Here is a 57,671-nt window from a genome sequence, read left to right as displayed (position 1 = left end):
ACAGGACACGGAGCCGGCTACTGAACAATCTCTCGACACGCAAGAAAACCGGGGAGCAGATAGAGTGATGATGACTGTTCAGCCCCTTGAGGACGGGTTTTATATTGCCGACAATGGGCCAGGCATCCCGCCCACAGAACGCAACATCGTTTTTAATCCTGGGTACTCCACACAGAGCGGTGGTACAGGCCTTGGCCTCGCGATCGTTGAACAAATCGTAGAGGCACACGAGTGGAACATAACGTTGACAGCAGGAGAAGGCGATGGTGCCAAATTTGAGATTAGTACCTGAGTGCTCTATTGGATCCGCAGAAGGCGTCGGGATCTGTGTATTCTGTCCTCGGTTTCTGAGCGCTACCAAGAGAACTCAGAGACGGACTCTTTCTAGGGAGCGAGAGAATCGAACTCACGGGATGGATCGATTCGAGCTATCGATGGCAAAGACTGAGAGAATCACTTTTTATAGAGAGCAAGGAGAATACCCGCGCCTTTAGTCGCGGGATGAATCCGACATTCTGACTGACAATCCACTGACGCCACTCCCGCTGGATATTCAACGCCGGTCGTTGGTATTAATGCGAATCTTCTCATAACTAGTTATCGACCGCAGAGCAATGCTGGAGACAACCCGCACCTACGTCGCACGCATCACGAACCACCAACAGGTTCGTGACGACCTCGACCAGTGCGGGTTCGCGGCATCAAAACTGTGGAACGTCGGACGCTACTACATCCAAGACCAGTGGGACAAAACGGGTGAGATACCTGACGAAAGCGAATTGAAATCGGAACTGAAAGACCACGAACGCTATAGTGATCTACATTCTCAGTCAAGTCAGCGAGTTCTCGAAGAACTTGCTGAGGCGTTCACCGGCTGGTACAATTCCGACGACGGCAACAACCCACCGGGCTACAGGAAACAGGGCACCGATCATCCACGCTCCACCGTGACGTGGAAACAGAAAGGTATCAAACACGACGACAAACACAGTCAACTACGCCTCTCGAAAGGTTGGAACCTGAAAGACGGACGGTCAGACTTCATCCTCGCAGGGTACGAAACCCGTCCCGACGTAGAGGTTGAGAACATTCAGCAGGTGCGTGCCGTCTGGAACGGTGATGAATGGGAACTACACATCGTCTGTAAGAAAGAGATACCCGTCGAAGAATCACCCGGCGACAAGACGGCAGGCATCGATCTTGGTATCAGCAACTACCTCGCCATTGACTACGAGGACGGCCCTTCTGAGTTGTATCCGGGGAACGTGCTGAAAGAAGACAAGCACTATTTCACCCGCGAGGAGTACCAGACCGAGGGCGAGAACGGACCGTCGAAACGTTCGCGGAACGCTCGTCGCAAACTCTCCCGGCGCAAAGATCACTTTCTTCACACCCTCAGCAAACACATCGTTGAGCGATGTGTCGAAGAGGGAGTGGGGAAGATCGCAGTTGGCGACCTCAGCGATATCCGCGAAGACGAAGACGGCGGCTCGCGGAACTGGGGTACGTCGGGGAACAAGAAACTCCACGGCTGGGAGTTCGACCGATTCACGAACCTACTCGAATACAAGGCCAAAGAACACGGCATCCTTGTTGATCGGGTGGACGAGAAGAACACCTCGAAGACGTGTTCGTGCTGCGGGCAGATTCGTGATTCAAATCGTGTGGAGCGTGGTTTGTACGTCTGTGCGTCGTGCGGTGTGACGATGAATGCGGACGTGAATGGTGCGGTGAATATTCGGAGAAAGATAACTCAGAGTCCCCCGACTGGGGATATGAGTAACGGCTGGTTGGCACAGCCCGGAGTCTTCCTGTTCGGCCGCGAGAGCGGACGGTTCACACCGAGAGGACAGGGAGTCTGTAAATCTTAATCTCCCAACGCTCGGGATTCCTCCGCGTTTACGCGGAGGAGGATGTCAACCGCTTGCCGTCATCGGATCCAACAGCGCATCGAGAACCTAATCACCACGACGATTACTGCTTGGACAAGTGGAATTCCGTAGTGAAATACTGGGGGTTCAGGTATGGAGGACATCGCTTTTTGAAATAAATTCCCGGGCATAGTAGTTGGTCCGTGCTACAGATAGCACGCCGTATGCTAACCAAACAAGGTTTCGACAGAATAATCTCGTCAAGCGTGTGAACTAATCGTACCATGCTTGCCGCGGTCGGCGGTGTAAATGTTACTTTGGGAATAGTGCTGCTACTCATCGCAGCTCACACCAGCCGACAGTATTCAGGGGTGGGCACGCGGAGTTTTGTTGCTTGTATAGTTGGGCTAGGTGTGTGGACAGCCGCTGGTGGCGTCAACGATATTATTAGTGTCTATGAATTGGGGTCGCCCAACGGAGGCGGTATGTCGTCCGGGGTGGTGTCAACTTCGTCGATTGCCGCGTTTGGGCTCCAGGGGTCCAGAATCGTCGACTGGGTACTTCAAACGGTGGTTCCAGTGCTGTATGCCCTGTTTATTCTCGCGTATACGACTCGAACGGACCGCCGCGAGCGGCTATTGTTGTTTGTGCTTGTTCCATTCGGACTACTGTACACTGGTGGAACCATGTCCGCTACACTGGTCTCACTGGTACTCAATAACCTCCCGGCTGGGCTTAGCGAGACACTACTTCCCCTCCTACAGTTCGCTATCTCAATTTCCCTGTTTGTAACTGGATCTATCGTGCTGCTCAGTCTTGGACAGTTGTGGCGAACGCTACACCGATATCAGCACGTCTCAACGCGATTGACACTGGCTCTGGCAGTGATAGTGCCACCAGTATGGTTCGCAGAGAGGTTCTTCATCAACTTAGCTGAGACTCCGCTAGCGATAGCAGCCATTCCGGTCCCGTTTGTGATTCTGTCGACGGGTACAGCGTGGCTAGCAGTCACCCGGTTCGGGCTGTTTGAGGAGCTACCGGCGGCCTTGGCCGTTGCTCGACAAGACATCGTCGCCGGGATGCCAGATGCGGCCATCACGGTCACGGATGGACATTCAATCCTTGACTGGAATGCTGCTGCAACAGATCTGTTTGAGCGTGAGTTTAGCACAGTAGTTGGTGAGCACCTCGCCACTGTACTACCGGATACATTCGACATCAAGGAGTTACTCGCAGAAGAACAGACAACCTGTCGGTTGCCGGACAGCGATCGCGTGTTAGAAGCCTCGTCAAGCCGGATTACCGACAGTGACGACCGCACACTAGGCCACACGATTATTTTCCGCGATATAACAGATAGCCGGCAGAATGCACGTCGCGCGGAGGTTCTCAGTCGCGTGCTTCGGCACAACATACGAAACAGGGCTGACGTGGCAACAGCGTACCTTCGACAGTTGAGCGACGATCCCGGTCCCGACACGGCGGACAAGATAGCGACGACAGTCGAGGAGGAACTGTCGGCGTTGCGTGATCTTGGAGGTACTGCCCGCGAGATAGAGTCAGTACTACAGGCCGACAAGCGTACAGGTAATCGGTCCGTCGAGGAACTCATCTGTCACGCCATTGAGGAAGTCCAGCACGCACAGGTCGTCGACGGTGGCCACGAGTGTGCTGGTGATGTCTCGTCCGTCCCCGTCGTGATAGACACACCACCGGTGGAGACACGCGCCAACGGGGAGATTCTGATACCAGTCATTCGTGAGCTGGTGTCGAACGCAGTCGAACACGGGGGGTCCGCTCCGGAGCCGTGTGTAAGCGTACGATTGAATAGGTCCAGCGACACCAAGGGAGTGGATCGTTGGTCGATTGATGTCGCTGACAGCGGCGCTGGGATCAGCGACCACGAGGTAGAGGTGTTCGAAGACGCCGAAGAACAACCACTACAACACGGCAAAGGCCTTGGGCTCTGGCTCGTCTGGTGGGGCGTTGACCGGCTCGGCGGGGAGGTCTCGTTCGATACCGACAGCGGGACGACGGTTACGATCAAACTGCCGGGATCGCTGCTCAGCTACGGCTGAGTAGGCGAGGAATCCGCCACTCTGCTCGCCGACATATCCCGACTCGAATCTAAAACCAGGTTCGGCCCCGATGATGAACTCCGCTGTCCACAACCGGAACCTGACTTAGAGTGTTGCTTGGGGGAACAAGGGACACGAGGATCAGCAGATCCGGGCAATGGCCCGCGAAAATGAGATTTCAGTAGGCCTCTCGCTCGATGCGGGTGAATGTGTCTAACAACTCTTCAGCTTCAGGGAGTAATCGAGAGATCCGATCTTGTAAGCTGGCAGTTTGGTCGTTGAGCGCCCCGAATTCTTCGTGATTCTTGAGTCGCTCTTCCGGTAACTCTGCGGCGATGACTGCTCGCTTCGACTCAAGCCCAAAGTACTCACCAATAAGTTCATATCCGAGAACCTGACACTGCTGGTCAACTGTAGATCGGATGTCTTCCCGGTTAACTGGTTTACATAGATAATCGTCGAATGGAAGATCTAGAAGTTCTAATTCTGGGCCGATAGCAGTAACCATGATGACCTTGGTGTGAATATCGTACTCGCGTAGTTCCCGAAGCATATCATCGCCTGATTGGTCCGGCATGTGCCGGTCTAGTAGAATCACGTCCGGAGGTTCAGACTCATCAACCTCAGATCACGCCTCGGGGCCGCTATAGGTGACTGTAACATCAGCTACGCTATCAAGCCGGAGGGCGTACGCGTCAGCAACTTCTTTTTCATCATCAACGAGTAGCACTCGTGGCCGGTCTACGTACATATCGGCCGTCACAGCGCGATATTACTGACTACAACGTTTAATGACCGCGGCTTTTGGAATCGGATGAATAAATGTGCTTGTAGAAGCGATGGTTCTTCGACGATTCATTTTATCCATAATGTACTTCGGTTCGTATTAGCTGTCAAATTATTTGTCTGTACTGTCCGGTCGTCACTTGGAAAACTATGCTCGGATGACTGAGTCATTCGCACCCTTAGTCCAGCAGATGTCTAGGGTTATTTTTTGAACTGAAAAGATACAAAGTAAAGAAATGGAGGCCACTTGTGTACGAGAATTTCACTCAATTGCTCACGAATGGAGGACGCCTCAGGCGATCCCTCTCGGCTAGCCACCCACCGACCTTCGCTCCGAGGAACCCGACGAGCGCACTGAAACCAAGGAGAAACATCAAAATTGTCCCGATAACGATAACGAGAGCGACGCTACGGAACCATAGCGGACCGGACAATGCCGTGGCTGCTTCAAATACACCAGCAAGAATCCACAACGTAGGTGCCCCTCCAACAATCCCGGCACGGAGACCAGCACTCGCACCATCAGCATCAGTTATGCGTGTCTTGGCGAGAAAACCTGCGAGAAGCCCGCCAACGAACACCATATTGAAGGATAACTCATTACCCATTCCGGACAGCCAGTAGAGGCTGATAGTGACTGGGAGTGAGACGAGTCCACCGATGAGGGCACATTTCCACGTTTGAGAAACGTATCGTTGGATAAGACCAACTTGGAGCATGCTCAAATGTTCTCCCCCGATATTAAGAAAGTTAGATCACTGTCTCATAATTAGAAACACCGCGGCTGGCATGTTTTTCTGTTGAATAGATGCTCTGTATCTCGCACAAGACTACTGACAGACTGTGGAGATCTGACGTCCGACACCGTTACATGAGTCACCTGAACTGACCACAGCCAGTTAGAATATATTATTCCCCGAGGATTTCAGTAGGGTAATTGAATTTTTATCTATAAAAATGAAACTTCTAAAATTAAGTGAAATATATGCGATGTTACCTGTTGCTCACAGATGATGGGGCGCTATTGCGAAACCAAACGACAACAGTAGTCCCTGTTGTGCCGGCGGACTGGAACTCAAGTTCCGCACCGAGTTGACTTACTGCCCAGTTGACGAACCAGAGTCCCACGCCGAGTCCGTGTTTAATCTGTGTTTCGGTCGGTTCAGTCAACAAGTCTCGCTCACGGTCAGGGATTCCGGGGCCGTTGTCTGCGACACGGAGCTGTGGACCATTCTCGGTCGTGTGCTGTAGTTCGATATTAACCCGAACGGGGTCATCCGAGTGAATGATTGCGTTCTCTACGAGTTCGGTCATCAGTCGGCGTACAACCGTTCGGTAGGTGGTCAGTTGGAGCCGCTCCGGTGCGGTGACCGAAATGCTGCTATCCGGGTAGTCCTCACCGACTGTTGTAGCTACCTCATGAGCGACGGCAGCGATATCGACCGTCGACGGAGCGCCAACACTGTCAGTCATCACCGCCTCAGTTTCTCGCGCTTTTCGACTGACTGAGGCGAGGTCCGCGGCGCTATTTTGAATCGCCGTGCGGTGTGTGCCGTCTTCTATGTGGTCAGCATGCGCTAAAATCACATCGAGTTTGTTCCGGGTGTTGTGTCTCAGGACTCGGTTGAGTACAGAGAGTCGTTGTTCACGCGTCCGCTGATCGGTCACGTCTCGAAAGACGACTGTCCTCGCAACCGGCTCGCTATCGCTGTCACTGGTGTCTCGTTTGACGTCGGAAACTGTAAACTGAAATTGACGTCGACCTTTTGTTGTCTGAAGCGAGACGAGTTCTGTACTCCCTGCTGAAATATCAACGTTGGTGATACCGTCGACAGCCGTGCCAAGTGGTGTCCCAATCATATTCTGCGTCGTCCAACCAAACACCTCTTCAGCTCTCACATTGGCATCAAGAATGTTCGTCTCCCAATCTACAACAATAACTGCTTCTTGAAGCGATTCGACGACACGTGACCGTGCGACATAGTCCGCCTTCGGGAAACCTGTCAATACTGGATAACGTTGAATCCCCACCACAAGGAGGCCCCCCGAGATCAATAGCCCGCCCGTGACGCCGTCAATAATTGAGCTTCCGTCGAGCCAGCCACCAATGAGATATGGAGCTGAAATTGCTCCTAGTTGGACACCGACTTGTGCTCTCGATACCCGGCCATGATTCCACCCATACCTGAGGAAAACAACTGCCGCATACATATACACAGCAAACAGCAGAAACAGCTCTGTCCCAACGAGTGACGCAATCGATCGCTGAATTTCTTCCCTCGTTGGGTCGCCTTCGAACGTGACTGCTGCCCCAACCAACGGGAGCGCGAGGAGAACAAATAGCGCTCCTCGCGGCCGAGTAAACCCTGTCTCCCGGCCAGTATATCCGAGTACGTAGACCAACCAGATTGCGGGGAGAAACACAGCTGGGATAATCTGTGCCAGCGCAGCGAGATTCGATCCAATCTCCCAGGCGTTTGGGAATTCCGAGACCAATGAGAGGAGAGCCCACAGTAGGAGACTGCCGCTCATAATCGCGAAGGAGACCGCATTCGGCGGAGACCGGTCTTTTCCAACCTGCCACGTTACCCACGCCAGTAGACCTACGACAACAGCATCGACAGCAACTGATGTTACTAATAATAGTAGCATTGGTGGAGGGGTGTTTCTCTCAAATGGTTACTTGTGACCGGATCGAATCTCAGGCCGATTGCGGTCATCGTCGTAGCCAGTCACTTCGGCTGTTTGACTGATTCATAAATAATACCACTGTGCCTGTTACGTCACCGGAAACACGACGCGCTCTGAGACGTTTATTTGTTCTTGCGGAGAATCGAGGAGAGTGCCTCAAATTTTACTGCGAGGAGAATGTCACTGTTGGATTTCTCTACTACGACCGACGACAGCGGCGATTACGAGAATCACCGTTGCGGTAGCCACCCACACTGGTGTCCCTTGCGTGACTGTTTCCGGGTGTGTGGCCATAAAATCGAGAGAGTAGACCGCGTTCATTGGCCCGAGATACCACAATGAAAGGAACAGTACCTCAAACACTCGTGATGTACCGAACCAAATCCCGCTTGCGAGTGCTAACGCCGGAACAAAACAGGCGCCAATAACGACTGCGGCAACTGTCGTGAACTTCCCTGCCAAGATCAGTGCCATGAGGACACCAGCGCCGGACACAATCGCGACAGATACGCCACCGAGGTAGGCGGCCGCGAGCTGTCGAAGTGGATATGGAGTGGTGAATACCAGTTCACTGGTCCGGAAACGTCGTTCCCGAACACCAAGTCCAGCCCACACTGAGAGGCTAAAAAGCCACGCAACTGGAAGGACTAGGCCACGAGCAGTGTCAGCCGGCGCAAACAGTCCGGCGCCGATACATCCCACAATCCCGAGATACCACCACCACTGCTGTCCGCGAAGCGCCATGCGTATCTCTGCGGTTAACATCCGGCGGTCTGGGAGCCGGCTCGAGTGTTGTGTGACAGACTGGAGAGTCATCTCAGCGATGTTTCTCGACTCGACGTCGGCTGGAGTCGGTCGCTCTGGTGGTGAATCTTTCTCACTTTGAGACTCATCACCATCGACGAGTCTCCCTATTATCCGTTGGATAATGCTGCGAGACGGTTCGAACCTATCGAATGTCATAACGGCAACGATGAGTCCGAGACAAGTCACAGCTAATGTTGGTCCACGGCTGAGAAGTTCCGGTGCTCCCCAGTCGATCCCGTTCCATGTGAACGTCATTACGCTACCAGGATCTCCCGTAAACGCAAACGACCGATTCTCAAACACTGAGGGGTTAACACCGGCTGCTTCAACCATACTATTCCGGACGATTGCCAGTCCGGTTGGACCGTACGTAACGCCCGACCCCAATGACGTAATAGTGAATACAGCTACTGCAGCGAAAAAATAGAGCACAGAGCCAACTGTCCCTTGAAGTGGCTGAACCGTCTCTGTCAGTACTGCAACTGCGGCGACAAGGGCCATTGCTGGCAGTGTGAGAAACACAAACGGCGAAGCAAGCGCCCAGAAATCGAAGCTACCGGTTCCGTGAATCGCGTAGGCAGCGACCGTTGCCAGTATGAGGAGTACAGTCACAAGCGTGAGCAAGCAGAGATATCCGAGCCACCGACCGACGAGATATCTCCCGGAACTGATAGGGGATGTGGCCACAAGTTCTCCAACTCCTGTTTCGCGTTCTCGAGTCACGGCTCCACGAACCAAAGTAAAGCCGAACACAAACAGCAAGAAGGTGCCCATCGTGGCGATCATCCCACCGAACCAGGCCGCATTTTGAACGCCGGTATATTCTCCGGCAACGACTAACTGCGTCGTATCTGCTGTGAGCGATTGCGCAAACACCGCGATGAGGACCGGAATAACGAGGTACTTTGGCGAGCGTAGCCGTTGGCGTAGATCCGCGACTGCAACGTGAACAACTCCCCGGATGCCAGTCACGCGTTCTCACCCGATACGGTGGTGTCTGGTTCTTCGAGTAGATCAAGATATGCTTCCTCGAGGGTCGGCGAGACGGGTGTCGCGTCTTTGGGCGGGTCGCCTTCGGTCACAATACGTGCGTGGACCCCATCGCTTCGCCTCGTTGTTGTGCTTGTGATGTAGTTTGATTTGAGCGATTGGAGATCATCTTGTGAGACGACCACTTCCCACACGCAGTCAGTAACCTCAGCAAGCAATTGTTCCGGGGTTGTGTGAGCGCGCACCTGTCCGTCAGCGAGCACTGCTACGTCAGTCGCTGTTGCTTCAACGTCAGAGACGATATGCGTTGAGAGGATAACTATTCGATCGTCTCCAAGCGATGAGAGTACATTTCGAAACCGAACCCGCTCCGCTGGGTCGAGGCCGACAGTCGGTTCGTCGACGACAAGGAGATCAGGGTCGGTCAAGAGAGCTTGAGCGATGCCAACGCGTTGACGCATGCCTCCCGAGAAGCTTCCAAGTCGACGGTTTCGCGCCTCATGAAGATTAGTAAGTGTGAGTAAGTCGTCGATACGTTCACGAGCTTCTCCCCGTTTGAGACCGCGGATCGCTGCGAGATACGAGAGGAATTCCTGGGCGGTGAGATCTGGGTACACGCCGAAATCCTGCGGGAGGTAGCCGACACTCTCTCGAAGGGTATTCGGTGACGATACAACGTCTGTCTCGTTAAAATAGATCGTTCCTTCAGTTGGGGCGAGATGCGTGGTAACGAGTCGCATTAGCGTTGATTTACCAGCCCCGTTCGGACCAAGGAGTCCCAACACACCCGGTCCAATGTCTAATGACACGTCACGGACGCCCCAAAAATCGCCGTATTGCTTACCGACAGCGTTGAGACGGAGTCGCGGACTGTTGTTGTGAGTTTCGCTCGCCGATTCGTCAGATGTCTTCGTTGTTGAAGGTGATTCTGCGGGGGTCATCTGCTTGGTACTGCCATCTTTATCCATTCTGTGTCATTCAAATAAACATCACCTCAGCGTTGCTCCTGTTGAAACGCTCCATCTACGCTTATTGACTCTCAAAAAAGATCCGGGCAACATGCAGTTCACTGTCCGCGGAGTGGCAGTCACGGTTACACCAATCATTCTTCTTACACTCGCTCTTGGACTTGGTATCGCGGGGTACGGTGGGTACGATTACGTCCAACAAACAGATGCTGTGAATAATGCTGTTGCCGTCGAAACAGCTGTCGTTGAGACGGAGATCAGTAGATCAGAGGGGCGCCGATTTTACTATCGAATTCGGGTTGAACATACCTACGAGTATCAGGGCGACGAGTACACGAGTAACCAGGTATTTCCCGGCTCAGCGAAGCCGATGTATACCGTCCGGGATGACGCAGCACAGATTCTTGAGCCATACGAACCAAACACAACGACAACTGCCTACGTTGCCCCCAACAGTCCCAGCAGAGGATTCCTCAAACGGCAAAGAACACTTGCTCCGTTCAAATTCATCGGGTTTGGGAGCTTCATAGCAGTCTTAACCACGCTTCATGCGATTGGTGCGCGTAATCCTGGCCAAAATACGGGGATCGGTCAAACAAGTGAACGGGAAATGTCCCACCACGACACGGTGTTCGGGGGCCAACGAAACACGCTATATCGGGTTAGTAAGCGTCTCTTGTTGGTTACTCCGGTCAGCTTTCTGATTTCACTTGCCTCCGTAGTAGCTCTCTTGTTGAACTCGTCCACAGCAGCAGTACAGGCCAGACTGACTGATCCTATTGGCTTCGCGTTACTCACCGCCGCTCTATCCGTGCTCGGATTTATCGCTGGACTCATCCTCTACGGGAGTTGGTCGTTCACCGAGTACAGACGGCTGCGGGAACAGATACCGGACCAGCGCCCGCCAAGCCCGTTCCGGCACCCCTCACGACTCATTACAATCCTGTATACCCGTGATGGACTGGATGCCTATGGACGTCGAGTGAAATTAACCGGGTTTGTATTTACTGTAACAGTGCTCTTCGTCGGTATTATCGGCTTTGTCCTTGTTACGGCAGCGTGAGAGAAGAAACCGAGACTATCTCATCTTTCTAGGATGATAAATTATACATATATTGTTTTTGTAACAGAGAAAAACACACAATATATTTTCGCAGAAATGATGGAAACCACATAGATTGGGGCGTTTCAATCCTAGAAACGCGGCTCTCCAGACTATTAGGTCGTTTGCGTATGAACACCTATGCCATCACGGTCAGGAACTGTGACGGGAACCACTCGTAGCGAATCACTCCAGTTCAATGTTAGTGCTTTTTGGGCGATTGCATTTACCGCGCTACTATTCGTACACAATGAGGTCCATGAGATTTCACATACCGGAGTTGGCCGGTTAATCTGTGGAGCCTGGGGTCCGCGGAACTTCAACAGTTGGCAGCTTGCGTGTCGAGAAACGCCAGAAATCGTCTTAGCACCGATTGCCGGTCTCGTTTTTAGTTATGGGCTGATGTGGATTGGCTATTATGTTATAAAAGCGCTCGACAGTCCGTCAAAAAAGTCGGTCGGCCTATGTCTCATTTTTGCGGCAATGCCTTTCGGGCGGATATACACAGTCGCACAGTCTGGCGGCGATGAAATGGTCATTCTTCGGGGTGTTTTTCCAGAAATGAACTCGCTTCTCCGCCTCGCGATCGGACTGAGTATTGTGTTGGTGTTTATTATCCCGCCATTACACCAGGCCTTCGTGACGTTGCCACACCAGCGGCAGTTAATGGCTTTTGTGGGCTTTCTGCTGGTTCCGTACGTATTGTTCGAGATTATCGTTCTGAGAGTTGCCAACCCACTACTGGAACAGGGCGTTTTAGCGAGTACGGGCGTTCTCGGTTCACCGGTATTTGTGAATGTCTGGACCGGGTTCTGGGTACTCATGTTGATATTGTCTTGGCAGCATCTCCCGACTATCCTCATATCTCACGACGGAGCATAGGGGAGGTACTTCTAACTTGTCTTCAGGTCGGTCATAACCGCTTTCTGACTATCACCAAGCACAACAAATCGGGTTGATCCATACTGTTGCCAACCCCGAAACTATGCCTCACACCTTATCATATTCTCTCAGTCACCTGCTTGTGATGCGCTGGTCTAGACGTCGTGCCCTCCGACTCCTCGCTGGTTCGGGAGCACTCGCTGCCACTGCTGGGTGTTCTGGATCAAGAAGCCTTGATCAATACTCGCTTATCGCAGCCAAGCTAAACGTATCATCGTTGTCAGGCCTCAGTCAACGGGAGTTCCTCTGAGATGATCCAACGGATATCCGCGCAACCACACGGGTTGATTTCACCGAGAACACCAAATCACAGTACATTGCTGAATTGTTTGATACTGGCAGCGTCACTGTCCAACAGTGGCCGCTCGTCTGGCAGGTGTCATGAGGGGCCGACACTGCCCCAAGACCGACGTTCTTGAAACACGACGGCCGGTTTATCAGGTCTCAATTGCTGATGAACGGTCTCTCACCCGTGAACGCTGGAACTTTGCGGTTACACGTGTGGAAGAACCGCCACCGAGTGACGCAGTGGTTGCGGAGACTCCCATTGGCCTGTCACCCCAAGACACTCGCATTGTTGGGGCGACACTATCGGCTGTCTATGCGGACGCGGATGATTTCCTTGGTGAACCTGAATTTACGGAGATCCAGACTGTTCAATATCATCAGGGCCTCAATCCAGAGGATAGTGACCTAATTCCGTCTCCCCCATTTGATTTTTTGAAAGACCAGAATAGCGAGGAGTATTATCGTCCAGTCACAGAACAACGCTCCGTCCGTGTGCCGGAGTGGACCTACACGGTTCAAGATCTCACAGGTGGCCCCGCATACTCCATCTCGTATGCGGAGTCTGAGATTGTGAACCGCCAGCTGGATAGTGGTCTCTCTGCCGCCTCACAGACCGTTGTTGATGATGCCATTAGTGACGAAGACCCACGCCGGTATGGTGAGAGCGCCCCACCGTCGAATGAGTTACTGGAAGTCCTCGAGCGGTTGGAGATCGCTGCTGATCTTGAACCGATCGAAGCGTACTCAGATCGGGTTGATTTCGATCACGTCGCTGCCACATACCAAGACTCCACTTACACGTTCAGTTTGGTGGTCAATCCACAATGTGAGGGGCTACGAGGGCCTGACTTCACAATCGTATTCCTGGATTCATCGCAATTGTATCTCACTGAGAAACTCCCCGTTAGCCGGTATGAACCTTGATACAAAATAGCGATGTATGTCACAACAAGTAAGACTGGTCCAGAATCCGCTCTTCCGATTAGGAATGCCCACGATAATATCGTTAATCGTGGCTGGAGTAAGTCTTCGTATTGTCGAGGACCAAACTCTACAAATCGTACTGCTCCTAGTAGCGGCGCTTGTTCTCGTTTTCACTCCACAGATACTGAGACGATCTGCCCGTGATGGCTAATCGTTGGGCCAGCGAACCTAGCCCGACGGTTACCTATCTGTTTCCTTCCCTTGGCCGAACAAAGACTGGCCGCCAGGTGGGAATTTTCTCTTAAGATCCGTCATAATCGCTGTGAGTCAAGAACAGAACAGCTCTCGTTAAGACTGACGACAAGCTCCTCATCGTCAACTCTGACAGTTACTTGTGCCGTTGGTAACTCGCCATCAGAGATGGACACTTGACTCACCGCCGCAAGGTCATACGGTCCAATCTGAGCGTCGCGCGGGCCAAGCCCGTGCTCGGCATACAGTGTTTCGACAGCATGATGGCCCAGAATTGTGTGCGCGAGGGGAATCGGGTAAGACACCCAGCAGGCGTCACATTCCGCTGTCGCGTACGGGAGTTCTTGATACAGATATGACGCGGGTACCGACTGACGAGGAAATGACAAGCTTGCCGCCCCCCAGCAGTGCGGGCACACCCCGTCGCGTAACAGGCGGACATCGCACGCGTGCTTCTGTAGCGAACTGTCGATGATTTCCTGTAAGGTTCGCGTTTCAGCAACCTGTGGCGGTGACGGATACGCGACCGCAGCACCGTGGTCTGGACAGCCGATGTACAACTGATGGTTCTGGTAGACCGCAATCAGGTGCTGATCGCAGTGTGGACAATCATACGCAGTTTCTTGCCGGGCAATCCCCTGCTCTCCGTCACTCGCTGCTTTGTTATAACTGCCGGCGCGAATAGCGCTCACAATTTCGAGAGCGGCTACTTGGGGTCGGTACCGTCCGTCAACCTTCTGGATGAATGTCTCTTGAAGCTCTGACAAGTGATAGCTAAATCGGCTCGTATCATCGACGCCCACTTGCTCTCGTAATTCGGAGAAGGTCGGCCACTCCGAGGACCACGCCTCCTCGTACTGGTCGGCCAGCGTGAGCAGAATCTGAATCCGTGTCTCGTCGGTCAGGGCCGCGTATCTTGCTTCTCGGACCGAACTATCGCTTGTCATTGGTACTCGCGGTTGCGATTCGATATGATCTGTTATCTGACCTGTTTCTAATTCAACTTAACGGTCATCCAGATAACACTTACAATCGATCACCCGCTGTCAGTGTGTGTGGTTGAACTGCCCTCCACTCTGACGACGGTTCAGAATCGACTCGGTAACAAGGCTGGTTTCGCTCGCACAGGAGCATTTCTCGCCCTCATCGTATCGGCGACGATAGTTCTCAACTTGGTCGCCTCACTCGCTGTAGTGACAATCATCGGTTCAGACGCAGGGAGTACAGTAACCTTCATCGCGGGGGCTACTGGAACTGAACTCTCCTTCTTACTGATTGGGGTTGGTTATCTCCGATACCGTACGACGTTTGATCTGCCGATTCAGCAACCGGACCGAACAACCGCTTCTTATGTGCTTGCCGGACTGGTCGCGAGTTTTGTGACAGCGTTTGTCTCACTCGGGATTACCGATGTGCTTCTTCCTAGTATTGAATTCTCTCCGGGGTACATGAAGTATACGAATCTTAACACACCAACTGGTCCGGGGCTCGTCCTCGCCGTTGTTTTGTCATTGACGGTGATTGGCCCGATTGAGGAGTTCTTTTTCCGTGGCCTCATCCAAGGTCGTATTGAAGCAGTTCTCCGTCCGACCGGTGCGATAGGTGTCGCCGGGCTCACGTTTGCGCTCTTTCATGTCTACCCAGTTCTACTCCTATCACCCCCTCCAATCGTCATTGCCCACATGACTGTCTACTATTCGCTCATGGGCATTGTCTTCGGGTGGGTGTATCATCAGACGGATACTCTCCTCGCGCCTGTGCTTGTCCACGGGGTGTTCAACGCCGTCATATTCACCATTCCGTTGTGGACGTGAGCGGTGGTCAGTACGGGATTCAGCAAGTCCTACCGCCCCCTGTTTCTCTTGACGAAACACTGCGACGGCATTGATACTGTTTCCAACACAATTCGCAGCCAGCCGCCAGCCGGAGGCGGTCCCTGATAAGTATCCGGCTCTTGAGCGCCCCCGACCGCTCCCCCCCCCAACGGGTGCTCACCCGTTCCCCACGACGCTGTATCGAACGCTCGGCTGGCAGGACAGCCATTCACCGCATCCAGCCGTGTTTTCCGGGCTTTGACCCCCATTGCCGCGAGTTCCTCGACCGCGGCAACAATCTGTTCGGGATGAATGTTATCGATCCGGTCAGTCAGGGCCTCGGCATGGCTCCGGATCATGTTGAGCCGGTTGCGCAGGTTGGCTGGGAGTTCCGCAGTCTCGTCGACCAGTAGTTCCTCAATTTCTTATCGAACTAATCTTCTATTCTAACCGAAGAACTCGAAGACGTCATTCCACATCCAACCGAAGGTATGTCCTCATCCTCGTACATCTGAAGCGGTACTGTCTGGACGTCTGGATAATTAGACTGAGACCACTCGTTGATTCTGTATTATTAGCCAATGTCTACATCTTGAAGCACACACAAATATTATTGAAAACAAAGTGATGTACGTAGCACAAGTAGTCTACCCGCTCACATTGGCTAGTACAAACATTATGACGGGCATGGTACTATATTACCTCTCTGAGCCGGGTCTTGCGGCACTACTCGTCGTGGTCGGGATACTTGTCATACTCACCTTGGCAGGAGGCACTCTCAAACATCTCCTCCCTGTACACAGCGATCAGCATTGATTCTTTTTTTATGATAGACACCGTGAATTTGATACCGCGACGGCAGAGTCAAATAATGGTCACAGCTACTTTCGGGCTCTTAGATGTGCTTACAACTGCCTCTCGGCAGACGCTCCGTGCTCAAGAGACGGATAGCAAGTCAGTCAGCAACGTCATTCAAATATGAATGGAAAATCAACGTCTCATGGCACCAGAGACAGTCGTATTCCAGATTCGGAATTGGTAGCACTAATCACAGCGAATCTCGTCCCGATCGTGGGGATCGTCGTTTTCGATCTGTCTGTGTTGGGACTGCTGACGTTGTACTGGCTGGAGTTCGGCGTTGTTTGTTTTTGGGCAGTCGTTCGGGCAGTATTCGCCGGGCGGCCAATGGAGCGGGACAAAGACCCGCTGCTGTTAGGAGCGCTCGATGAAAAGAGGGCTTCAATTCCGGTCCCAGTAGTTGATGCTGACATCCGGGTGATGACGATTCCGACACTTCTGTTCGTGACCCCGATTCTCGCCGGATTGTGGATATTTGTCGGTGCTCTCGTTGTTGGGCCTGTGGCGAGCGTGAATCCGACTGCCGAACCGTCAGCATGGATCATTGCTGGTGCGTTTGGAATCTTCCTCGCAGCAGGGTGGCGGACAATCAATACCTACTTTTGGGATGACGGGTATCAAGATCACAACGTCGCCACGGCCCTCCAAAGCGCTCTGACGGAGGGCGCAACAGTGATCGTTGCGAGTGTCGTCGCGCTGCTCGCCGCAGCCATCTTTGTTACCAACAGCGGAGGTGGAGCGGGTGCCCGAACAATCGAACGCGTCGCGACTGGGCCACTCGTGATTGTCGTTGTCTCAATCAGGCTCTTTACCGACATAGCCGGGTACTACTATAACGGTCGTCTTGGGGCTGGACTGTGGTCACTCGTTGGTCGCGGAGACGGATACGCTCCCCCGAATTCTACGACGATCGACACAACGCTGTCAGAAACTCCAACAGCACTTCGTCCGTCACTTCTTGGACGACTGGTGCCCACCGCATCACACTTCAGAGGACATCCCGGGCCGTGGCTCCTCTCGCCGCTCGCCTTTCTCGCCGCGTCAGTTGCCGTATCCGATGGCTCCATTCGAATCGCAGTTGGATTCGTCGTTCTCGGGATCGGTATCCCCCTCACATTCGTCACGCTGGACTACTGGATTCGGTACGCTGGTATTGAATACCAAGTCGATTCGAACGCTATTGTTGCCACCGACACGCTGTTTCGAACACCTCTCTGGCGATACGAATCGCTTCATAATGGTGAGGTTCGAGTCGAACGTGACGCTGTTGACAGTTGGTTGAACACCTCGACGCTAATTGTTGACCGCGGCGACCGGCCAACCAAGCTACCACGGCTTGCTGATCCGACTGCGATCACACGCGTCCTTGCTGAGGCAAGCGAGGTTGACAACACCACCCGTGATTGGAACGCTACGAGTGACGACCAAGACTCAATGGTTGACGTTGGTACCGCATTGTTGCGGTTAGATACCGCATCGTCCACTCGGATGTCACTTCTATCGATGGGCCTGTTCGGGGCTGTCTCGCTAATTGCGATAATAGTATCTGCTCAATTTGAAGGTAGCGTCGCAGCCGGCGTGTTCGTCTTCTTGTTCACTACGATCCCGTTCGCTTTGCTCATTGCTTATGCTATCAAAAAATGACGAGTCTCTGGATTTTTATGCTATCTCGCACCGGTTTCAGATGTAGAAACGTGACGGTAACACTTCGACACGATAGCTGCTATCCTCATCTAAGGAGGAAAAATGCGATCAAAAGAAGCAGCGCTGTTGGTCTGGCTGGTAGTGACGTTCGCTATTGGGACAGTGGTATTTTCACCATTGACATCCTCCCGCGCCTAAAGACGCGGGAATCCACGAAGTGGATATTCAGGTTGCGCGTTTCCTCAGTTCTCAAGTACGCTTTCGCGTGGAACGTCAGCGGTTGCCACCGAGTTGTGACCAGCGGTGTGCTTTCCAGCGCGTGTAGCCCTGTCAATGGGGCCTTCCTCCCCGCATACAGCGAGCGTCAACGACGGCTGGCTATTCAACCAGCGAGGTAGCACGGTTCGCCTCACCCGAAGTGTTAGGCCGTACATGGTTCACCCTCCCGTTGCGCGATATTCTCCGAAGCGTTCAGGTCGGCGTGGCGTCCACGTCCGCACTCCGAACACAAGAAGTGGTCGCCATCGCGGGTTCCCATCGAACCACACGCAGAACATTCCTGACTGGTGTGGTACGCATCGACCTTCTCGACGCGGATACCAGCACGCTCGGCTTTGTACGTGATGAACTGTTGGAGTTGGTGGAAATGCCACGAGTGGACGCCCGACCATGAGCTGTTCTCGCGGATGCCTTCGAGGTCTTCCATCCGAATGACGGGGTTCTCGAACTGTTCCGCGAACGTGATGAGACGGTGGGAGAGTTTGTGATTCAAGTCTTTGATTCGACGCTGTTCTTTGTCACCCACACGGTTGCGTGCGCGAAGCGCACCTGCCTCCGAAAGCGAATCGCGTAGGGAACGATATTTGCGTCGAACGTACTTCGCCTCACCACCAGACACCAGCATAGACCCACCCTCACCATGAGCTGTCACTGCGAGGATATGCTGTTCGCCAATATCGACACCGATGGGCGTCTTATCAGACGTGTCGGCGTCGTACTCAATGTTGAACGTACAGAACCAGTCGTCTCCACGGCGGTAGACCTGAAGCCGAGTCTTGTCAGCATCGTCTTCAAGCAATCGGTCCACGGGGTCGGCAATGTCGTCGTACACTTCGATAGGCGTGTACCACCACTGAGAAACACACGGGAAGCCGACAACTACCGTACCGTTCTCGGTTGTGTCGATCGCCCAGTTCTGGTTGTTGACAGCGAACGGTTGGCTCTCTCGGTAGCGAACCGCTCCATCCTTGCTGTGGTCGGATTTCGCCTCTCGGATGGCTTGGTTCTGGATAGCCGAATAGAGCGGGTTGTCGATGCTGGCAGTGGTCACAGACTTCGTGAAGTCACCGTTTTCCCACCCGTCGACACAGAATTGCTTGGTGTCACGGTAGAGACGGGAGGCGTGTTGCCACTCTTTGCGCCGTGAGAGGGATGGGTTATGAAACTTCGCGGTGACTGTCACCGTGACCATTACAAATGTAATAATATGCTATTTATTAAGTATCTGTTGGAATATCAGGCCGTGCTATCGACAGTGGAGTGTGTGGCTGACTGTCGGATTCATCCTGACTCTAAAGGGTCAGGCATTCTCCTCGGTACTCTGTAAATGGGCTTGCGTTTTCGGTCCCAACAACCTGGGCGTTGTGGGCACTCTTAACAGATCGCGGGAAGAAGTGAGCAACGGCAGGTTGAGAATACGAGAATTATCTTGCTTAGATTTGTATTGTGTAATAAATATGGTTGCTCGGAGTGCTATTGGATAATGGAGTATCCAATCATCGGTACCAAGACATGACTGAGCCGGCCAGCAGGGTTATCCCAACAAGTACCAATACTCCACTAGTGCGCGTTGACTTATTAAACGGCATCACCCCAGCTCCTATCGACACAATTCCGACTACAAATGTCAGAAATTTCCAGACGCTATTTGGAATCAACTCGACGGCAACGTCGAGAAGTAGTTCAAATAGGTCATCAATCATGCGATGGTGTATAGCGTCTCTTCATTGGGTTGAATAAAACGCGAGGGACTGTTTCTGAATGAGCAAAGTGTGCTCGACAGATAGGCAAGGTGAGCGCCTTGAGGATTGACCCCAAGGTGAAGCCGACACTCATACGTCCTCTATTCATTCGATATAGCGTTCAACTCGTTTACCGATTCGCTGTAAACTGTAATCAAGGACGGCCTGTGTCACGCAATTCAAATCGCGCCGACGGCGACATCGTCCAGGACTTCCTCTCGGTTGCGGACCTGCTGGAAGAGCCGCAGCTGGCTCAGTTGTACACGTACCTTGCTCGGGAGGGCGAGGCGACAGTCCAGAACCTGTTGGACGACCTTGAGTTCGCCCAGGGGACGGCCTACAGCTACGTTAACCAACTCGTTGACGCCGGTGTTCTCGATGTCATCGACGGCGGGCAGCCACGTCGGTACGCTGCCCGGGAGATCGACCTGACCATGACGACGGCCGCCGGTGACCGCGAGTACACGATCACGCCGGCGCTTATCGACGCCGTCGGCCGCCGCGAGAAGAATACGGACATCGATACCCACATCGACCGCCACAGCGTCGCCGGCCTCGCGACAGCGCTTACCCATGCGGTTGATCGGGAGCGTGGTAAGGTGACCTACCACCTGATGGCCGGCGACCTCGATACCTCGCTGTTGGCTGTGGAGATGATTCTGTGGGCACTCCGGCCTATCGTCCACGGGCACTACGACATTGAGGAGGCTGGGGCGGGGTTCGACAAGGTGGACACCAACCATTGCGATGTGGCTGATTGCGCGTGATTATGGACATTTCAAGACTAAAACCCCGCTCTTCAGATCGGGGAAGATGTCAATGGGCGCCACAACCCTTCTTACTCGACACTCCTATGAGTATATATGAAGCTGTATTGGCACCGCCGGACGCTTCAGCCACGTCCGAATCCAGCGCTTTCGGCCGCTTTCTCTGCTGCTAAGCAGGACGATAGTCGTGTAGTGCCGGTCTTCGTGCTTGATGATGCGATTTTGTCACGCGCCAATGGGCTGGGGGTCGCGTTTATGCTCGGGTCACTCCGCAACCTTCGAGACTGGTACCGAGACCATGACGGTGACATTGTGATACAGCACGGCGCTCCGACCGACGTCTTAGTTCGTCTTGGGCGGACTATCGGAGCCGATCAGGTCGTATGGAATGACGATCAGTCACAACTTGCTCGTGAGCGTGACCGTGCGGTTCAGCGTGCTCTCACTCGCGCCGGACTCGCCTACACGTCCGTGTCACGCAAACAGCAATCAGCCACACCGCTGCCATCGAACCCAGCGGGGAATCTGGCCAACCCAGACGCATTGGGGATTGAGACCAAACCAGTGCCACGACTCTCAGATCTTGGGCAAGACGAGTACGACACAGCACCCCTCACAGTTGGTACTGACTCTGCTCGAAAGCACTTACGAGCCCTATCGAACGGAACAACGTATCGTCAATCTGACGATACTGGACAAGATGTCACTCGGTCTCGGATGGCACTCGATCGAGCCTGAACGTACCCTTCCACGGTGGAGTGCGCTTGATGATCGCGAGACGGCTGTCATCTGTCGAGGCGACGAGTGAACGCATAGACAAACAGCGCGATGAAAAACGCGCCAACGAAGCCTTCAAAACTGCTGATCACGGCAACGACTTGCGTCGTATCTTGTGGTGGCGACCCGACGATGAACGTGATAAAACTCTGAAAGCTGAAAAGGACCGAATCCGCAGCGGATGTCTCGGTCCCCCCAACGATCTCATAGAGGGCTGCGAACCCGATGACAGCCCCCATCGAAGTGCCAATCACTCGAAGCGGATATTCACCGTAGCCGGTTACGATATTCAGCGTCATATTTCGCACCCACGCGAAGCCGGTTTTCAGTCCGTCTCCCTGCCTAGTGCTCACGAGATCGGCAAGGTGTTTCCGGCGGTAGGTCATCTCTTTGTAGTAGAAGTGGCCGGCTGCCGCCGTATTGCCAACCTGTTTCGCACCGTTTTTCGCGTTGAGATAGGTTTCCCGGAGCGCCGCCGGCGACGGGGACTCACGGCTGTCGTCAGGCAGTAGCGACACATCGAAGACGCTGTGGAGTCGCCACCCTGCGCTTTCCGGATCCAGATCGTCACTTTCGAATTCGAACCCGTCAAAGTTCGTCGAGAGCAGTCTGATATGTTCAATGACGGGCTCATTATGGGGTGTCGTCACGGCGACATCACCTAACGTCGCTTGCTGGGCGTCGTACAGAATTGCTCCCTCGTCGGGTTGGCCGAGTTCACCAGCGTCAATTACCGATCCCGAGAGATCAACGAATTGAGTGGCGCCGTCAATCTTCTCTGGCGTCATCTCAAGCGTCTCCAGTGTTGCCCCAGAGAGGTCCATTGGGCCTGAGGCTGTGACACCAGAGAAGTCGGTCGTGCGCTCAAATTCGGCATCGATGAAACTGTGCGGGCCGTCAAACTGTGCGTTGATGAAGTCGGCGTCGTCGCCGAACTCTCCGAGCTTAAAGAACGCCTCGTCGTGGAACCGTGCCTGCGAGAACCGCACGTAGTTATCGAAGTCGACGCCTCGAAAGTACGCGTAGCCTTGGAAGTCAACGTCGCGGAAGTTCGCGTGTCGTCTGAACACAGTGTACCAAAAGTAGACGTCATCGTGGAACGTGCCGTGTTTCACATTAACCGGCCGATCGAAGGTTGCGCCCCTAAATAGAGCCGGGCCCTGAAACTCAGCGTCACGCATCCCGACGAACCCGTTGAATTGGGCGTTCCAGAACCGCGAGGCGCCCTCGAACGTCGCATGAGAGAACCGAATCTGTTTGTTCACCCGTGTGTCAGTTAGGTCAACCCCGGCAAGGGTTGCGTGTGCGAGGTTAATCCCGTAGTTCGTCCCTGGATCAACTGTTTCGCCGGCGATGTCGAATGATTCGAACGTCGCATCGATGAACTGGAGTTTCCGGCGTTTGGCGGTCCGAGAGGCGAGTTCCCGGGACGCCTCGATTCGCTGGAGGAACTCCGCCGTGACATCGAGCTCTGGAGGTCGGTCTGCGACCGGGAGATGAAACGGGCATTTGTCGAATCCAGGCACGACCTCGTGGGGGCACGACCACGTACCGTCTTCGACGCCGGGCACACCCTCATCAAGGAGCCAGCGGTTTCGGTCGTCACCGTCGTCGCCACTCCGCGTATACCCACGGAAATCGGGGTAGTCTGGCGAGAACGTGTGCGAGCATTGCGTGCTCATTAGCGGCTGTGTTCTGACATCGGCATGCGTTCGATCACTCAGGTGGACTCATGTAAATTGGTTCGAACGCTATAATCATTCGTCCTAGTCGGTGGACGACGCTTGGAATGTATGCGTGTTGAAACCGTAGGGTTGGGCGAACGCTCGGCCTGAAATTCCATGGTGGGATTCCTGCGTTTTCAGGCGCGGGAGGAGGTCAAAACACCGACACTCCCACGCCGGGGACTCCGACCGTATGACAGTCAACACGGCGGTCGCGCTCGGTCGATTCAACGGCACCACTAACCGGCTAACATACCCTCCGCTTCCCGGGAACTAACGTGGAAGGTCCAATCCCCATCTTAGGGCAAACCTTTCCGGACCCCAGAGCCGATCGTTCCCGAACCCAAGACAGATCCTTTCCGACCCGAACAGAGGTGCGAGCAGAACTTGAGCGCAATCCAGCTGCGCATCCTCGCCACCCATGAGCCAAGTCGATCGACACCTCACTTTCGAACGTCAGCCATTCTTGATTCCGCTCACCAGCGCCACAATTTTGGACACTGTTTCGACCGGCTATCCCTACATTTATCATAATCTGTATGTTTCAGCCGGTGATTCGATAGTGCTTATTACCAGACAGCGTGGTGATTCCAGGTGGTCTATGTTTACTACCGGAATTACCAAACGGCAGCGGAATTCCGGGGGTTCGTGTTTAGCACCACCTCGGAACCGATCATGAACGACGCGCAACCGTAATTACCAGACGGAGTTGTGATTCGGGGGGGTCTGTGTTTAGTGCCGAAATTACTGGACTGCGGCGGGATTGCGGGGGGCCGTGTTTAGCACTAAATCACCTCGCTATTTTTGCGTAATTACCAGACGGCAGCCGATTTGCGGGGCACCTATGTTTAGTTATGTATTCAGTATGTCATTTTGGCTAATTACCAGATAGCGTGGCGATTCGGGGGGTTCGTGTTTAGCTCAGCACCACAAAAATGGAGCGTGTGCGTTCAGAAACACGCTCAGGAAGTTTTAGAGACTCTATAAAGAACGCTTCTACCACCGTGTACGTTCGGCCGAATTCACACAAATAGGGTTCAGGGGAGTTGAACATCAGTAGATGGCCACGGAGTGAGAGAAGCAGGGCGGAGCCGAGAAGCGGACCGGGAAAAGCGGGGGAGACGAGCGACGAACGAGAAGTGGTATATCAAATATATGATAGTGGGTGGAACCCTAGCGGGCACGGGGTACCCGGAGGGGGTGATTGGCGCAGGAACCGACTGGCGAACGAGGGGCGACAAGAAGCCGCTGACAACGAAACGTTGAGCGGCTGCACTGACCCGAGCGCCGATCGCTGTCGACAGTCACACACACAGCTACAGCAACCAGAACACGATGTCTCAATCACTGAAGCCGGCGGGCTCCCGAGGCTTAACCACTCGTCTGTCTTCCCACGGAGCAGCGGCGTAAATCACGCTGGCGGCCACCCCATCTCGTCTCACACCGACTTCTCGTCGGGGGCTCGTCGATGTCCGTGCCTGATTTGAGCCTACGCCACAGGAATCTCGCGTTCACCTGTGTAACACTGTCGCCGCCGCCGCGAACTGTCGAGCAATACGCTGATTCCATGCGAGGCTCAACAACCCAAGTCACTTACCTACTGCTTTTGCTTCGGGGTTGCTAAACAGTCTGAATACTGATGTTTGCCATTAATATACGGAAATCTATACTTTGACGCAGTTCTGATTTTTATGTCACTCGTGTCTAAACTCACGACTGTATTTATAACAAACTCACTGAATTGAAACTCAGATATTAACGGGACAGATCGCGTTATCTACATTCTGTTCTTTGTGAGTATAATAAGGACTGGTCTACGAGCCCGTCTGATTTCGTCGTTTTAATCCCTGTCTAGCGTGACTTGCTTCAATTCGGATTGATACCGGCGTACATACGACACTGTTCGTCGTCAAATTGAATTAGTGTCTTATCCGCTACAGCGTGATTCGGACACCGACGAAATTTCGGCTGTCGATCCGCCTTGTTAACCCAGTTCTGAACAGGCGCTCAGATCTGATCAAAGCTGAATATCTCAAGAAAAAAGATAGTATTCAAGATCGATAGTTTAGATAGATACCGCCGAATACTGAGCGCTACTACCAATATTTGTGTCGTCTCTTATCTTACAGAATTTATCCCAATCTGGTTGATGATACCGCTAAAACACTCAGTCCGGATGTGAATTGTTCAAACGCTCACCGCATCGGTAACCACTTTCATGTAAAAAAGTTGGCGCAGGTATCCAGCTGTACACGGAGTCAAATTATCTGAACCCTGACTGATGAGATAGATATTACCAGTTACTGGATATTTCTTGAACGTTGGCTTGTCAATCCGTAATCACCGCTGAACTATTTTGCTGGAAATAAAACGGAGTGTTACTTTCTACGCGCGCATTTTCTCACGCACTACGACCTGAAATAACATACTAAGGGTGTTATTTGAGGGCACAAACTGAGTACCAAATCCAAAACGGATCCTGTGAACAATACTCACAGTGGTGGCTGATAACAAGAGACAACTATTTTGAATGGGGGAGTAAGGGGTATACACGCGAGATATGTACACCAAAGTCAATGACGCCGAGCTGTACTATGAATTGCTTGGGGATCCTGCGGATCCCACTATTGTTTCGCTACATGGAGGACCAGGAATTAGTGATCACTCAAAAGGGAAACAAGCGTTTGAGCCCCTCACAGACCAGTACAGTCTTCTCGTATATGACCATCGTGGGTGTGGAGATTCTTCTTTGACACCTCCCTACTCTAATGAGCAATACGCAAAAGACGCAGAGGCGCTAAGAGAGACGCTTGAACTCGGTGACATCGTCCTTATCGGCGGTTCATACGGTGGGTTTATTACACAACAGTATGCCTCACAGTTTTCTGAGCATTTGAACGGGTTCATCCTCCGAGACACTGCCCCGACAAGTGAGTATGAAGAGAACGCATGGGAAAACGCTCGTGAGAAATGGCCACGACTTCAACAACTGGATCTTGGTGTCCCGGAGATCTCTTGGGACGAATTTAGCCGTGTCATGGAAGGCAACGTTAGTTCTGATGCGGAATTCGAACGTGTGTTCCACGGCATGGCGCCGTTATATGCCCCTTCATTGGAGGCATTTGACGAGAGAGCTGCTGAGGCCGCGGCTGAAGCAACCGAATCACGCACATTTCACCACGAAACGCACAACGTGATGTTCACTGAGGAGTACCCGAATATGGATTACCGAGACGCGCTGAATCAGATAGACAAGCCAGCACTTGTGACGGTCGGTCGACACGATTGGATCACTCCACCAGCGGCGAGCAAGGAGATCGCCGACCGGTTGCCAAACGCGCAGTTGGTGATTTTCGAGGAAAGTGGGCACTCCCCAAATCTTGACCAGCAGTCACAGTACTTAGACCGGGTTCGTGAGTTCCTCACCGGAATCGGACATGGAGGCGGCTCATGAACTCGAGTGACCCTGACGTGATGAACATCGCAGAGACGGTCAGTGTTCGTTGGCGGCCTGGGTATCATGGAGCAAACCGACGGCTGACGTATCTCGAGCGTGAGGAGGGCGCAGATGTCGTGTACGACTACCGGTTTGATATCGATGCGTCTGAACGTCTCATCGCATTCGACGAGCGAATTTCGGGTCGCTTTGGTCAATTCGACTGGAACGCTGACGGAACAAAACTGACGTACACTCGTGACGGGCAGATTCGAGTGTTCGACGTCGAAGCGAGCACGGAGAACACACCAGTTTCGAGCGACGGATTTGACGCTGAACCGCGATACGCCCCAACTGATGACCGCTTAGCGTTTTTGTCCGGTCGCGGGGGAGACACTGATATTTGGGTGAGCGAAGACGACGGCAGTGATCTCCGACAACTCACCGATGGAGCAAACCCGTCCGACGAGAGGCGGTGGGCTCCCTCATGGGGCCCACATGGCGATCGGATTGGGTACGTTGCTGCACACGACTGGGGCAATCGTGACTGGGCAGATGAAGTCCACGTGGTCAGCGTCGACAGTGGCCATGATCGTCGATTAACACAGGGGTTATCGACGACCAGCGTCCCAGCGTTCAGCCCTGATGGACACCACATTGCGTTTACGGCGAAACAGGTCGCGGAGCCTTGGTACCGCCACGCAGAAGACATCCACGTCATCGATCTTCGTGATACGTCTCGGGACGTCTTCCCGGTAGAGGCTTCTCACCAGTACAATATTCAACAGCTCCAGTGGGACCCCGATGGGCAGAAGCTGTATTACCCGACGAGAGAGCGTGGATCACAGCAACTCGAGTCGGTGCTGCTTCACGACGAAACGGACGCAGCTGGAGTTACGACCCGGCTCACCGACCACAACGGTGTGTTTGGGAGTGGCGGCGCAGGCGAGATACGACTCTCTCCGGATGGAGACCAGATTGGAGTCCCGTTCGCAACACACGAGACGCCCTGTCACCCTCGAAGTCACCCAACGAGTGGCGGTTCAACACGAGAACTCCGCGATCCTGACGTTCCAGATGACGTGGTCGTTCCAGAGCAAGTTGCCTTCGAAGCCAGCGATGGACTCTATATCAACGCATATCTGTACACCCCGGAAGATGTCTCTGAAAGCGATCCAGCGCCCGCTCTCGTCCAGGCCCACGGTGGTGCCCACTTCCAGTACTCCGACGGCTGGCATCCACTCGAACAGTATCTAGTCGCAAACGGGTATGTCGTGCTAGCTGTCGATTTCCGTGGGAGTGGTGGCTACGGACGGGCGTTCCAGGAGTTATCGATGGGAGACTGGGAGGGCGGGGAAGTCACAGACCTTCGAGATGCGGCTGAATTCGTCCGTGATCGGCCAGACACAACTGACGCCGTGGGAATTTATGGCGGCTCGTGGGGCGGTTATATGACTCTCCACTCGATTACACAGCATCCAGAGACGTGGGATGCCGCTGTTGAGTGGTACGGCGTTGTCAATCAGTTCAGTGACCATGCTGAGGCTGACCGCGTCGGGAGGCTGCTTACAGAACGCGATCTTGACGGGACTCCCGACGAGCGAGAAACGGCGTATCGAAACGCAAGCGTCCACTGGCGTCTCGATAATGTCACCACACCACTTGCCGTGCTCCACGGGAAAGAAGATCAACGGGTACCGATCAATCAGGCCACAGAGCTGAGAAACCACTTTGAGGGCTCCTCGCTACCCTTCACAATCACTGTCTACGAAAACGAAGGCCATGGGTTCAGGGACGCGGCCAATCGGCGCGATGCGGTCGAATCCACGAAGCAGTGGTTTGACCGACACCTCCGCTAGTTGCGTTGCGTCCACCCATAGCTTTATGAATCGTCCCTAATGACTGAATTGTGTACGCATACCATGGAAGACGATAGTCGATTCAATCGGCGGCAGTTACTACAGTATACCGGACTCGGCGGTCTGGCGTTCATGGCGGGATGCGCCGGCGGAACTGGTGATGGAGATAGTGGCGGAGATGGCGGCGGATCCGAAAATGAGTCGGGGTCGAACTCAGGGACCGATAACGACGTTGGCGGGAGTGACATCCCCCGCGGCGGGAAGCCAGTTGTTGGTCTCTCAAACGTTCCTCGTGGATTCAATCCGCTTGTTATCTCTGATGCTGCGGCGTTCGCCATTATCGACCGGTTTTATCCGCAGGCGACCGCTCGGGATCCCGAGGATCCAGCAAACATTGTCGGCTACGTGTTTGAGGATTTCTCCTTTGACTCTGAGGCCCTCGAAGGAACAGCAACAGTTCGAGAGGGATTCAGCTGGTCCGACGGAGAAACGTTCAATGCTGAAGACGTCGCGTGGTCGTTCAATTACTTGATGGATCAAGAGGGGCATCGATACCAACAGAACGTCGCGAACTTCGAATCGTTTGAAGCGACGAGCGAGTACGAAGTCGCATTTACCCTCAGTTCCGAGACCGCAGCGATATTCACACCGGACACCGGCATGTTTGCGGTTCCAATACTCCCCCGTCAAACGTGGGAGGGAGTAGACGATTATGAGCAGTTTGACCCGTTCGAAGAGAACGGAGAACTCATCGGTGCCGGTGGCTGGGAGTGGAATGATTCGGATGAGGGGAATTGGTACGAAATCAACGCTCGCCCGGACAATCTTCCGGACAGTCTTCACGAAGGACCGTACGTCGATCGGCTACGGTACCGTGTGTACGGTGATATGACGTCACTGATTAACGGGCTTACGAGCGGTGATGTCGATCTAACCTACGAGTCTATCACGCCTAACCGTGCGTTCCAACTACAGGATGCTGACTCTGCGAGGGCATTTTCCTCATCATCTCGGGGGTACAACTACGTCGCTCATAACCTCCGACGGGTTCCATTGGATGATAAACCATTCCGTCAGTCTCTTGGGTTCATTTTCCCGTACAACTACCTCGAATCGACACTCAGGCGCGGGCTGACACAGCCCGGATCGTACGCCGCAGCAGGTGCGTATGAGGCTTGGTGGCCAGAGAATCACGACACGCCGATCGAACACGGCCCGTACAAAACTGAAGATGGTCAGCTCGACGTAGAGCAGGCGCGAGAATTCCTCCGGAGTGCTGGCGGCGAACACGAGTACACGTTCGGCTCAGTTGAGTCATCACAAGTCGAAGAGGCCGGTGGCGATCAGGAAATCCGCGTGGACGGAGAGCTGCTCACCGAGGCACACACTGATAACGACGGTAATGGGGGGCAGGGTCCGCTCGGCGTCGTTGTTGCGCCACCGTCGACGGCCCCGGTTGAAGCACAAGCAGTGGGGCGCTTCGTCGAAAATCTCAACAAGGTTGGTATTCCAGCAGAGGCTCGTCCGACGGCAGAAAACAGCCAGTCCTCGCTCATCCGCGTCCAAGAGGACTTTGACATGTGGATGGAGGGCTGGGTGTACATGCCACAGCCGCACTTCTATCTCTCCTTCTGGATGGTAAGCAGCCGGGCAGATGTGGAGAGTAGCAGTGACTCGGTGATGCTGAATCCGATGGGGTACACGAACGCCGATGAAAAGATAGCGGCCGTCCATAACACGTACGACCCAGAAGAACAGAAGCAGGCGGCAGCCGAGGCACTCGCACAGATCTATGAGGACCAGCCGGCGCTCATCACAGAATACCCTGACCGACTCCATGGTGTCTCGAATGCGTTTGAGGGATGGATTCAGCTCCCTGGTGGGATTTCTCAGAATGCATGGAGCTATATTAATATCCGGCAGCCAAGCAACTAACGACCTGAATGGCACGAATAAGTGGGAAATACATCGCGCGCCGGGCGGTAATTAGCGTTATCACCATCTACGCGCTTGCCACTCTCTTATTTGTGCTGTTACATGCGATGCCCGGTGACATCCTCAACACTCTCATCGGGCCGGGAATGTCCCAAGAGCAGATCCAAGATCTCCGAACTCGGTTCGGGCTCAACGAGCCCCTATGGAGGCAGTATATTGATTTCATCACCTCGTATTTAGTCTTCGACTTCGGCTACTCGATCTCGGAGCTTGAGCCCGTGTCAAACCTGATTGGCCGTCGGCTTGTTCCGACGCTGATCCTGTTCGTGCCGGCGTTCATCCTCCAATACGCGATTGGGACGGCAGCCGGGACGTATCTGGGGTGGAACCGCGGGTCCAAATTCGACGTGCTCGGTTTCACTGGGGGGCTGTTCATGTACTCTCTCCCGTTCTTCTGGTTGGCATGGCTGTTGTTGGGGGTCCTTTCGTTCCAGTTGGGTTGGTTCCCAGCCGGACAAATGCTCCCTGCGTTCACCACTGAGTACACGTGGTTTGAGGGGTTGATCAGTCTCCTAACTCACATGACGATCCCAGTGATCTCACTAGCCCTGATCGGCTGGGCAGGACCGATGTTGGTAATGCGGACATCAATGCAGGATGTCGTGGACGCGGATTACATCGACTTCGCTCGGGCGCAGGGATACCCGGAGTCAACTGTCATGACCAAATTTGGCGGGCGAAACGCCCTCATTCCGGTGGCAACGCAGGCAATCATCGGCATCGCATTTCTCATTGATGGATCGGTTATTGTCGAAACCGTCTTTTCATGGCCCGGAATTGGAAAACTCCTGGTCGATTCGATCCTGAACAGAGACCTCCCGACGGCACTTGCCGCGTTCTACGTCTTGGGAGTGTTAATCGTCACGCTACGGTTTATTACTGACATCGTGTACACGTACCTAGACCCGCGGATCACGTTCGGAGGTGACGCATAGTGGGAACGAGTTCTGAGTCGCTCGATCGCCGTGAGGCGATTGAAGATCGACTTACTCCCTTCCTCATTAGTTTGCGGCGGACGTGGGACCAGTTCACCCGGTCTCCGATTGGGGCGATCGGATTAGTGATCTTGGTTGGAATTATCATCGTTGCGGTGTTTGCTCCGTACATTGCACCGCACGCGCCGGACTGGCAAGCGTACGGTTCAAACCCCACCTTCCAACAGGCTAGCATGCATCCGCACCCCCCGGCATTTGGGGATCCGTTTTTTGCGCCTCTCGGGACTGATTCGCTCAGCCGTGACATCCTTTCGCGAGTGATCTACGGGTCACGGACGGCGCTGTACATCGGGCTCGCAGCGGGCATTCTGTCCTCGCTGGTCGGGGTGCCACTTGGCGTCATCAGTGGGTACTACGGCGACACATGGGTTGACGAGTCGATTCAGCGTATCGTTGACGTCATGTACGGACTCCCGTTTCTCCCGCTCGTTGTTGTTCTCGTAGCAGTGAACGGTGTCACAACGACGAACATCATCATTGCAATCGTGATTAAATCTTGGCTCAATAACACAATCGTGATACGTGGACAAGTGCTCTCGCTGGCCGAACGGCCGTTTGTCGAGGCGGCGAGAGCGTCTGGTGCATCGGACCTCCGGATAATGGTAAAACATATCCTTCCAAACGTGCTCCCGCTCGGGTTCATTTACCTCGCCCAAGACGCCGCACTAGCTATCCTCACACAGGCGAGCTTAGCTTTCCTTGGGTTCGCTGACTTCACGAACGTGTCTTGGGGGACGATGCTCCAATGGATTCGGGTTGAAGGATACGTCTACACCGCGCCGTGGTGGCTCATTCCCCCGGGAGTCATGATCGCTTTATTAGCCGCCTCGTTTTATTTCGTGGGGTACAGTCTCGAAGACGTCATGAACCCGGGTGGTGAAGCATGAGCCAACAACGCGCAACGACCGAGACAGTGTTGGAGGTGTCTGACCTCTCGGTGAGCTATCGCATGGAAGACAGCCCCGATGTCGAGGCCGTTCGCGGAGTTTCATTTGATATTGAGCAAGGACGGACCTTTGGCATTGTCGGAGAATCCGGCTGCGGAAAAACGACCGCCGCAAACGCGATAATCAAGCTCCTCGACGGCAACGGTGAGATCGTCGACGGAACGGTGAAGCTCAACGGTCGCGATCTGACCGAGTTATCTGATAGCGACATTCGGTCTGTCCGGTGGTCCGAAATTGCGGTTATTCCGCAAAACGTGATGAACTCGTTGAATCCGGTCACCACGGTTGGGGATCAGATTCTCGATGTCATCCAGCTTCATACGGACCGGACGCGAGAGGAAGCTCGAGCACACGCCGAAGATCTGTTCAACCGGGTCGGGGTCGACCCGACACGCCTGTCGGATTATCCCCACGAGTTCTCAGGTGGGATGCTTCAGCGGGCGGTGATCGCAATGGCCATCTCGTGTGATCCGGACCTCCTGATTGCTGACGAGCCGACAACAGCGCTTGACGTTGTTGTCCAAGACGAAATCCTCGACGAACTGCGTGAGCTTCAACAAGATCTAAACCTCTCAATGCTCGTCATCAGCCACGATATTGGCGTGATGGCAGAGGTCTGTGACGACCTTGCGGTCATGTACAGCGGCGAAATAATGGAACGGGGAACAGCCACAGACATCTTCTCAGAGCCGTCGAATCCGTATACGATGGGGCTTCAAAATTCGTTCCCCAATATCGAGTCACCTGATGATCCACTTGTTTCAATCCCGGGGACAGCCCCTGACGCGTCCGATCCCCCGACAGGGTGTCCATTTACGGATCGGTGCCCATTCGCAACCGCAGACTGCGAAGTTGATCCGGGACTCGAGCAGGCACCAGGGTCACTCGATCACGTTTCCCGCTGTCACTACGTGGACGATGTCGAACAGCTGCGGACTCGCGCGGCCGATCCGGCCCAATGGAGCGAGGAGTCGATCGTCGACGACTCTCAGTTCGAGCCGAGCAGCGACCCGCTCATCGAGGTTCAAGAACTGCGCAAATACTTCGACACGGATCAAGGGCTACTCGATCGAATCCGACGGGTCGAACCAACCCCGGTTCGGGCGGTTGATGATGTAACCTTTGAGATTAATCAGGGAGAGATATTCGGTATCGTCGGCGAATCTGGTTGTGGCAAGTCCACACTCGGTCGCTTACTGCTCAAACTGATCGCGGAAACTGATGGAGACATTCAGTTCGACGGTCAAGAATTGACCAGTCTCTCTCGGGGCGATGAAAGCGCCTTCCGAAGCGACGCACAGATCATTTTCCAGGACCCGTTCGAATCGCTTAATCCGCGGCTGACTGTCAGACAAACCCTCATGGAGCCGTTATCACTCCTCGGAGAGTCACAGCGATACTCCGAGCGGGTTGACCGAGTGATAGAGATGCTCGAAGAGGTCGGACTCTCTCCGGCTGAAGAGTACTTGAGTCGGTTCCCGGACCAGATGAGTGGCGGAGAGCTCCAGCGGGTGGCTATTGCTCGAGCGCTTATCGTGGAGCCGACGTTCATTTTGGCAGATGAGCCTGTCTCGATGCTGGACGTCTCCATTCGGGCGAACATCATCAATCTGCTCCGCAGACTCCGGCTTGACAGAGACCTCACGTATGGCGTGATCAGTCACGATATCAGTCTCATCCGGAACCTCTGTGACCGCACCGGCGTCATGTACCTTGGCGAATTTGTTGAGCTGGGTTCCACCGCTGATGTGGTCGATGACCCAAAACACCCGTACACGCGGGCGCTTGTCAAATCGGTACCGACCCCGAATCCGACGACGACCCGCGACTCGGCAGACATTCGCGGAGAAACGCCATCTGCGCGAGACCCGCCGTCGGGGTGTCGGTTCCACACGCGGTGCCCAGAGATCATTCCGCCGAATGACTACGAGTTTGAACAGCAGCGATACCGCGAACTGATGGATTTGCGAGTCGACATCGACTCCGGATCGCTCACCCCAGCGTTTGTTCGCCGTCGAAGCGAGGAGGCTGGTCATGACGATCCCGTCGACCATCTCAAATCGGAACGATTCAGCGGCGGCTTCGCGGATTCGAAAGCAGAGCAAATAGTCGATGAGGCACTCGCATCGCTCGTAGACGGGGATGTTGAGCAAGCGAGCGAGCAACTCCGTTCGGAGTTTGCTGGCCCGTGTGAACAACAAACTCCGGAGCTACAGTACGCCGGTGACGACGACCGCCTCGTTGCCTGTCACCTCTACGACGACGACTGACGCCACCCCGTTTTGCGTTATTTGAGCGTTCGAACGATGATACCGATTCCAGCGACGAGGAAGAGTACGCTCACGGCAACTGCCAGCCACTGGTCTGTAGCGGTTGAGTAGTAGGTTGTCGTCACCGAAAATAGACTTGTGGCTGTTCCAATTGCGAGCAGAAGCGCGCCGAACAGCAGCGTCCCAATAAATACCGCCTGCGACCCGCTGTTGACACTGTGTGAAGCACCCATATCCTATCGCAGCAGACACGAACTAAAGTAACTACCGGCTCAACCGTTCATCGCAGTGTACCCAGCGCCGAGAGCCGTGGCCTCATGCCCATGTGGAGCGATAAATTGGAGTCCAACAGGGAGGCCACGGATAGCCCCGACAGGGACTGACACTGCGGGGTGACCAGTTACGTTGAACACACCGGTGTTCGAAAGCGCCTCGAACACGTTCTCGATCCCGTCTCCCCACTCTGGCGGTAACATCGGGACAGTCGTCGACGCCAATACATCTACGTCAGCTAATGCGGTGTCAACACCGTCTGTAACTCGCTCACGCGCCATGTGAGCGCGCGAGTACACTGCCGAGTCGGTTTCTCTGAGCCGCTGTCCGTATAACCACGCCGACAACACTGGGTCGCCGATCTGCGCTGGGGTACGCACTGAAGCAGATACCGCCTCAACTGTCGCCGGTCGTCCCGGAGACAATGCCCACGTGTTCGCACCACCGTTGGCAAGATAGCCTGACAACTCAGCCATTCCGAGCCCAAGCCAAGCCGGCAGCCACAGTCCGATATCTGCGATATTGACCTCGCGCACCTCGGCGCCACGCTCGCTGAGCTCGTCAAGCCGCTCTTCAACGATAGCGTCGAGTTCGGGTGCGTTCCCAACCAGATCGGCTACCACACCGATCGTTAGGTTCTCTGGATTCGTCTCTGTAACGCGCTCACTGGAGAAATTCGTGCTGGCTCCCATGGTCCGTTCGTCAGTTGGATCTGGGCCGGCAACGTGTTCGAACACGCGGGCGACTGCCTCGACTGTTGGCCCAAGTATCCCGATATTATCGAGTGTCTTCGCGTATTGGACGAAGCCGTTGTGAGAAACGGCCCCCCGCGTTGGTTTTAATCCGACTACCCCACACCATGCTGCCGGGAAACGCACCGATCCGCCAGTGTCGGAACCGAGTGCGGCGTCAACCTGTCCGGTGGCGACGGCGACACCGCTTCCGGCAGAGGAACTACCGGGCTGTCGAGTTTCGTCGTGTGGGTTATGCGCAAGTCGAATCCGCATCGTCGATTTATCGCCGCCGAATGCGAACTCATCCATATTAGTTTTGCCGCCAATCGTCGCACCTGCGCTTAGCAGCCGCGAAACGACTGTTGCGTCGATTGACGGAATATGTTCCTCGAGGGCGGGTGAACCGCAAGTCATTGGCACGCCGGCGACAGCGATGTTGTCTTTCACGCCGATGGTCATGTCCGATAGCGGGCCGCCGTCGCCCTCAACCTCACACTGGGTGATGAACGCGCCTAATGGATCTCCCTCATCAGTTGCCCGGCGGGACGCCCGTTCAGGTGGGTCAACGGTCGGAAGTTCGAAGAGCGGTTGTAACAGATCATCTTGGGCTCCAAACTGCTCAGCGAAGCGTTCAGCAGTTTCTTCGTCTAGTGTGGCTATGTGTCGCTCTGCCAACTCACGAACCTGCTCGCTACTGAGCGCATCTAACTCCATGGTGACTACTGACGTGGCTGACACATTAATGGTTCTACCTACCAAGATCCATGCTGCCTTGTCACAATCTATTTAACCTTTCCGTCTGGGCATTAATATGGATGAGCCAACACGCTGTCAACAGTGACGCGCTCAACGACCTCGAGTCTGATGTCGTTGATGCGGTGTCCGTCGAAGAGCCTTGGAAGTTGCTCGAAGAATTCTCCGATCTGAATCGTGTCTCCGGGAGCGCCGAAGAACAACAAGCCGCCGATTACATTACACAGCGACTCGACGAGTTCGGCGTCTCGTACGACCGACACGAGCCGGAGCTATACATCAGTCAGCCTCATGAGGCGGATATCACAGTCCTCAACAAGTCCTTCGAGCCAGGCCCGCTCAAAACGGTCTCGTTCGCAGCATCAACGACAGTCTCCGGGCCTGTTGAGTACGTTGGGTCTGCGGGAGGAGATCTCTTAGAGGACAACGATGACCCGCACGAACCGTACCACGATGTGGGAGATCTCACGGGGACAATTGCGCTTACCGCCGCGGGTAGCCTTTCGGTCCGGGCCACGAACGTACTCGCTGACAAGGGGGCAATTGGAGTCATCGCCATCCACAAACACGACCGAGAACCGCACAACGGGATCGCGACCCCGATCTGGGGTGGTGCGCCGCGATACGATGAACGGGACAAGATTCCAGACGTTCCCATCATTAACGTAAACAATCCAGACGGAGAGCGACTCCGTGAGTGGGCCGAAAGTCCCGAGGGTCTCGACCTTGAGATGTCGACTGACCTCACGACAGATTGGATGGAGTGTCCCATCGTGGTCGCTGACATTGAGGCTGACACCGAAACGGACGAGTTTGTCCTCCTTCACGGTCATTATGACTCCTGGTATGTCGGGGTCACTGACAACGCGACCGGCGATGCAGGACTGCTCGAAACGGCCCGAGTGTTTGAGTCAATCGCTGACCAACTCGAACGCAATCTCCGAATCGCGTGGTGGCCCGGCCACTCGACGGGACGGTATGCTGGCAGCACGTGGTATGCCGACGAATTTGCGCTAGATATCGAAGAGAACTGCGTCGCACAGGTGAACATGGACTCTCCGGGTTCGAAAGATGCCACCGAGTACACCGATATGTCGTGTTGGTGTCCTGAGGCCCACGACCTCGTTGGTGGCGCGATCGATGACGTCACCGGCGCTCCATACGGTGAGAACTTCCCATTCCGCGCAGGGGACTACTCATTTGACAACTTAGGCGTCACTGGACTGTTTATGCTCTCGTCGAATATCCCACCTGAAGAGCGTGAAAAGAGGGGATTCCACGGTGTCGGTGGCTGTGGTGGCAATTCCGATGCGTGGCACGTCTCGACCGATACGCTTGATAAGGCCGGAAAAGAGGAGTTAGCCCGGGATATCAGAGTCTATGCTGTCTCACTCCTCCGGATTTTAAACGCTGATATTCTTCCGTTCGACCACGCGCGAAACGTTCGCGCGATTACTGACGCCGTGAAAGAGTATGATAAAACGGCTGGTGAGAGCTTTGACTTTTCACCGACACTCGAAGAGTTGGAAACACTCGAAACGGAGTTGACCAAATTCCAGCAGGCCGCTCGTGACGGATCTATCCCTTCGAGTCAGTCGAACGAAATTATCACTCGACTTTCCCGTATACTCACACGGATAAACCTCGTTCAAGACGGCCAGTTTGAGCAGGACCCAGCGGTCGGCAGAGATCCGGTCCCGCGACTTGCCCCGGCAAAGAAGTTCCCAATCCTTACTGGTGATGACGAACGCTTCATGCAAGTCCAGCTCACTCGCGAGCAAAATGCGGTGATCAAAGAGCTTCGGCGAGCTCGATCTCTGCTCCCGGAGAATGTCTCAGCCTGAGGTTCTGTATCTGATTCCCGGACAGGCTCCGGGAGACGCTGAGCAGCAGCGCCGTCAACGCATTGCTGATGAAATGATTCCGGCTCCAGTAACCGTCAACTGGGTGGATGCCGGTCCAGCGGGGATCGCCGCGAGTATCGAAGAAATGTGGAGCGCCTCCGGATTGTTTCGTTCAGCCGCCGAGCACGAGTTATCGTATGATGCGCTCGTAATCGGGTGTTTCGGTGACCCAGGACTCCGAGGATTGAGAGAGTTGCTTTCTATCCCCGTCGTTGGTCCTGCGGAAACAGCGATCCACACTGCGCTACAACTGGCAGACAGTTACGGGTGGATCACACCGCTTGAGCGGACTGTCGGGATGGCCCGATCCCGTGCGCACGAACTCCGCTGTGCCGAGGCTCTGACCGGCGTTTATTCACTCGATCTCGATCCAGCAGAACTTGGCCAAGAAGCGGTGCTCTCTCAGGGGTTCATTGACGTTGGCAAACAGGCAGTTACCGATGGCGCAGACATACTTGTTCCCGGCTGTATGACCTTAGCGTTCGCTCAACGTCACGACGAGGTAGCCTCGGAGCTGCCGGTTCCGATTCTCGATCCGCTTGTACTCTCTCTCGAACAAGCAGCCACATGGGCTCGAACTGGGACGCTACACAGCCGGCACACGTATCCCGAAGCCGACAGAAAGCGGCTGACACGATTACTAGAAAAATCAGTTGACTGACGCAGAGGGTCCAAGTTCGTGCGTTGTGTATGGTATCTGCTCGGCGATCTCGGGATACACAGCGACGAGGAGGTATTCTGTCCGATCGCTGAAGTATGAGATGAGCGGCTCAAGCCGCTCAATGTCGAATGCGCCAAGTGAATCTAGCAGTAACACTGGAATTGCTTCGTCGAGATCGTATGTGAGATACCCTGCGAGTCCACACACAAGTCCGACCAGTTCACGTTCGCCTTCCGAGAGATGAGCTATTGGCGAGCGGTGAATCGTTCCCTCGATCTCTCTCGCAACGACGATCTCAAACGAGCCATCGAGCCAAATACGTTCAAACGAGTCAAACTCAAGTCTCTCGATGAGATCCGCAACGGTGGTATTGAATGACTCGCGAAGCCGCTGTTCAGCCTGTTCAATTTCGTCCGTCAGCGACTGAATACGTCCACGAAGGTCTTCGCGTTGTTGCGTGAGTTCATCGCACTTCTTAATATCTGCTCGGACATCTGAGAGCACGGAATCCAGCCGTGTCAGCTCTGACTGTTTGCTAAGGACTTTCTTCTGTGTTTGCTCGATCTCATCGTCGAATTTGTCACTCTGTCCATTGTGTGTCTCTCTGACCTCGTCGATCTGTTGTTGGACGTCTGCTAACTCTTCGTTGACATCGGCTAGCAGCTCTCGTTTCGTTTGAAGAGAATTCTGACGCTGTTCGATTCGCTTTTTGAGTTCTCTCACACGATCTTTACTGTCCGCAGCTCTGCTCTGTGCGTTATTGTATGCTTCGAGGTCTTCGTCAAGCTCATCCAGTTGAGGCTTTAGTTCGTCTCGTTTGCCTCGCTCATCAGCGATACTGTCGAGAATCTCTTCGATGGTTGCCTCGAAACGGTTGCGATCAGCCATCGATCCACAAGCCCAGCAACGTATTCGATCCGCAGAGATGCTGTGCTCGTGGCTCCCAGCCCAATCAATATCGAGATCTAGCATTTCTCGATTCGCCGTCACGGCTGTCTGGAGTGTCTCAATTCTCTCATTGGCCGTATCGAGTCGCTCATGAAGTTCGCGACGGTTTCTGCGGATCTCATCTGGGTCGTACACCTCTGCCTCCTGTTGGGCTTCATCTACGTCTTCAACTGCTGCCTGCCGTTGCTCTTCAAGCCGGTCGATAGAGTCTGTGATATCCTGTATATCAGAAGACAGCTGTGCCCGCTCTGCGTTGAGGTCTGCCTGCTTTTGATGATACTCTGAAAGCTCGTCCTGCTCCTCAGCGGAGTCTCGACGGGAACGAAGATCTGATAACTGCTCGTGTAGTTCGTCTAACTCCGCGTTTATACTCTCGCGTTTCTCTTGAACACGTTCTAACTCCGCTCGGGACCCATCTAAGTCGGATATTTTGCTGTCTAGGTTCTTTTTTGATTCGATTAATTTTGCTCGCTCCGCTTCAAGATCTTCGATGTCAAGCGGGCCCATGAGCAACGACTCAATGGGGTCTCCGTGTCGGATCGCAGTGCGGAACGGATTGAACTCAAGCAGATTGATAAACGTAGCAAGAGAGCTAGGATCTCCTGAGGGGCCTTCAGTAGTCTCCAGCAGAGATTGTCCCGATACCTTTGTTTCTCCGTTGACATGAGTGACCTGCCGGTGAACGTCAATGTCACCGTTTGACAACCCAACCCATCCCTCAGTTGATCCACTTCGAAGAGGCGCACTTTCTGCGCCAAGCGCGAACGCAAACGCCTTTAATAACGATGTCTTGTTCGATGCGTTCGGGCCGGTTACGAGTGTTACTCCGGGAGATATCTCAAACGTCTCTTTTTCAATCCCACCGATGTTCGAAACTTCTAATTCAAGCATGCTCACTCACTCTCCCTGTTCGTAGCGTCTTCAGGAGTCTCACCACACCGACATACGTAGCCACGGCGAATTGCTCGCTCCGCATTAATACGTGATTGGCACTCTGTACAAGTAACCATGACAGAAACATCAACTTCGGGGTCGCCCCCAATCGCAACTTCTTCGTCGGCAATGAGCGATTTGAGTGCCGTCTCAGCTTTCTTCTGCGCCTGATTGGTCGCGATCTCAATGCTTCGCGTTGTCCATGTTCCATCGCTTGCCGTGGGAGTGTACTCGGCGTTTAGACAATCTTTGAGATGTGTTCGAACGGTTGCGTATGAGACGAAAGACTGTTCTAACTCATCAACTGGGAGCCCTTCTCGCCGGAGGACTTCTCTTGTTTCGCGCGCAATTGCCTCATCGTCACCAGCCAGCCGCTCGTATTTCGATGCTGCTTCGTTCGCAAGTGTAGATACCCCTGCCCGGTCCATTTGCCTGCGCAACAACATTGTATTGAACTCTTGAGCGAGCGTTCGGTATCCCTTTCGTCGCCCGGAATCACCTTGCCAATCGCGAAGCATCTGCTCATCATACTGCTCAAGCCCCCAATTATCTAATTCTCGACATAGTTTACAACTATTTTCTGTCATTTTTGATCACTCTCTATTCCGCATTCTTTTGATATGCTCATTCATTCAGATCATCGTCACTACTGGATCGATAGTAGTCCGCCAGGTTGCTCCGGTGTTCCGTCACAACGATATGATCGGTACGCACCACACTGTCGAACTCATCAATCTTTGTTACCAACTGGTCTATCTCTTGCATCGTAGGAGCCATCGCGACAGCGTACACGTCGTATGTCCCAATTCCACGCGTGACGTGCCAAAACGGGAGGTCAGCAATTCTGTTGAATGCGTCCGCTTTTGCTCCCTCTTCGGTTGATGTCTCGACCATGAGTCGAACAATCTCCCAGTCTAGTTCATCGGGATCCAACAAAAAGAACGCTGTCGTAGAATTCATCAGATTCGATACCCGATATCGAATTCCTTCACTACTCATCTCATATCCGACTTCTTCAAGCGTCGTTGCGATATCTGAATATGGAGCTCGAGGGTCTTCTGACAGTAACCTGAGTATTTGACTGTCAATATCGTCGAAGTTTTCGAATTTGGAACCTACCATGGCGCGTTGTTTGTAACCCTAATCCTAAATGTACTTCACGAGTCTTTAATTTCGGGTGTGCCGAGACGCTCCCCGAATTTGTAGCCAGCGCAGTCTGCGCCGACGTGCTTGTCGTCCCGAAACGGAGACGCCTACATTAGTATAGATAGGGACTGAGATAGCGCCTCAGTCAGTGATGTACACAGAGTGAGTGGAAATTAATCACCATCCAGCCGCGTATCTCTGCCGCCGATGAGCCAAGTCGATCGACACCTCATTTTGAATTCTCACACCCTCTCGATTCCCCCTCAGAGCTCCAATTTCAGAGGCCAATTTTGGCCGGGGTTTTCAACACATATCACATCGTGTATGGTTCAAACGACAGTCTGGCAGCGATAAATACCAGACGGCATCGAGATTTGGGGGGTTCGTATATAATTCGGTTAATACCGGACTGGGGCCGATTCTAGGGGGTCCGTATTAATCGCTAAGCTCTACCCGGAAACCGTTCCGCAAACACCGTATATACCAGACGGGGTGGCGATTCGGGGGGTCCGTGTATAGTACAATATGTACTGGACGGGGTGGTGAATTGGCGATTTTCTATTAACCGCCAGAACACACCTGGGCACCGACCGCATGAACCCATATTTACCAGAAGGCGTGGCAATTGGAGGGGGCTGTATATATCACGATGAATACCAGACGGCAGCGGGATAGGCCCATCTCGTATACAGCAGTCAAATCGGACGCAAATTTCGGGTTAATACCAGATTGCGCGGCTGTTGGACGCTCCTGTATTAATTTTCATATCTCAACTGATTTTTTTGATTAATACCATATGGCGCGGTGATTTGAGGGATTCGTATATAGCTTGACACCCGCAAAACCACTCTTTCACGTTCAGCCATTCTATCAGAGTGCTTTATAGAATCTTAAAACGAATTTAATTGCGCCTCATACGTTCAGCCGAGTTCACACAAATAGGATTCAGGGGAGTTGAAGTTCAGTAGATGGCCACGTAGTGAGAGAAGGAGGTCGGAGCCGAGCAGCGAAGGGGGGGAAAGCGGGGAAGGCGGATGGCGAACAAGAAGTAGTCTATCAAGGATATGATAGTAGACAGGACCCTGGCGGCCACGGGTATCTGGCAGGGGTGATCGGCTCAGGAAATGGCTGACGAACGAACGTCGACGGGGGGCACCGACAACCGAGTCGAAGCAAGACGACTCCGTTCACTAGAGGAGAGATCGACGCTGAGGTGACCGATGTCGACTTTGCGGAGATCGTCCGAAAGGTGAATGATGATGTCATCGGAAGTTCAGAGTCGATCCGGCGTGGATTAGAATCCTCGAACAGCCAGGATCTGTTCTCGGGAACCGGACGGTTCGTCGACGACCGCACGGTCGAGATAGTCGACGGCGACAACGAGGGCGCGACGCTCCGGGCGGACACCGTTCTCGTCGCCACCGGCACCAAGCCCTCGATCCCGCCGATCGACGGGATCGATAGCGTCGACTACCTCACGAGCACGGAGGCGCTCCAGTTGGAGACGGCGCCAGACCGCCTCGTGATCGTCGGCGGCGGGTACATCGCGGCCGAACTCGGTCACTTTTTCGAGACGTTCGGCACCGACGTGACAATCGTCGACCGGCGCGAGCACCTCCTCCCAGAGGCCGACGCCGAGGTCGGCGAGGCGCTCACCGATCGCTACGCCGACCGGTTTGACGTGTACACGGGCTACGAGGCCGTCGCTGCCGAGGAGGTGGACGGCTAGGTGACCGTCGAGGCCCGGCCGTATCCCGAGGCGGATTCGGTCCGCACGGGCGGAGAAACGATAGGCACGCCCGAGGAGGCCAAGCCGGTGACCGTCACGGGCGACGAATTGCTCGTCGCAGCGGGCCGCCGCCCGAACACCGACTTGCTGAACCTCGACGCGACTGGCGTTGAGACCGACGCGGAGGGAGTGTGAGCACTCGGCGATGTGGTCGGTGAGTACCTACTCAAACACAGCGCGAACCACGAGGCAAAAGCGGACGTTCGGAACCTGCTTGGCGACGAGCAGGAGCCGGTCGGTTACTCGGCGATGCCGTTCGCAGTGTTCCATCGCCCGAGGTGGCCGGCGTTGGCGCCCGGGAGCAGGACTTCCGCGAGGCCGACGTTGAGTACGCGAGGAACACAAATGCGTATGATGAGACGGGACGCGATAGCGCGATCGGGGCGGACGGGTTCGTGAAAGTGCTTATCGACTTGGACGGGAACATCCAGGGTTGTCATATCATCGGTCCTTAAGCGTCGAATCTGATCGAAGAGGTCGTCGTCGCGATGACCGCCGGCTCCAAGACAGTCGCGGACATCCGCGATGCCGTCCACATCCACCCTGCGCTCTCTGAGGTCGTCGACCGTGCCTTCTCGGGACAGTTCTCTCGTGGTGGAGATCACGACCACGGGCACCACCACAGCTAATTGCCGAAGCGATGCTGCGGTCGAACACGACGACTTCTCGGTCGGCCGAGCGGTTTTGTCGCTCCTCACTGAACTACCCGTATGAACGAGCGCGGTCACCTCTCTCGGCGTCGTCTGTTGGCCGGCATCGCGAGCGGCGGGGGGATAGCTGCGCTGGCCGGCTGTGCCGAGAGCGACACCGGTTCCGAGGCCGATGCGGAGCCCGGAAGCGACGACGACGCTGGCACCGAGAGCGACAAAACCGGAGCCGGATCGGAACCACCCGCTGCCGCCGATCTCGACCTCCGGGAGGCGAACGTCGTCGACGTCGCGTTTGAGCCAACGGACGACGGCTACGCGTTCGACGTGACGCTCCACCACGACGACAACAGCGAGGAGGGCTACGCGAACTGGTGGCAAGTCGAGCGACTCGACGGGACGCGCCTTGGTCGTCGCGAGCTACTTCACGCACACTCCGAGCAGCCGTTCACGCGGTCAACGACGGTAACAATTCCTGACGAGGATACCAGCCGCGTCGTCATCCGCGGTCACGACCAGACACACGGATACGGTGGAGTGGCGGCCCTCGTTACCCTTGACGAGGGATCGGTTCGGTTCGTCGATCAAGGTCTTGACCCCCAGCCGTTCGGGACCGAGGACGACTCTTGACATCCTCCCCGATATAAAGGGCGGGGATTCCACGAAGTGGATAGTAATATAGTCCGGCGGCCCTGCCATGTCAGCTCGTACCGAGATGACGTTCCGAACACACACCCGCGGGCGGGTTTTGTGTGTACACAATTTAAGAAAAGAAACGATGGAAAAAGCAGCAATCGTGATTCTCGCCGGTAACGAGTCGCACTCTGACTACGGTCGCCTCGCGAACGCTCTCGAAGCAGCGAAGGAGTTCGCAGAGAACGACGACGACGAGCTGGAACTGATCTTCGACGGCGCCGGGACACAGTGGATTCCGGAACTCGAAGATGAGGAGAGCGACTATCACGAGCTTTACCAAGCAGTCCGCGACGACGCGGCAGTCTGTGACTTCTGCTCCGGCGCGTTCGGGATCGAGGATGCTGTCGCCGACTCCGGTCTCGTCACGCTCGACGAGTACGACGGACATCCGAGCATCCGTTCGCTGGTCGACGACGACTACGAGATTATCACGTTCTAAATGGTTCTGCCCGCTCACCTGATACAACGCTGACACGGAGGCGACACCAACTCTGCGAACCATTTTCTATACTTACCTCCTCAAGAACCGCCGGTTCTCCTGACTCGCATTGCCCTTTGCCGGTCGGAACGGACTTATGCGCAAGTCAGGCTATCTCAGGGTATGATTGAACTAACGCGGGCAGCGTACGATGACATTGTGTATCGGGCGTACAAAGGCGGCGAGGCAGAGATCTGTGGCGTGCTCGCTGGCGAACACGGCACTGATGGTGACAACAGCGTCGTCACAGAGACGTACGCCGCGGAGAACGTTGCGGAAACACCAGAGATCCGCTACCTGATCGACCCCGAAGAGCAGTTTGAATTGATCGAGACCGTTGAGGAGGCGGGTCTTGACGTGGTCGGGTTCTACCACTCTCACCCGACCGGACCGACGCACCCGAGCGAGACGGACGCTGCGCGGGCCACGTGGCCGAACCACTCGTATGTCATTTGCGCACTCGACGGCTACCCCTTCGTCGGCTCGTGGCGCTGGCGTGACAACGAGGAGGCATTCGAACAGGAGACCGTCTCAGTCCGAAGCGAGCGCTGAACGAACCCCGCAGACGGCGATCATTCTCACAACACTCCGCATGTGATCACTTAACAAAAAGCGAGGGGGACCGGCGCCACGATCCGTCCGCATCTCGGAAAATCTCCGGTTCGCGTCGCCCCAAATCGGGTCGGAGAGAAGCGTCTTACTCGCTCGCTTCGATCTCCGCTTCGGCGTCGCCACCAGCGTCGATCGCGCAGGATGCCGTGTACTCTACGTCGTGGACCGACTCAATGGCCGGGTCGTCGCCACAGACCGGGCAGTCGTCCTGCTTGGGAATCTCGACTTTGTCGAACTCCATGTCGAGAGCGTCGAAGAAGAGCATCGACCCGTCAAGGGTCTCGCCTTTGCCCATGAGGTGTTTGATCGTCTCGGTCGCCTGGAGGCAGCCGACCGTCCCCGGGAGGACGCCCAGAACCCCCGCGGTCGCACAGTTCGGGACCATCCCAGCCGGCGGCGCCTCTGGGAATAGACAGCGGTAACATGGTGAGTCGTCGTCGCCTGCGAACGTCGTCACCTGCCCTTCGAACCGGAAGATAGAGCCGTGCGAGAAGGGGATCCCAGCGAGAGTACAGGCGTCGTTGACGAGGTATCGCGTCTCGAAGTTGTCTGTGCCGTCGACGACGAAGTCGTAGCCGTCGATGAGTTCCTCGATATTGTCCGGTGTGACGCGGAGGTCGTGGCGCTCGATGTCCACGTCGGGGTTGAGGTCGGCGACGAACTCGGCCGCCGAGTCGACCTTCTTCCGGCCGACGTCATCGTCGCCATGGATGACCTGTCGCTGGAGGTTCGACAGCTCAACTTCGTCGTCATCGGCGATTCCGAGGGTGCCGACGCCGGCGGCAGCGAGGTACTGGATGATTGGCGCCCCGAGTCCACCGGCACCGAGGACCAACACCTCCGCATCTAAGAGATCCTTTTGACGTTCAGGCCCGACATCGTCGAGGATTATGTGCCTGGAGTAGCGGTCAAGCTGCGTCGGATCGAGGTCGAGATCACTCATTCAGCCGTAATTACAGTCTACGGACGGTTAAGCCGGGCGTCCACCGGTGGGTGCTGCCGCCATCTCGGAGGTGCGCCGCAGACGCACAGACGGATAGAGATGCCTACACCACCGGGGTAAAGAGCTCTTGGCCGTCCCTTTGCCAACATCGAGAGAACAACCAACAGTTGGAACCACTCAAGGCCGTATCAGACGCTGGTCGACGTTGCCGTCGACACGCCCCTTTTGAGGATGAAAGTCGAATAAGTGGTATGGCAAATATCAAGCTCCCGGCCGCATTGGTCGGCGGATCGGCAACTTCGAAGGTCGAAGTTGCCGGCGAAACGGTAGGGGAACTGTTCGACAACCACGCCGCGGAACACGGTGACGACCTACGTGACAGCGTAATTGAAGATGGCGAGATCAAGGAGTTCATCAACGTCTACGTGGACGGAACTCCGGTCGACGGACTCGACTCGGAAGTCCCGGACGACGCACAGGTGCGAGTGATTCCTGCGGCGAGCGGCGGCCGGTAACGCGGTCGTCCGGTCTCGACTCTTTTCAACGCCTATAGGTACTCTTCCCACAGCGGGATGTCCGCGTACTTGTCGCCGCGGTCACACAACATGAACACGACGACGTCGTCGTCCGCGAGGTCGCCGGCCTCGTCGAGAGCGGCGACGGCGGCCGCACCCGCAGCAGCCGAGGTCCCTACCACGAACTGGTCGTTGACCCGGAGATGTTCTCGAATCGTTTCTTCGTCATGTTGGCCGGCGTCGGCGATCGGTATCGAGTCAGTGGCGTATCGTTCGCGCAGGGCACGAGCGCGGTCGTACGCGTCATCAGTCGAGACGTACAGCTTTCGATCGAGTACCGACTCGTCGTACGTCTCCGGGTGGTAGTGGTCGCCGGTCCGGAGGTATTTCAGCCCGTCAATCGCGTGGAGCGCCTCCCCGGGCTCGAAGCCGACGACCTCGACAGTCTCGTCGCTCAGGTCAGTCAGCCCGCGACCCGTTCCGGTGATCGTCCCGCCGGTGCCGGCGCCGGCAAGGAAGTGGGTCACCCCGCCATCGGTGGCCTCGTAGATCTCTCGCGCGGTCGTTCGCTCGTGAGTCCCTGGGTTGTCGGGATTCGTGTACTGGTTCGGCCGGTAGTACGCCTCGGGGTCGGCGGCGATAATCTCCTCACAGCGCTCGATCACCGCGTCGTACCCCAAGTCCGCGTCGACGAAGTGAATCTCCGCGCCCGCGTCGCGGACAGCCTCGACTTTCCCGCCGGCCGCGTTGTCGGGCATGACAATCTCCACGTCATACCCGCGTGCCGTCGCGAGTCGCGCGACCTCGCTGCCGGTGTTACCTGACGTGGGCTCGATCACCGTCACGCCGGGCTCGAGGTCGCCACGCTCCTCCGCTCCGTCGATCATTCCTTTTGCGATGCGAGATTTGATCGACCCGCCGCCGTGGGGTGCCTCGTAGAGATTGAACCACTCGGCTTTCGCGTACACCGAAGCGTCACTCTCCAACCCAAGGTCGAGTTCGAGTAGCGGCGTTTCGAAGATCGTCGACTCGTCGACGGCCTGTCCGGTCATACCCACCGTTTACGCCTCCCAAACAAGAGTCCGACGAAAACGGCGCTTTCGGGCCGTATCACGGTTGTGCGCACCGAACGCCCGTCCGAGATACGGGAGAAGACTGCCGGTCACGAAAGTCGTTCCCCAACGAGGTGTGTACTAGATTCTATGAGTGAACTATCGTGGGACGACGTCGTCGAGATGCCCAACGAACTCGACGACGAGACTGCCGAGGCGCTCTTGCGGGACGCAACTGAGGTACAAGACATGACTGGCGAGGTCTGTCCGTACCCGCAGGTCGAGGCGAAGAAGGCCATCGCAGGGCTTTCGCCCGGTGACGTGCTGGTCCAGAAGACGGACCACGTCCCGAGCACAGAAAACGTCCCGAAGGCGGTCGGCGACGACGCGACTGCGAAGGTGTGGCAATCGGGCGACGGACGGTATCGCATCTTCCTGCGGAAGGAGTAATCATGGTCGAGGAGCTCACCCCCCAGGAAGTCAACGAGCGCGTCCAGAGCGGCGACCTTCGTGTCATCGACACTCGGCCGCCGGAAGAGTATGAAACGGGCCACATACCCGGCTCGATTAACGTTCCGCTGAACGATCTTCCGTCACGCGTCCCCGATATTGACTGGGACGATACTGATGTCGTCTGTGCCTGTCCCGTCGGGGAGTCCTCGAAGCAGGCCGCGATGCTGATCAGCAGCTACGAGGGTGTCGAGGATGACGTGGTCGTCGCGAGCATGGCCGGCGGTTACGAGGAGTGGACGTTCGAGCTGGAAAGCGGCACGGCCGCGGACGCCTGAGCGGATAGGTTCTTTTCGAAGCGTTTTGGGCTCGAGCAGGGTGAAATCCGGATGTGTCTTGTTGCTCTGCGTGAAACTACGTCGCCGGTTGTCGGTTCGCTATTGGACGTGTCGCCGAATCCGGCTCAAACGAGACGGGTTAGATTGCGCAGCCGACCTCGCGGTACATGTAGTGTGTCATCACGTACACGCCGAGGATGATGCCCGCGCCGGCGAGGAACGAATGAACTGACAGCAGCGCGACCCCGGAGAACAGATTCGCGATGTTACAGCCTGCGGCGAGCCGCGAGCCGACGCCCATCAGGAGGCCACCCGCCGCGTAGTTCGGGACGCGGTTCAGTTTCGGCTTCCGGATCCGGAAATCACCAGAGGCGTACGCGGCGATAAAGGACCCGATGATCAGCGATACGATCATCAGCATATCGATGGTGAGCGAGATGTTCCCGTCGCGGAATAGCACCGAGCCCCAGTAGTCGACGCTCGCGACGTCGAATCCAGCTCTAGAGAGGAGGTACCCAGCCCAGCGTGCCTCACTGCCGGTAATCGCCCAGTGACCGTGGACCGAAAACCAGAGGCTCGCGACGAGCGCCATCGCCACGCCCGCAGTCCGGGCGTCCCACGAATCGCGAAGTCGGACTTTCAGCGGACGATCATCCTCACGAATCCCACGGACGTACTCGACGGTACCCTCGGCGATACCGCGCAGGCCGGTGCTCACTGCCGCGACGGATCGTGAGGCACCAATCGACGCCTGTGCTCGCGCGTCGGCGGTGACGCCTGCTCCGCCAGAGGGGTCGTCTGGGAGTTGGCTCCGTCCTTTCATGAATGCGTACGCAAGCGTCCCCGCTGCGACCGCAAGCGCACCCGTGACCGCCGGCGAGAAGGGTAACGCGAGATACAGCGTTTGCCCATCAAACGGGTTCAGTGTCTGGAAGTAGTACGTCTCCGCGACGGGAAACGCGAACGCGAAGAGGATGTAGCCAACGAACATGAACAGGAGCACGAGCCAAAACTGGAGGTACCCCTGTCCTGCGCGGTACAAGGTTCCCGAAGCGCAGCCGCCGGCGAGCGTCATCCCGAGTCCGAAAACGAAGCCGCCGATGAGCGACCCAAGCCCCCACGCCGGCGTCCAGAAGCCACGAAAGTAACCAAACGTCGCTTGGAGGCTCCAGAAGATTGTCATCACGGCGACCCCTGCGAGCAACCCCTTCAGAACTCGGGTGTCTTTGAACGCAACGAAATCGCGAAATGCGCTGACAAAACAGAAACGCGCCTTCTGAAGGAGGATCCCGAAGGCGAGACCAACGGCGATCGAAATGCCAATGTAAGCGGTCGGCGAGAGTATCATTGCTTTTCCGTATCGGACTCCACGGTATATCGACGCCGGACACGGTAACGAGCCCCTTCTATCGCAGGTCGGCGTAATTGTTGCCGCGAGGACGGACACGGGGCAACGACGCGGGCGTCCGGCGAGGCTTTCACTGTGAGGCATGACTCAATGTACATGAGCGACAACTGCGGCTGTGGAACAACTGACCCCGCCGACGAGGAGGCGGCCGGGTCTCCGCGCCCTGCGAAGGGGGATGAGCTGGCAAACGATGCCCGTCAGAACCCCTTCGCAGACGGCGTCGACCGGCGGCGCTTGCTTCAAGCCTCCGGGACCGTCGGGGCGACCGCCGCCCTTGCCGGCTGTTCGGGCGGGGGCAGCGGGGGTGACGGCGGCGACGCCGTCCCGACGATGTTCGTGTTCAACAACGGCGACCGAACGCTGAGCGTCATCGACGCCGAGTCGGACGAGCTCGTCACGTCTTCGTTCCTCGGGACCACCGCCTCATTCCCGGCCAATCAATACTCCACTGGTAGCGACGCCGCTCATGATGTACTCTGGCTCAACGTCTCCGGCGGTGTGCGCGCGGTCGACCAGCAGACTCTCGAAGAACTCGCGTACGTCGAGACTGGGTTCGGTCCGAACTACCCGAACCTGACGCCCGACGGCGAGCATCTACTCATTGCCTCCGGCGGCACGACCGGGTTGTCCCCGGAGGGAGACACGAACCACGCGATATTCCGCGTCGACGCGAACCGCGAGAGCGATACCTTCGGTGAGGTGACCGCCGAGATCGAGACTGGGTACGTGGGACCCTGCGACATGACCCTCGGACCGAACGGTGACTACGCGTTCGTCGTCGATGTCGCCGACGAGGCCATCCGCGTGCTAAGCGTCGACCCGTTCGAGACGGTGACCCGGGTCGACGCCGGCGAGCCCGTGAACGAGGGCAACGTCCTCCCATTCATGTGTACCGCCTCCTTCGATGGGGATCTCCTCCTCGTCGAGAACGGCGAGGGGACGCTCGGTGGTGAGCCCGAGGTTCCTCGCGAGGGCTCCGAGAGCGTCTGGGACATCTCTGACCCGGAGAATCCAGAGGAGATCGCGAAGATCACCCGTGACGACGGGCTGCCGGGCGCGCCAATCACGAGCGAGGTCGCCCCTGACAACTCGGCGGCATACCTCTTCATCCCGGGCGAGGGCGTCGGCGTGATCGACCTGGTGGCCAACGAGTATGCGACGACTCTAGACGTCGGAGGCAGCAGCATCGGCGGCGCGTGGGGGCCGAACCGCGAGAAGCTGTACGTCCCGGTTCAGGACGCGAATCAGGTCGCGGTGATCGACCATGCCAACCGAGAGGTTACGACAACGGTCGACGTTGGCGAGGCCCCAACAGGAGCCGCCGCCGGGACGGTCCGTCCTGAAAGCGACGCCGTGTCGAGCCTCCAAGCGTCGCTCGCGTCGCTCGGGATCACGTTCGGTGATATGGAGGCGTCGTGGTGTATGGACGACCACTGCTACTGCGGCTAATGCCCGGAGAGAACTCAGGAGCTGGCGGTGACAAGAGCGACGATACGACGCGTCGTGGACTCATGCGTGCCGCAGCCGGCGCAACAGCGGCAAGTGTAGCGAGTACCGCCGGCTGTCTGAGTGTCTCAACACCTGCCAATGTGGCAGCACAGTACGAGGTAACAGGGAACATTTCCCACTTCGTTGGTCCGAGTTGGCTGGCCGAGAACCGCGCCGACACCGTTGTGCTTGACGCGCGAAACGTGGAGCAGTTCCGCAAAGAACGGATCTACAACGCCCGCCGGGTTCCGTTTGAAGCGATTACGAGCCGAACAGAGACAGACAAGGGGTTGGTCCCGGACCCTGCGGCGATCGCAACTGCGTTTGGGTCCGTCGGCGTCAGCGCTGACGACGATGTGCTCGTATACGGTGCGAGCGTCGGCTCTCGAGTAACTCGAACCGCATTCGCACTCGCGGCAGTGGGTCACAGTGGGGAGATTAAGGTGTTGAACGGTGGGATTGACGGCTGGAACGGTCGTCTCGGCACAGGGTCTCGCGGGGACGTCTCGACAGTGGCGTACGAACCTGACTCGGCACCGTTGACGTGGGTTACCCGAGACTGGCTCGCTGAGCGGGTCGGCTCGTTCAATGACGGCGGTCCGGGGGTAGTCGACGTACGGGTACCAGAGGCGTACTTGGCCGCGGCCGGTTCGGACGTGCTCAACGACGATCACGAGCGTCACGGCCACCTCCCGGGCGCAGTCGATATCCACTGGATCGGAAACGTCTCCGGTCGTCGGATGACAGACGCGGGACGGCTCGTTCAGCTGTACGAAGGCGAGGCTGGACTCAACCGTAACGGGACCGTCGTGGTGTATGGTGACGACAACGTGGATCCAACCTCAACGTGGCTCACCCTCCGAGCGGTCGGGTTCGACGATGTCCGCGTCTACGACGGCGGCTTCGGTGAGTGGGCGAACACCGCTGACCGAGGTCGACACCCCGTCGAAACGGCGACGAACGTCGTCGTCGAGACCGAAGGCAGCGTCGGCGGCGATGACAGCAGCGGTGACTTCTCCTGTACGGGATGAGTCAGAGCGGTTCCGGCGAAAGCGAGGACGATCCGCGGAGCCAACCGGAGCATATTGTTGCCGTTCCGTGTGAAGGGGCTGACGCTCTCGCGCTGTTCAACCTCGCAACTGGTGATTCGCTTGGATCGGTGCCGGTCGGTAGTCACCCGGTCCACGCAACAACGACGGCGGGACGGACGTTTGTCGCAACGATGGGTGAGCGGTCGGTTACAGCGGTCGAACCCGATGGAGATGTGAGTCGTATCGAAACCGGGGTGTTAGGACCGTCCCACTTCGCGGTTGCCGGGGGCCAGCTGTACGCTTCTTGTTCAGCTGGCGATGCGATTGCGGTGATCGACCCGGTCGAAGCGGAACTCATCACCCGAATCGGTGTAGGTGCGGAGCCGCATGAGCTCGCTGTCGATCCTGATCAAAGACGCCTCTACAGCGGCAGCCGCCGTGACGGTGTCGTCGATATCGTTGATACCGCGACGCATGACCGAATCGGTACGGTTGACGTCGGTCCGGAGGCGCGTGTTCAGGGCGTCGCTCTCGCGCCCAACGGTCATCGCGGATACGCAGTCGACCAGAACAGCAACCGGGTCGTTGTATTCGAACCGGCTGGTCACGGAGACGAAGACCCCGACGCCCCCGCCACCCGAATCGGCCAGGTTTTGAAGCAAGCCGAAGTGGGGGCAGACCCGTACGATCTGGTAGTCACTGCTGACCGCGTATTCGTCCCGGGGAGGGCCGACGGAACTGTCCACGAGTTTTCACCGGACTTGACTCTCGAAGCGGTTCATGAAGGATTCTCTCGACCAGTTGATCTGTTCAGAGCGAATGGTCGTTGGTGGGTCCTCGACTCCGAGACCGCTCGACTCCGTTCGCTCAATAGTGATGTCGTCGAGACGAGCGCACCTGGCCTCGTCGCAGCCCCAGTCGGAGGCGGGCGACTGGTCGTATCTCACTATGACGACGATCGGATTTCGTTCGTGGACGTCACGAATGGGACCGTCTGGACCGCCGACACACCTGCGTACCCGTTCGGCGCAGTCGTGGTTTGATGCGTCACTGTCGCCGGGGAACCCTGCCGGTGTCGCCGGCGTAATTCTTCTGTTCACCCTCTCTCGGCTGTGAAGGTAGCATACGTCTTCGCGACCGCGGGTCAGACTATCGACCATGTGCTCGGGGATATGATACTGCCACAGCTGGAGGCCGGGACACACGGCGCCGACGTGGTCGGGATGTTCTTTTTCCACGACAACACGTACGCGCTCCGGGAGGACGACCCGCTCGGACAGCGCCTCGCAGATGTCGCTGCTGACCAGGATGTGTTACTCATGCTTTGTGACCAGTGCGCGGCGCGCCGCGGACTCGCAGAGCATGACCGGACCGATAAGCACGGCCGCGACCGCTACGAAGCGACGAACACTGTCGAGGGCGCCACCGTCGGTTGCTTCCCCGACCTCTACGACGCGCTCGGTGAGGTCGGCATCGACCAAGTCATCACGCTGTAGCTCCTCTACGTCCGACTGTAGAATAACTATTGAAATGCGCAACTTCGGGTTGAATAGCTTCCCGGTTAGAACCTTGACACACAAGAAGAGACAGCGAAACCAGTCCATGATCGACTCAAACCTCAAGCGACTCGCGAGCTATGACGCCCTGCTGGTTGCTCTGCTGACAATGACGACTCAGGCGTGCGGCTAAGGTGCGCTCACCGACCTCAAACGGTCTTATATACTTACGTAGAAGCGAGACATCGCAGGCCTCACCGGCGTCGAGTATGGCGGCGTCGGTGTGGAAGGGTGTCACCGGTGAGCGGCCGGTGCGACTATGACACTTGGTGTGGCGGGCCGAACCCAGTTAGTCGAAGAACTCGGACCGATAGAATGCGTCGGGGCCGTGGTCGTCTACCCAAGCGAACGCGTAGAGCCGTCGCGACGGGAGCCGGTCAAGTTGGCGGCCGTCCGCCGCGGCACCTGTATGTGGGTCCCACATCGTACCGTCGCCGACGACGCCGGCGTCGGTCGACTCAAACTCGTGATGAGGGGCCGCATACGCGTGAATGGCGTCTTCCGTCGCGAACACGACTGTCTCCTGCTCGCTGACCGTCGCCCGAACCACACCGCCGGCCGCCCGCACCCGCGAGACTGGAAAGCCGAGCGCGTCGTCGCCAGACTCGACGCCCAACACGACCGTCTTCGGGTCGAGATCCGAGGGACCGGTCCACTCTCTCCGACTCGCCTCGCCTCGGTGGGCGACGAGGCCAAACCCGTCACCTGAAGCGTACGCTCTGTACGGCGCGGCGTCGTAATCGATCGGCACGGGCTCGTCGTCGTCGCTCGCGGCCTCGCTCTCTCCGCCCGGCGGGTCGAGAACGACACCGTCGGAGTACGACTCGCGGAACTCTCTGACCGACAGCATGGCCGCTGAGCGGACGGAGAGCGATTCTCTCTCGAACGCGCCGGTGATACACTCGCCGGTCGACTGCTTCCACTCGCTCTCTGTCTCCCGGTCGTACATCACGAGGTCGTCGTCTGCGAGTTTCCCGGAGACGCCGAATTCGAGCGTCCGCCCGGCGTGGCGGCGGTCGTAAACGACTCCACTCCCACAGAGGGGACACCACGTGACGGCGATCGGGTCACCGCCCGACGCATCGCTCAAAGTATCGTTGACTATCTCGTGGAACTGGAGGTACCGAACCGGGTACGCGCGGGGCGGGTCGGCGGACGCCACCGCGATGACCATGTCGTCGCCGCTTCCGTCGTAGGCGTCACTGAACCGCGGCTCGTCGACGCTCGGAATCGCGTCTCGCGGGAGGACTCGTCGGACGTTCACGGTGGCGGCTGGCACTGGTCGGACATAGTTTAGTCGGCCGCGGACAAGGGGGACCGCCGCACAGCGCCGCGTCGTTTATTCGGGTGGCTCGATACGGGCGGGTATGAAACGCGTCCACGTCGATGACGTCGAGAACTCACTCCAGCCGGCCGCAGTGATGCGACCGCTCACCGGCGCGCTCGGGCTCACGGACCTGGCGCTGAATTACTACGAGTTGGAGCCGGGCGACAGCTTCGCGTTCGCGTACCACAGCCACGAGGTACAAGAAGAGGCCTTCTACGTCATCTCGGGCACGGCGACGTTCGAGACGGAGGACGGCCCCGTCGAGGTGGGGCCCGACGAGGTCGTTCGGTTCGACCGCGACGAGTTCCAGCGCGGGTGGAACCGCGGCGACGGGTCGGTCCGCGCGCTCGCACTCGGCGCACCACTAGAGTATGGGAATCAGCAGAAGTTACGCTACTGTGCGACCTGCGACGCCGAGACCGATACCAACCTACGCGCCGCTGCGGACGAGGAAGATGCCGTCGTCGCTGAGTGCGTCGAGTGCGGGGCTGAGACCGGCCGTTGGTACCGAGGATCAATGGACGGCGAGGTACCGTGAGTCGATGATATCGCCGACGGAACCAGTTAGCGCATATCTGGAGGAGCACCGCGAGTCGCTTGTTTCCGACGCCGAGACGCTCCTCGGATACGACACGTCAAACCTCCCGGGCAACACCGCGACCGCCGCCACGTGGATCGCGTCGCGGTTAGAGGCAGCCAGCGTCGACGGCGACCCGCTCGACGTCGACCCTGAGAAGCCGAACCTCCTCCCGGCGCTGCCAGACTTGCTCGCCGGCGAGCCAGAGGTTACCCGGTTCGAGGTCGACTCGGCGACAGAGATGAAGCTCTGAGGCGACCGTCACAGGCTCTTCCACGCCGGCTCGAGTTACTATTCTGCGGAGCTCTCCGTCCGTTCGTTAATCTCGTTCGCCTGACTGATCGCGTCAATCACGTTCCGAGCGATATCATCGAGGTCGTCCGCGTACGCCTGTGTCGTTTCGGACACCGCATCGACGTTTTCTGAGGTCCGAACCGCGCTGTCGGCGATCCTGTCGAGGTCGTCGACCGCGTCCGTGATCGACGCCGCCGCGGTATCTGTGCGTGTGTCGACCGTTTCGATCTGATCGATCGTCTCGTCCGCAGTCGATCGTACCTCCTCAACGGTCGCTTCGATCTCTGTCGCGCGTTCTTGTGCCTGTTCGGC

At 56.1% G+C, this 57,671-nt stretch carries 45 protein-coding genes and 5 pseudogenes (1 of these 50 running past the window's edge); 31 read left to right on the top strand and 19 right to left on the bottom strand.

Annotated elements, in window-relative coordinates; all coding sequences use genetic code 11:
* The 3 genes from ABNG04_RS14795 to ABNG04_RS14785 all read left to right on the top strand — a co-directional run.
* Nucleotides 1-292: the final stretch of a sensor histidine kinase gene (locus ABNG04_RS14795; protein ID WP_371163157.1), read on the top strand. Its footprint begins 746 nt before the window's first position; only the last 292 of its 1,038 coding nucleotides appear in the window; the start codon falls outside the window, past its left edge; it ends in the stop codon at nt 290-292.
* A 322-nt stretch (nt 293-614) separates the two neighbouring features.
* The gene (locus tag ABNG04_RS14790; protein ID WP_371163156.1) at nt 615-1,871 is read left to right on the top strand and encodes an RNA-guided endonuclease InsQ/TnpB family protein; all 1,257 of its coding nucleotides are present in this window, start codon (nt 615-617) and stop codon (nt 1,869-1,871) included.
* A gap of 686 nt (nt 1,872-2,557) precedes the next feature.
* Nucleotides 2,558-3,949 (top strand): sensor histidine kinase, encoded by a 1,392-nt coding sequence (locus ABNG04_RS14785; RefSeq protein ID WP_371163155.1) that lies wholly within the window; start codon nt 2,558-2,560, stop codon nt 3,947-3,949.
* Nucleotides 3,950-4,127: 178 nt separating this feature from the next.
* Here the strand turns inward: ABNG04_RS14785 and ABNG04_RS14780 are convergent.
* The 5 genes and pseudogenes from ABNG04_RS14780 to ABNG04_RS14760 all read right to left on the bottom strand — a co-directional run bounded on the left by ABNG04_RS14780 (nt 4,128) and on the right by ABNG04_RS14760 (nt 10,032).
* Nucleotides 4,128-4,700 (bottom strand): annotated as a pseudogene (locus ABNG04_RS14780) (response regulator).
* A gap of 301 nt (nt 4,701-5,001) precedes the next feature.
* Nucleotides 5,002-5,454, bottom strand: a complete 453-nt coding sequence (locus tag ABNG04_RS14775; RefSeq protein WP_371163154.1) for a DUF5518 domain-containing protein — start codon at nt 5,452-5,454, stop codon at nt 5,002-5,004.
* A 274-nt stretch (nt 5,455-5,728) separates the two neighbouring features.
* Nucleotides 5,729-7,387: an ATP-binding protein gene (locus ABNG04_RS14770; protein ID WP_371163153.1), complete on the bottom strand. Its 1,659-nt coding sequence runs from the start codon at nt 7,385-7,387 to the stop codon at nt 5,729-5,731.
* Between the two features lie 219 nt (nt 7,388-7,606).
* Nucleotides 7,607-9,205, bottom strand: coding sequence for an ABC transporter permease (locus tag ABNG04_RS14765; RefSeq protein ID WP_371163152.1), 1,599 nt, complete (start codon nt 9,203-9,205; stop codon nt 7,607-7,609).
* Complete coding sequence (locus ABNG04_RS14760; protein WP_371163281.1) at nt 9,202-10,032, bottom strand: ABC transporter ATP-binding protein; 831 nt, start codon at nt 10,030-10,032, stop codon at nt 9,202-9,204. The genes ABNG04_RS14765 and ABNG04_RS14760 overlap by 4 nt, the downstream gene beginning before the upstream one ends.
* Nucleotides 10,033-10,282: 250 nt before the next feature.
* Here ABNG04_RS14760 and ABNG04_RS14755 point away from each other — a divergent pair, with 250 nt between their 5' ends.
* The 3 genes from ABNG04_RS14755 (at nt 10,283) to ABNG04_RS14745 (ending at nt 13,447) form a co-directional block, all read left to right on the top strand.
* On the top strand, nt 10,283-11,254 hold the full coding sequence (locus ABNG04_RS14755) for a DUF3592 domain-containing protein (protein WP_371163151.1): 972 nt from the start codon (nt 10,283-10,285) through the stop codon (nt 11,252-11,254).
* A gap of 201 nt (nt 11,255-11,455) precedes the next feature.
* On the top strand, nt 11,456-12,175 hold the full coding sequence (locus ABNG04_RS14750; protein ID WP_371163150.1) for a hypothetical protein: 720 nt from the start codon (nt 11,456-11,458) through the stop codon (nt 12,173-12,175).
* A 441-nt stretch (nt 12,176-12,616) separates the two neighbouring features.
* Nucleotides 12,617-13,447: a hypothetical protein gene (locus ABNG04_RS14745; RefSeq protein WP_371163149.1), complete on the top strand. Its 831-nt coding sequence runs from the start codon at nt 12,617-12,619 to the stop codon at nt 13,445-13,447.
* Between the two features lie 311 nt (nt 13,448-13,758).
* Here ABNG04_RS14745 and ABNG04_RS14740 read toward each other — a convergent pair whose 3' ends face one another.
* Complete coding sequence (locus ABNG04_RS14740) at nt 13,759-14,646, bottom strand: winged helix-turn-helix domain-containing protein (RefSeq protein WP_371163148.1); 888 nt, start codon at nt 14,644-14,646, stop codon at nt 13,759-13,761.
* 108 nt (nt 14,647-14,754) lie between these two features.
* Between ABNG04_RS14740 and ABNG04_RS14735 the strand changes: the two genes are divergently transcribed.
* Nucleotides 14,755-15,513, top strand: coding sequence for a CPBP family intramembrane glutamic endopeptidase (locus ABNG04_RS14735; protein ID WP_371163147.1), 759 nt, complete (start codon nt 14,755-14,757; stop codon nt 15,511-15,513).
* A 978-nt stretch (nt 15,514-16,491) separates the two neighbouring features.
* A complete protein-coding gene (locus ABNG04_RS14730) occupies nt 16,492-18,015 on the top strand; it encodes a DUF6498-containing protein (RefSeq protein ID WP_371163146.1) in 1,524 nt (507 codons plus the stop codon).
* A gap of 421 nt (nt 18,016-18,436) precedes the next feature.
* On the opposite strand, the gene ABNG04_RS14725 is transcribed toward ABNG04_RS14730, so the two are convergent.
* Nucleotides 18,437-19,486 carry an RNA-guided endonuclease InsQ/TnpB family protein gene (locus tag ABNG04_RS14725; protein ID WP_371163145.1) on the bottom strand — a complete coding sequence of 350 codons (1,050 nt, stop codon included), beginning with the start codon at nt 19,484-19,486 and terminating at the stop codon, nt 18,437-18,439.
* A gap of 717 nt (nt 19,487-20,203) precedes the next feature.
* Between ABNG04_RS14725 and ABNG04_RS14720 the strand changes: the two genes are divergently transcribed.
* Together ABNG04_RS14720 and ABNG04_RS14715 are read left to right on the top strand one after the other, a co-directional pair.
* Nucleotides 20,204-20,803, top strand: coding sequence for a DUF7437 domain-containing protein (locus tag ABNG04_RS14720; RefSeq protein ID WP_371163144.1), 600 nt, complete (start codon nt 20,204-20,206; stop codon nt 20,801-20,803).
* A 96-nt stretch (nt 20,804-20,899) separates the two neighbouring features.
* A complete protein-coding gene (locus tag ABNG04_RS14715) occupies nt 20,900-21,541 on the top strand; it encodes a deoxyribodipyrimidine photo-lyase (protein ID WP_371163143.1) in 642 nt (213 codons plus the stop codon).
* A 47-nt stretch (nt 21,542-21,588) separates the two neighbouring features.
* Here ABNG04_RS14715 and ABNG04_RS14710 read toward each other — a convergent pair whose 3' ends face one another.
* Nucleotides 21,589-23,262: a pentapeptide repeat-containing protein gene (locus ABNG04_RS14710; protein WP_371163142.1), complete on the bottom strand. Its 1,674-nt coding sequence runs from the start codon at nt 23,260-23,262 to the stop codon at nt 21,589-21,591.
* Nucleotides 23,263-25,864: 2,602 nt separating this feature from the next.
* On the opposite strand from ABNG04_RS14710, the gene ABNG04_RS14705 reads away from it, so the two are divergent.
* From ABNG04_RS14705 to ABNG04_RS14675, 7 genes and pseudogenes are all read left to right on the top strand, one after another.
* The gene (locus ABNG04_RS14705; protein ID WP_371163141.1) at nt 25,865-26,758 is read left to right on the top strand and encodes an alpha/beta fold hydrolase; all 894 of its coding nucleotides are present in this window, start codon (nt 25,865-25,867) and stop codon (nt 26,756-26,758) included.
* Nucleotides 26,755-28,599: a S9 family peptidase gene (locus ABNG04_RS14700; protein ID WP_371163140.1), complete on the top strand. Its 1,845-nt coding sequence runs from the start codon at nt 26,755-26,757 to the stop codon at nt 28,597-28,599. Before ABNG04_RS14705 ends, ABNG04_RS14700 begins: the two co-directional genes overlap by 4 nt.
* Nucleotides 28,600-28,662: 63 nt before the next feature.
* Nucleotides 28,663-30,534 carry an ABC transporter substrate-binding protein gene (locus tag ABNG04_RS14695; protein WP_371163139.1) on the top strand — a complete coding sequence of 624 codons (1,872 nt, stop codon included), beginning with the start codon at nt 28,663-28,665 and terminating at the stop codon, nt 30,532-30,534.
* 8 nt (nt 30,535-30,542) lie between these two features.
* Nucleotides 30,543-31,529: an ABC transporter permease gene (locus tag ABNG04_RS14690; RefSeq protein WP_371163138.1), complete on the top strand. Its 987-nt coding sequence runs from the start codon at nt 30,543-30,545 to the stop codon at nt 31,527-31,529.
* Nucleotides 31,529-31,723, top strand: a pseudogene (locus ABNG04_RS14685) (hypothetical protein); the annotation flags it as partial. The gene ABNG04_RS14690 and the pseudogene ABNG04_RS14685, both read left to right, overlap by 1 nt.
* A 123-nt stretch (nt 31,724-31,846) precedes the next feature.
* The gene (locus ABNG04_RS14680; protein WP_371163280.1) at nt 31,847-32,476 is read left to right on the top strand and encodes an ABC transporter permease; all 630 of its coding nucleotides are present in this window, start codon (nt 31,847-31,849) and stop codon (nt 32,474-32,476) included.
* The gene (locus ABNG04_RS14675; protein ID WP_371163137.1) at nt 32,473-34,806 is read left to right on the top strand and encodes a dipeptide ABC transporter ATP-binding protein; all 2,334 of its coding nucleotides are present in this window, start codon (nt 32,473-32,475) and stop codon (nt 34,804-34,806) included. The genes ABNG04_RS14680 and ABNG04_RS14675 overlap by 4 nt, the downstream gene beginning before the upstream one ends.
* Before the next feature lie 17 nt (nt 34,807-34,823).
* Here ABNG04_RS14675 and ABNG04_RS14670 read toward each other — a convergent pair whose 3' ends face one another.
* Entirely contained in the window at nt 34,824-35,039 is a 216-nt protein-coding gene (locus ABNG04_RS14670; protein WP_371163136.1) for a hypothetical protein, read from the bottom strand.
* 39 nt (nt 35,040-35,078) lie between these two features.
* Nucleotides 35,079-36,527 (bottom strand): amidase, encoded by a 1,449-nt coding sequence (locus ABNG04_RS14665; protein WP_371163135.1) that lies wholly within the window; start codon nt 36,525-36,527, stop codon nt 35,079-35,081.
* 101 nt (nt 36,528-36,628) lie between these two features.
* Here ABNG04_RS14665 and ABNG04_RS14660 point away from each other — a divergent pair, with 101 nt between their 5' ends.
* Together ABNG04_RS14660 and ABNG04_RS14655 are read left to right on the top strand one after the other, a co-directional pair.
* On the top strand, nt 36,629-38,410 hold the full coding sequence (locus ABNG04_RS14660; protein ID WP_371163134.1) for a M28 family peptidase: 1,782 nt from the start codon (nt 36,629-36,631) through the stop codon (nt 38,408-38,410).
* Complete coding sequence (locus tag ABNG04_RS14655) at nt 38,397-39,131, top strand: aspartate/glutamate racemase family protein (RefSeq protein ID WP_371163133.1); 735 nt, start codon at nt 38,397-38,399, stop codon at nt 39,129-39,131. The genes ABNG04_RS14660 and ABNG04_RS14655 overlap by 14 nt, the downstream gene beginning before the upstream one ends.
* Here ABNG04_RS14655 and ABNG04_RS14650 read toward each other — a convergent pair.
* The 3 genes from ABNG04_RS14650 to ABNG04_RS14640 are packed head-to-tail and all read right to left on the bottom strand — an operon-like array spanning nt 39,120 to nt 42,134.
* Complete coding sequence (locus tag ABNG04_RS14650; RefSeq protein WP_371163279.1) at nt 39,120-40,970, bottom strand: archaea-specific SMC-related protein; 1,851 nt, start codon at nt 40,968-40,970, stop codon at nt 39,120-39,122. The two genes, ABNG04_RS14655 and ABNG04_RS14650, sit on opposite strands and share 12 nt — an antisense overlap.
* 2 nt (nt 40,971-40,972) lie before the next feature.
* The gene (gene rdfA / locus ABNG04_RS14645) at nt 40,973-41,599 is read right to left on the bottom strand and encodes a rod-determining factor RdfA (RefSeq protein WP_371163132.1); all 627 of its coding nucleotides are present in this window, start codon (nt 41,597-41,599) and stop codon (nt 40,973-40,975) included.
* 37 nt (nt 41,600-41,636) lie between these two features.
* Complete coding sequence (locus ABNG04_RS14640; RefSeq protein WP_371163131.1) at nt 41,637-42,134, bottom strand: Lrp/AsnC family transcriptional regulator; 498 nt, start codon at nt 42,132-42,134, stop codon at nt 41,637-41,639.
* A 1,225-nt stretch (nt 42,135-43,359) separates the two neighbouring features.
* Between ABNG04_RS14640 and ABNG04_RS14635 the strand changes: the two are divergent.
* From ABNG04_RS14635 to ABNG04_RS14620, 4 genes and pseudogenes are all read left to right on the top strand, one after another.
* A pseudogene (locus tag ABNG04_RS14635) lies at nt 43,360-44,576 on the top strand (FAD-dependent oxidoreductase); the annotation flags it as partial.
* A gap of 81 nt (nt 44,577-44,657) precedes the next feature.
* Nucleotides 44,658-45,224 carry a hypothetical protein gene (locus ABNG04_RS14630; protein ID WP_371163130.1) on the top strand — a complete coding sequence of 189 codons (567 nt, stop codon included), beginning with the start codon at nt 44,658-44,660 and terminating at the stop codon, nt 45,222-45,224.
* A 148-nt stretch (nt 45,225-45,372) separates the two neighbouring features.
* The gene (locus ABNG04_RS14625) at nt 45,373-45,729 is read left to right on the top strand and encodes a hypothetical protein (RefSeq protein ID WP_371163129.1); all 357 of its coding nucleotides are present in this window, start codon (nt 45,373-45,375) and stop codon (nt 45,727-45,729) included.
* A 162-nt stretch (nt 45,730-45,891) separates the two neighbouring features.
* Nucleotides 45,892-46,320 (top strand): desampylase, encoded by a 429-nt coding sequence (locus ABNG04_RS14620; protein WP_371163128.1) that lies wholly within the window; start codon nt 45,892-45,894, stop codon nt 46,318-46,320.
* A 145-nt stretch (nt 46,321-46,465) separates the two neighbouring features.
* Here the strand turns inward: ABNG04_RS14620 and ubaA are convergent, their stop codons facing one another.
* Nucleotides 46,466-47,323, bottom strand: a complete 858-nt coding sequence (gene ubaA / locus ABNG04_RS14615) for an SAMP-activating enzyme E1 (protein ID WP_371163127.1) — start codon at nt 47,321-47,323, stop codon at nt 46,466-46,468.
* A gap of 251 nt (nt 47,324-47,574) precedes the next feature.
* Here ubaA and ABNG04_RS14610 point away from each other — a divergent pair, with 251 nt between their 5' ends.
* On the top strand, nt 47,575-47,838 hold the full coding sequence (locus ABNG04_RS14610; protein WP_371163126.1) for a MoaD/ThiS family protein: 264 nt from the start codon (nt 47,575-47,577) through the stop codon (nt 47,836-47,838).
* Nucleotides 47,839-47,870: 32 nt separating this feature from the next.
* On the opposite strand, the gene ABNG04_RS14605 is transcribed toward ABNG04_RS14610, so the two are convergent.
* On the bottom strand, nt 47,871-48,890 hold the full coding sequence (locus tag ABNG04_RS14605; protein ID WP_371163125.1) for a PLP-dependent cysteine synthase family protein: 1,020 nt from the start codon (nt 48,888-48,890) through the stop codon (nt 47,871-47,873).
* Nucleotides 48,891-49,040: 150 nt separating this feature from the next.
* Between ABNG04_RS14605 and ABNG04_RS14600 the strand changes: the two genes are divergently transcribed.
* Together ABNG04_RS14600 and ABNG04_RS14595 are read left to right on the top strand one after the other, a co-directional pair.
* Nucleotides 49,041-49,340 carry a sulfurtransferase TusA family protein gene (locus tag ABNG04_RS14600; protein ID WP_371163124.1) on the top strand — a complete coding sequence of 100 codons (300 nt, stop codon included), beginning with the start codon at nt 49,041-49,043 and terminating at the stop codon, nt 49,338-49,340.
* Between the two features lie 2 nt (nt 49,341-49,342).
* Complete coding sequence (locus ABNG04_RS14595; RefSeq protein WP_371163123.1) at nt 49,343-49,678, top strand: rhodanese-like domain-containing protein; 336 nt, start codon at nt 49,343-49,345, stop codon at nt 49,676-49,678.
* 139 nt (nt 49,679-49,817) lie between these two features.
* Here ABNG04_RS14595 and ABNG04_RS14590 read toward each other — a convergent pair whose 3' ends face one another.
* The gene (locus ABNG04_RS14590; RefSeq protein ID WP_371163278.1) at nt 49,818-51,026 is read right to left on the bottom strand and encodes a YeeE/YedE family protein; all 1,209 of its coding nucleotides are present in this window, start codon (nt 51,024-51,026) and stop codon (nt 49,818-49,820) included.
* Between the two features lie 156 nt (nt 51,027-51,182).
* Between ABNG04_RS14590 and ABNG04_RS14585 the strand changes: the two genes are divergently transcribed.
* Both ABNG04_RS14585 and ABNG04_RS14580 read left to right on the top strand, forming a co-directional pair.
* Nucleotides 51,183-52,535, top strand: coding sequence for a beta-propeller fold lactonase family protein (locus ABNG04_RS14585; protein ID WP_371163122.1), 1,353 nt, complete (start codon nt 51,183-51,185; stop codon nt 52,533-52,535).
* Nucleotides 52,536-52,675: 140 nt separating this feature from the next.
* Complete coding sequence (locus ABNG04_RS14580) at nt 52,676-53,605, top strand: sulfurtransferase (RefSeq protein ID WP_371163121.1); 930 nt, start codon at nt 52,676-52,678, stop codon at nt 53,603-53,605.
* A gap of 308 nt (nt 53,606-53,913) precedes the next feature.
* Here ABNG04_RS14580 and ABNG04_RS14575 read toward each other — a convergent pair whose 3' ends face one another.
* Complete coding sequence (locus ABNG04_RS14575; RefSeq protein WP_371163120.1) at nt 53,914-54,351, bottom strand: hypothetical protein; 438 nt, start codon at nt 54,349-54,351, stop codon at nt 53,914-53,916.
* A 363-nt stretch (nt 54,352-54,714) separates the two neighbouring features.
* Between ABNG04_RS14575 and ABNG04_RS14570 the strand changes: the two are divergent.
* Nucleotides 54,715-55,101: pseudogene (locus ABNG04_RS14570) on the top strand (SaoD/DsrE family protein); the annotation flags it as partial.
* Nucleotides 55,102-55,450: 349 nt separating this feature from the next.
* Here the strand turns inward: ABNG04_RS14570 and ABNG04_RS14565 are convergent.
* On the bottom strand, nt 55,451-56,425 hold the full coding sequence (locus tag ABNG04_RS14565) for a DUF3179 domain-containing protein (RefSeq protein WP_371163119.1): 975 nt from the start codon (nt 56,423-56,425) through the stop codon (nt 55,451-55,453).
* A 103-nt stretch (nt 56,426-56,528) separates the two neighbouring features.
* Between ABNG04_RS14565 and ABNG04_RS14560 the strand changes: the two genes are divergently transcribed.
* Together ABNG04_RS14560 and ABNG04_RS14555 are read left to right on the top strand one after the other, a co-directional pair.
* Nucleotides 56,529-57,026 (top strand): cupin domain-containing protein, encoded by a 498-nt coding sequence (locus ABNG04_RS14560; RefSeq protein ID WP_371163118.1) that lies wholly within the window; start codon nt 56,529-56,531, stop codon nt 57,024-57,026.
* Nucleotides 57,027-57,030: 4 nt separating this feature from the next.
* Nucleotides 57,031-57,318, top strand: coding sequence for a hypothetical protein (locus tag ABNG04_RS14555; RefSeq protein WP_371163117.1), 288 nt, complete (start codon nt 57,031-57,033; stop codon nt 57,316-57,318).
* A 38-nt stretch (nt 57,319-57,356) separates the two neighbouring features.
* On the opposite strand, the pseudogene ABNG04_RS14550 reads toward ABNG04_RS14555, so the two are convergent.
* A pseudogene (locus tag ABNG04_RS14550) lies at nt 57,357-57,671 on the bottom strand (methyl-accepting chemotaxis protein); the annotation flags it as partial.

Origin of the sequence: Halorubrum miltondacostae, assembly GCF_041379815.1 — an archaeon.
In the GTDB taxonomy this organism is placed as follows: Archaea; Halobacteriota; Halobacteria; order Halobacteriales; family Haloferacaceae; genus Halorubrum; species Halorubrum miltondacostae.
Note: the sequence above shows the minus strand (reverse complement) of the source record. Positions and strands in the feature narration are given on the sequence as shown.

Bases quoted from the DNA above. Each gene is read 5' to 3' on its own strand.
- ABNG04_RS14790 (WP_371163156.1), top strand. From the start codon at position 615: ATGCTGGAGACAACCCGCACCTACGTCGCACGCATCACGAACCACCAA.
- ABNG04_RS14785 (WP_371163155.1), top strand. From the start codon at position 2,558: ATGTCCGCTACACTGGTCTCACTGGTACTCAATAACCTCCCGGCTGGG.
- ABNG04_RS14775 (WP_371163154.1), bottom strand. From the start codon at position 5,454: ATGCTCCAAGTTGGTCTTATCCAACGATACGTTTCTCAAACGTGGAAA.
- ABNG04_RS14770 (WP_371163153.1), bottom strand. From the start codon at position 7,387: ATGCTACTATTATTAGTAACATCAGTTGCTGTCGATGCTGTTGTCGTA.
- ABNG04_RS14755 (WP_371163151.1), top strand. From the start codon at position 10,283: ATGCAGTTCACTGTCCGCGGAGTGGCAGTCACGGTTACACCAATCATT.
- ABNG04_RS14745 (WP_371163149.1), top strand. From the start codon at position 12,617: ATGAGGGGCCGACACTGCCCCAAGACCGACGTTCTTGAAACACGACGG.
- ABNG04_RS14740 (WP_371163148.1), bottom strand. From the start codon at position 14,646: ATGACAAGCGATAGTTCGGTCCGAGAAGCAAGATACGCGGCCCTGACC.
- ABNG04_RS14730 (WP_371163146.1), top strand. From the start codon at position 16,492: ATGAATGGAAAATCAACGTCTCATGGCACCAGAGACAGTCGTATTCCA.
- ABNG04_RS14725 (WP_371163145.1), bottom strand. From the start codon at position 19,486: ATGGTCACGGTGACAGTCACCGCGAAGTTTCATAACCCATCCCTCTCA.
- ABNG04_RS14715 (WP_371163143.1), top strand. From the start codon at position 20,900: ATGAAGCTGTATTGGCACCGCCGGACGCTTCAGCCACGTCCGAATCCA.
- ABNG04_RS14710 (WP_371163142.1), bottom strand. From the start codon at position 23,262: ATGAGCACGCAATGCTCGCACACGTTCTCGCCAGACTACCCCGATTTC.
- ABNG04_RS14705 (WP_371163141.1), top strand. From the start codon at position 25,865: ATGTACACCAAAGTCAATGACGCCGAGCTGTACTATGAATTGCTTGGG.
- ABNG04_RS14700 (WP_371163140.1), top strand. From the start codon at position 26,755: ATGAACTCGAGTGACCCTGACGTGATGAACATCGCAGAGACGGTCAGT.
- ABNG04_RS14695 (WP_371163139.1), top strand. From the start codon at position 28,663: ATGGAAGACGATAGTCGATTCAATCGGCGGCAGTTACTACAGTATACC.
- ABNG04_RS14690 (WP_371163138.1), top strand. From the start codon at position 30,543: ATGGCACGAATAAGTGGGAAATACATCGCGCGCCGGGCGGTAATTAGC.
- ABNG04_RS14675 (WP_371163137.1), top strand. From the start codon at position 32,473: ATGAGCCAACAACGCGCAACGACCGAGACAGTGTTGGAGGTGTCTGAC.
- ABNG04_RS14670 (WP_371163136.1), bottom strand. From the start codon at position 35,039: ATGGGTGCTTCACACAGTGTCAACAGCGGGTCGCAGGCGGTATTTATT.
- ABNG04_RS14665 (WP_371163135.1), bottom strand. From the start codon at position 36,527: ATGGAGTTAGATGCGCTCAGTAGCGAGCAGGTTCGTGAGTTGGCAGAG.
- ABNG04_RS14660 (WP_371163134.1), top strand. From the start codon at position 36,629: ATGAGCCAACACGCTGTCAACAGTGACGCGCTCAACGACCTCGAGTCT.
- ABNG04_RS14655 (WP_371163133.1), top strand. From the start codon at position 38,397: ATGTCTCAGCCTGAGGTTCTGTATCTGATTCCCGGACAGGCTCCGGGA.
- ABNG04_RS14650 (WP_371163279.1), bottom strand. From the start codon at position 40,970: ATGCTTGAATTAGAAGTTTCGAACATCGGTGGGATTGAAAAAGAGACG.
- rdfA (WP_371163132.1), bottom strand. From the start codon at position 41,599: ATGACAGAAAATAGTTGTAAACTATGTCGAGAATTAGATAATTGGGGG.
- ABNG04_RS14640 (WP_371163131.1), bottom strand. From the start codon at position 42,134: ATGGTAGGTTCCAAATTCGAAAACTTCGACGATATTGACAGTCAAATA.
- ABNG04_RS14630 (WP_371163130.1), top strand. From the start codon at position 44,658: ATGAACGAGCGCGGTCACCTCTCTCGGCGTCGTCTGTTGGCCGGCATC.
- ABNG04_RS14625 (WP_371163129.1), top strand. From the start codon at position 45,373: ATGGAAAAAGCAGCAATCGTGATTCTCGCCGGTAACGAGTCGCACTCT.
- ABNG04_RS14620 (WP_371163128.1), top strand. From the start codon at position 45,892: ATGATTGAACTAACGCGGGCAGCGTACGATGACATTGTGTATCGGGCG.
- ubaA (WP_371163127.1), bottom strand. From the start codon at position 47,323: ATGAGTGATCTCGACCTCGATCCGACGCAGCTTGACCGCTACTCCAGG.
- ABNG04_RS14610 (WP_371163126.1), top strand. From the start codon at position 47,575: ATGGCAAATATCAAGCTCCCGGCCGCATTGGTCGGCGGATCGGCAACT.
- ABNG04_RS14605 (WP_371163125.1), bottom strand. From the start codon at position 48,890: ATGACCGGACAGGCCGTCGACGAGTCGACGATCTTCGAAACGCCGCTA.
- ABNG04_RS14600 (WP_371163124.1), top strand. From the start codon at position 49,041: ATGAGTGAACTATCGTGGGACGACGTCGTCGAGATGCCCAACGAACTC.
- ABNG04_RS14595 (WP_371163123.1), top strand. From the start codon at position 49,343: ATGGTCGAGGAGCTCACCCCCCAGGAAGTCAACGAGCGCGTCCAGAGC.
- ABNG04_RS14590 (WP_371163278.1), bottom strand. From the start codon at position 51,026: ATGATACTCTCGCCGACCGCTTACATTGGCATTTCGATCGCCGTTGGT.
- ABNG04_RS14585 (WP_371163122.1), top strand. From the start codon at position 51,183: ATGAGCGACAACTGCGGCTGTGGAACAACTGACCCCGCCGACGAGGAG.
- ABNG04_RS14560 (WP_371163118.1), top strand. From the start codon at position 56,529: ATGAAACGCGTCCACGTCGATGACGTCGAGAACTCACTCCAGCCGGCC.
- ABNG04_RS14555 (WP_371163117.1), top strand. From the start codon at position 57,031: ATGATATCGCCGACGGAACCAGTTAGCGCATATCTGGAGGAGCACCGC.